This window comes from Aeromonas sp. FDAARGOS 1419, from assembly GCF_019047045.1.
Classification (GTDB): domain Bacteria; phylum Pseudomonadota; class Gammaproteobacteria; order Enterobacterales; family Aeromonadaceae; genus Aeromonas; species Aeromonas veronii.
The window spans coordinates 3370001-3427671 of sequence record NZ_CP077209.1 but is presented as its reverse complement, the minus strand read 5'-3'; the positions used below and the strand labels follow the sequence as shown (position 1 = coordinate 3427671).

48 protein-coding genes and 1 riboswitch (2 of these 49 running past the window's edge) are annotated in these 57671 nt (G+C 59.5%); of the genes, 19 read left to right on the top strand and 29 right to left on the bottom strand.

The genetic code is table 11. The annotated features are described in order from the left end of the window. Both I6L49_RS15535 and I6L49_RS15530 read right to left on the bottom strand, forming a co-directional pair. On the bottom strand, positions 1 to 1002 hold the 5' portion of the coding sequence (locus I6L49_RS15535; protein WP_216949875.1) for a hypothetical protein. The gene continues 2505 nt to the left of window position 1, outside the view; 1002 of the gene's 3507 nt are visible here — the first part of the coding sequence; it begins with the start codon at positions 1000 to 1002; its stop codon lies beyond the left edge, outside the window. Positions 1003 to 1170: 168 nt separating this feature from the next. Then, the gene (locus I6L49_RS15530; RefSeq protein WP_216949874.1) at positions 1171 to 3360 is read right to left on the bottom strand and encodes an immunoglobulin-like domain-containing protein; all 2190 of its coding nucleotides are present in this window, start codon (positions 3358 to 3360) and stop codon (positions 1171 to 1173) included. A gap of 50 nt (positions 3361 to 3410) precedes the next feature. After that, positions 3411 to 3496, bottom strand: a riboswitch (cyclic di-GMP riboswitch). Positions 3497 to 3933: 437 nt separating this feature from the next. Here I6L49_RS15530 and prlC point away from each other — a divergent pair. Together prlC and I6L49_RS15520 are read left to right on the top strand one after the other, a co-directional pair. Beyond that, entirely contained in the window at positions 3934 to 5976 is a 2043-nt protein-coding gene (gene prlC / locus I6L49_RS15525) for an oligopeptidase A (protein ID WP_216949873.1), read from the top strand. A gap of 207 nt (positions 5977 to 6183) precedes the next feature. Further along, on the top strand, positions 6184 to 8730 hold the full coding sequence (locus I6L49_RS15520) for a bifunctional diguanylate cyclase/phosphodiesterase (protein ID WP_216949872.1): 2547 nt from the start codon (positions 6184 to 6186) through the stop codon (positions 8728 to 8730). Positions 8731 to 8736: 6 nt separating this feature from the next. Here I6L49_RS15520 and I6L49_RS15515 read toward each other — a convergent pair whose 3' ends face one another. Then, positions 8737 to 9477, bottom strand: a complete 741-nt coding sequence (locus I6L49_RS15515) for an ABC transporter substrate-binding protein (RefSeq protein WP_181223537.1) — start codon at positions 9475 to 9477, stop codon at positions 8737 to 8739. A 76-nt stretch (positions 9478 to 9553) separates the two neighbouring features. Between I6L49_RS15515 and I6L49_RS15510 the strand changes: the two genes are divergently transcribed. Beyond that, complete coding sequence (locus tag I6L49_RS15510) at positions 9554 to 10303, top strand: class I SAM-dependent methyltransferase (protein WP_216949871.1); 750 nt, start codon at positions 9554 to 9556, stop codon at positions 10301 to 10303. A 71-nt stretch (positions 10304 to 10374) separates the two neighbouring features. On the opposite strand, the gene I6L49_RS15505 is transcribed toward I6L49_RS15510, so the two are convergent. Genes I6L49_RS15505 through rhlB form a run of 3 tightly spaced genes read right to left on the bottom strand, consistent with a single transcriptional unit; the run spans position 10375 to position 13451 of the window. Continuing rightward, the gene (locus tag I6L49_RS15505; RefSeq protein ID WP_216949870.1) at positions 10375 to 10629 is read right to left on the bottom strand and encodes a Rho-binding antiterminator; all 255 of its coding nucleotides are present in this window, start codon (positions 10627 to 10629) and stop codon (positions 10375 to 10377) included. A 30-nt stretch (positions 10630 to 10659) separates the two neighbouring features. Then, positions 10660 to 12150 (bottom strand): guanosine-5'-triphosphate,3'-diphosphate diphosphatase, encoded by a 1491-nt coding sequence (gene gppA, locus I6L49_RS15500; RefSeq protein ID WP_005355894.1) that lies wholly within the window; start codon positions 12148 to 12150, stop codon positions 10660 to 10662. A gap of 11 nt (positions 12151 to 12161) precedes the next feature. Next, entirely contained in the window at positions 12162 to 13451 is a 1290-nt protein-coding gene (gene rhlB / locus I6L49_RS15495; RefSeq protein WP_005339414.1) for an ATP-dependent RNA helicase RhlB, read from the bottom strand. Between the two features lie 113 nt (positions 13452 to 13564). On the opposite strand from rhlB, the gene trxA reads away from it, so the two are divergent. From trxA to I6L49_RS15465, 6 genes are all read left to right on the top strand, one after another. Continuing rightward, positions 13565 to 13891 carry a thioredoxin TrxA gene (gene trxA / locus I6L49_RS15490; RefSeq protein ID WP_005339416.1) on the top strand — a complete coding sequence of 109 codons (327 nt, stop codon included), beginning with the start codon at positions 13565 to 13567 and terminating at the stop codon, positions 13889 to 13891. A 204-nt stretch (positions 13892 to 14095) separates the two neighbouring features. After that, positions 14096 to 15361, top strand: a complete 1266-nt coding sequence (gene rho, locus I6L49_RS15485) for a transcription termination factor Rho (protein ID WP_005339417.1) — start codon at positions 14096 to 14098, stop codon at positions 15359 to 15361. A gap of 108 nt (positions 15362 to 15469) precedes the next feature. Continuing rightward, a complete protein-coding gene (locus I6L49_RS15480) occupies positions 15470 to 16462 on the top strand; it encodes a hypothetical protein (protein ID WP_216949869.1) in 993 nt (330 codons plus the stop codon). Between the two features lie 33 nt (positions 16463 to 16495). Continuing rightward, positions 16496 to 17965, top strand: a complete 1470-nt coding sequence (ubiD, locus tag I6L49_RS15475) for a 4-hydroxy-3-polyprenylbenzoate decarboxylase (protein WP_005339421.1) — start codon at positions 16496 to 16498, stop codon at positions 17963 to 17965. A 146-nt stretch (positions 17966 to 18111) separates the two neighbouring features. Beyond that, positions 18112 to 18810, top strand: a complete 699-nt coding sequence (fre, locus tag I6L49_RS15470; RefSeq protein ID WP_005339423.1) for an NAD(P)H-flavin reductase — start codon at positions 18112 to 18114, stop codon at positions 18808 to 18810. 219 nt (positions 18811 to 19029) lie between these two features. Then, complete coding sequence (locus I6L49_RS15465; RefSeq protein ID WP_083243836.1) at positions 19030 to 20043, top strand: sensor domain-containing diguanylate cyclase; 1014 nt, start codon at positions 19030 to 19032, stop codon at positions 20041 to 20043. A 54-nt stretch (positions 20044 to 20097) separates the two neighbouring features. On the opposite strand, the gene I6L49_RS15460 is transcribed toward I6L49_RS15465, so the two are convergent. Continuing rightward, a complete protein-coding gene (locus I6L49_RS15460; RefSeq protein WP_005339429.1) occupies positions 20098 to 20355 on the bottom strand; it encodes an accessory factor UbiK family protein in 258 nt (85 codons plus the stop codon). 300 nt (positions 20356 to 20655) lie between these two features. Here I6L49_RS15460 and I6L49_RS15455 point away from each other — a divergent pair, with 300 nt between their 5' ends. Next, positions 20656 to 23088 carry a VolA/Pla-1 family phospholipase gene (locus I6L49_RS15455; protein WP_216949868.1) on the top strand — a complete coding sequence of 811 codons (2433 nt, stop codon included), beginning with the start codon at positions 20656 to 20658 and terminating at the stop codon, positions 23086 to 23088. Between the two features lie 66 nt (positions 23089 to 23154). Here the strand turns inward: I6L49_RS15455 and glpG are convergent, their stop codons facing one another. From glpG to I6L49_RS15420, 7 genes are all read right to left on the bottom strand, one after another. Then, positions 23155 to 23988, bottom strand: a complete 834-nt coding sequence (glpG, locus tag I6L49_RS15450; protein WP_021229252.1) for a rhomboid family intramembrane serine protease GlpG — start codon at positions 23986 to 23988, stop codon at positions 23155 to 23157. After that, positions 23985 to 24308: a thiosulfate sulfurtransferase GlpE gene (glpE, locus tag I6L49_RS15445; protein WP_201948262.1), complete on the bottom strand. Its 324-nt coding sequence runs from the start codon at positions 24306 to 24308 to the stop codon at positions 23985 to 23987. Before glpE ends, glpG begins: the two co-directional genes overlap by 4 nt. Positions 24309 to 24430: 122 nt before the next feature. Then, positions 24431 to 25132 (bottom strand): ABC transporter ATP-binding protein, encoded by a 702-nt coding sequence (locus I6L49_RS15440; RefSeq protein WP_005339433.1) that lies wholly within the window; start codon positions 25130 to 25132, stop codon positions 24431 to 24433. 10 nt (positions 25133 to 25142) lie between these two features. Then, positions 25143 to 25916 (bottom strand): high-affinity branched-chain amino acid ABC transporter ATP-binding protein LivG, encoded by a 774-nt coding sequence (gene livG, locus I6L49_RS15435; RefSeq protein ID WP_005339435.1) that lies wholly within the window; start codon positions 25914 to 25916, stop codon positions 25143 to 25145. Next, the gene (locus I6L49_RS15430) at positions 25913 to 27181 is read right to left on the bottom strand and encodes a high-affinity branched-chain amino acid ABC transporter permease LivM (protein ID WP_043825923.1); all 1269 of its coding nucleotides are present in this window, start codon (positions 27179 to 27181) and stop codon (positions 25913 to 25915) included. The genes livG and I6L49_RS15430 overlap by 4 nt, the downstream gene beginning before the upstream one ends. Continuing rightward, positions 27181 to 28107, bottom strand: coding sequence for a high-affinity branched-chain amino acid ABC transporter permease LivH (livH, locus tag I6L49_RS15425; RefSeq protein ID WP_005339439.1), 927 nt, complete (start codon positions 28105 to 28107; stop codon positions 27181 to 27183). The genes I6L49_RS15430 and livH overlap by 1 nt, the downstream gene beginning before the upstream one ends. 66 nt (positions 28108 to 28173) lie before the next feature. Then, positions 28174 to 29295, bottom strand: a complete 1122-nt coding sequence (locus I6L49_RS15420; protein WP_005339442.1) for a branched-chain amino acid ABC transporter substrate-binding protein — start codon at positions 29293 to 29295, stop codon at positions 28174 to 28176. Positions 29296 to 29729: 434 nt separating this feature from the next. Here I6L49_RS15420 and I6L49_RS15415 point away from each other — a divergent pair, with 434 nt between their 5' ends. Further along, positions 29730 to 30734: a substrate-binding domain-containing protein gene (locus I6L49_RS15415; protein WP_005357328.1), complete on the top strand. Its 1005-nt coding sequence runs from the start codon at positions 29730 to 29732 to the stop codon at positions 30732 to 30734. A gap of 64 nt (positions 30735 to 30798) precedes the next feature. Here I6L49_RS15415 and I6L49_RS15410 read toward each other — a convergent pair whose 3' ends face one another. Together I6L49_RS15410 and I6L49_RS15405 are read right to left on the bottom strand one after the other, a co-directional pair. Beyond that, positions 30799 to 32124, bottom strand: a complete 1326-nt coding sequence (locus I6L49_RS15410) for a 6-phospho-alpha-glucosidase (protein WP_216949867.1) — start codon at positions 32122 to 32124, stop codon at positions 30799 to 30801. Next, complete coding sequence (locus I6L49_RS15405; RefSeq protein ID WP_216951669.1) at positions 32121 to 33710, bottom strand: alpha-glucoside-specific PTS transporter subunit IIBC; 1590 nt, start codon at positions 33708 to 33710, stop codon at positions 32121 to 32123. The genes I6L49_RS15410 and I6L49_RS15405 overlap by 4 nt, the downstream gene beginning before the upstream one ends. Before the next feature lie 282 nt (positions 33711 to 33992). On the opposite strand from I6L49_RS15405, the gene I6L49_RS15400 reads away from it, so the two are divergent. Together I6L49_RS15400 and I6L49_RS15395 are read left to right on the top strand one after the other, a co-directional pair. After that, a complete protein-coding gene (locus I6L49_RS15400) occupies positions 33993 to 34697 on the top strand; it encodes a GntR family transcriptional regulator (RefSeq protein ID WP_127008327.1) in 705 nt (234 codons plus the stop codon). 219 nt (positions 34698 to 34916) lie between these two features. Continuing rightward, on the top strand, positions 34917 to 37181 hold the full coding sequence (locus I6L49_RS15395) for a methyl-accepting chemotaxis protein (protein WP_216949866.1): 2265 nt from the start codon (positions 34917 to 34919) through the stop codon (positions 37179 to 37181). 74 nt (positions 37182 to 37255) lie between these two features. Here the strand turns inward: I6L49_RS15395 and I6L49_RS15390 are convergent, their stop codons facing one another. The 5 genes from I6L49_RS15390 to glyQ form a co-directional block, all read right to left on the bottom strand. After that, the gene (locus tag I6L49_RS15390) at positions 37256 to 37750 is read right to left on the bottom strand and encodes a DM13 domain-containing protein (protein ID WP_216949865.1); all 495 of its coding nucleotides are present in this window, start codon (positions 37748 to 37750) and stop codon (positions 37256 to 37258) included. Between the two features lie 113 nt (positions 37751 to 37863). Further along, positions 37864 to 38628, bottom strand: a complete 765-nt coding sequence (locus tag I6L49_RS15385; protein WP_216949864.1) for an EAL domain-containing protein — start codon at positions 38626 to 38628, stop codon at positions 37864 to 37866. Between the two features lie 237 nt (positions 38629 to 38865). Then, positions 38866 to 39642: a hypothetical protein gene (locus tag I6L49_RS15380; RefSeq protein WP_216949863.1), complete on the bottom strand. Its 777-nt coding sequence runs from the start codon at positions 39640 to 39642 to the stop codon at positions 38866 to 38868. 72 nt (positions 39643 to 39714) lie between these two features. Next, positions 39715 to 41784: a glycine--tRNA ligase subunit beta gene (gene glyS / locus I6L49_RS15375; protein ID WP_042032766.1), complete on the bottom strand. Its 2070-nt coding sequence runs from the start codon at positions 41782 to 41784 to the stop codon at positions 39715 to 39717. A 9-nt stretch (positions 41785 to 41793) separates the two neighbouring features. Beyond that, a complete protein-coding gene (gene glyQ / locus I6L49_RS15370; RefSeq protein ID WP_005339464.1) occupies positions 41794 to 42717 on the bottom strand; it encodes a glycine--tRNA ligase subunit alpha in 924 nt (307 codons plus the stop codon). A 222-nt stretch (positions 42718 to 42939) separates the two neighbouring features. On the opposite strand from glyQ, the gene I6L49_RS15365 reads away from it, so the two are divergent. Together I6L49_RS15365 and I6L49_RS15360 are read left to right on the top strand one after the other, a co-directional pair. After that, positions 42940 to 43512 carry a DNA-3-methyladenine glycosylase I gene (locus I6L49_RS15365; RefSeq protein ID WP_107683489.1) on the top strand — a complete coding sequence of 191 codons (573 nt, stop codon included), beginning with the start codon at positions 42940 to 42942 and terminating at the stop codon, positions 43510 to 43512. Between the two features lie 129 nt (positions 43513 to 43641). Then, positions 43642 to 44298, top strand: a complete 657-nt coding sequence (locus I6L49_RS15360) for an OmpA family lipoprotein (protein WP_005339468.1) — start codon at positions 43642 to 43644, stop codon at positions 44296 to 44298. A gap of 81 nt (positions 44299 to 44379) precedes the next feature. On the opposite strand, the gene I6L49_RS15355 is transcribed toward I6L49_RS15360, so the two are convergent. Beyond that, entirely contained in the window at positions 44380 to 44727 is a 348-nt protein-coding gene (locus I6L49_RS15355) for a RidA family protein (protein WP_005355943.1), read from the bottom strand. Between the two features lie 21 nt (positions 44728 to 44748). Further along, on the bottom strand, positions 44749 to 44994 hold the full coding sequence (gene tusA, locus I6L49_RS15350) for a sulfurtransferase TusA (protein ID WP_005342448.1): 246 nt from the start codon (positions 44992 to 44994) through the stop codon (positions 44749 to 44751). 169 nt (positions 44995 to 45163) lie between these two features. Here tusA and I6L49_RS15345 point away from each other — a divergent pair, with 169 nt between their 5' ends. Beyond that, positions 45164 to 45355, top strand: coding sequence for a hypothetical protein (locus tag I6L49_RS15345; RefSeq protein WP_005339471.1), 192 nt, complete (start codon positions 45164 to 45166; stop codon positions 45353 to 45355). 75 nt (positions 45356 to 45430) lie between these two features. On the opposite strand, the gene I6L49_RS15340 is transcribed toward I6L49_RS15345, so the two are convergent. The 6 genes from I6L49_RS15340 to I6L49_RS15315 form a co-directional block, all read right to left on the bottom strand. Beyond that, the gene (locus I6L49_RS15340; RefSeq protein ID WP_216949862.1) at positions 45431 to 46669 is read right to left on the bottom strand and encodes an ABC transporter substrate-binding protein; all 1239 of its coding nucleotides are present in this window, start codon (positions 46667 to 46669) and stop codon (positions 45431 to 45433) included. A gap of 4 nt (positions 46670 to 46673) precedes the next feature. After that, positions 46674 to 48119, bottom strand: a complete 1446-nt coding sequence (locus I6L49_RS15335) for an ATP-binding protein (RefSeq protein WP_162518398.1) — start codon at positions 48117 to 48119, stop codon at positions 46674 to 46676. Continuing rightward, positions 48116 to 48838 carry a response regulator gene (locus I6L49_RS15330; RefSeq protein WP_005339475.1) on the bottom strand — a complete coding sequence of 241 codons (723 nt, stop codon included), beginning with the start codon at positions 48836 to 48838 and terminating at the stop codon, positions 48116 to 48118. The genes I6L49_RS15335 and I6L49_RS15330 overlap by 4 nt, the downstream gene beginning before the upstream one ends. A 278-nt stretch (positions 48839 to 49116) precedes the next feature. Then, entirely contained in the window at positions 49117 to 50301 is a 1185-nt protein-coding gene (fadA, locus tag I6L49_RS15325; protein ID WP_198868326.1) for an acetyl-CoA C-acyltransferase FadA, read from the bottom strand. After that, the gene (gene fadB, locus I6L49_RS15320) at positions 50302 to 52449 is read right to left on the bottom strand and encodes a fatty acid oxidation complex subunit alpha FadB (protein ID WP_216949861.1); all 2148 of its coding nucleotides are present in this window, start codon (positions 52447 to 52449) and stop codon (positions 50302 to 50304) included. A 204-nt stretch (positions 52450 to 52653) separates the two neighbouring features. Next, the gene (locus I6L49_RS15315; protein WP_204384854.1) at positions 52654 to 54591 is read right to left on the bottom strand and encodes an acetoacetate--CoA ligase; all 1938 of its coding nucleotides are present in this window, start codon (positions 54589 to 54591) and stop codon (positions 52654 to 52656) included. A 191-nt stretch (positions 54592 to 54782) separates the two neighbouring features. Here I6L49_RS15315 and pepQ point away from each other — a divergent pair, with 191 nt between their 5' ends. The 3 genes in view from pepQ to I6L49_RS15300 are tightly spaced (at most 36 nt apart) and all read left to right on the top strand, a layout consistent with a single transcriptional unit that may run on beyond the window. Next, complete coding sequence (gene pepQ, locus I6L49_RS15310; RefSeq protein WP_216949860.1) at positions 54783 to 56105, top strand: Xaa-Pro dipeptidase; 1323 nt, start codon at positions 54783 to 54785, stop codon at positions 56103 to 56105. After that, entirely contained in the window at positions 56105 to 56722 is a 618-nt protein-coding gene (locus I6L49_RS15305) for a YigZ family protein (RefSeq protein WP_204384856.1), read from the top strand. Before pepQ ends, I6L49_RS15305 begins: the two co-directional genes overlap by 1 nt. Positions 56723 to 56758: 36 nt before the next feature. Next, on the top strand, positions 56759 to 57671 hold the 5' portion of the coding sequence (locus I6L49_RS15300; protein WP_005339482.1) for a TrkH family potassium uptake protein. 545 nt of this gene lie beyond the right edge of the window; only the first 913 of its 1458 coding nucleotides appear in the window; the start codon lies at positions 56759 to 56761; its stop codon lies off the right edge, out of view.

Here is a 57671-nt window from a genome sequence, read left to right as displayed (position 1 = left end):
GTGGCTGTATTTTCCTTCAAAGGCGAGCCGACCGGCGATGGGGGTCTTGAGGCTGTTCTCCGGCGTCACATCCTGCTGGCGGTAGACCTTGATCTCGCTCAGCGCATCGGCCACCAGCACGTAATCCTGATTGGCAAAGACGGCCTGGGCGCGGTGCAGGCTGTTGCTGCCGGAATCCCGACCGGTTCCCAGGGTGGTGACATGGCGATGTTCATCGGCCAGATCGAAGATATCGACCCGGTGCGAGTAGCGCGAGACCACGTAGAGCAGGTTGTTGCGGACAAACAGTTCACTGATCTGGTTGTAGGCCGTGGCACTGCCGGTTTCGGTGCCGCGGATCTCGCCAATCTGCTGGCGGCTCGGGATATCGATAATGGCCACATGGCCCGGATTGCCGTTCTGGCTGACATAGAGCCGATCCTGATAGCGCTCGACCGCCGTGATCAGGCTGGCGTCCAGCCCCAGCTGGTCGGCCGCCAGCTCCTCGCCTTTGTCCAGATATTGCAGCGAGGTGGCAAACGAGTTGACGCTGCAGGAGCTGGTCTCCATCACCACCCGGGTGCGTTCGCCATTCTGGATCTGGCCGTGGGGGAAGTACTCCAGCAGACAGCCGTTGCCGTAGTCATAGTTGCCAAAGCGTTTGTTGACCGCTACGACCCCACCGTCGTACCAGGTCAGCTCCCACTCCTCATCGAAGAAATCAAAGACGTTACGAATGGCTGTTTCGTCGAAAAAGTGGGGTTTGGGCAGATCGAACAGAATGTGGTTATCCGCCGTCAGCGGGTAGAGCAGGCCATTGATGGCAAGGTGGCGCTTGCCATCCTTGATGATCACGTTCTGCTCGTCAGCCGCACTCTGATGCAGCGCGGCGAGGCGCGCCGTCATTTGCTCGTAGTGCTCCTGATAGGTTTGTTTGAAATAGGCTTGTTCGCGCTCATCGGCCACGACATGGGCCGACAGCAGCAAACCGAGCAGGGTGGCAAGCTTGGTGGTTCTTGGCATGGTGATTTCCTTATCTTGGTTGTTGTTGGATGTTTTTTGGTGCTTGGCAAGCATGTAAAAGAGAGGGGCTAACCCGTCCGGGTCAGAGCATCCTGCCCATCGGCGGTGTGGCCGACGGGCAGGATATGGGCGGGGGCCTGTCGGCCCCCGTTAGTGGTTGGGGCAAGGTCAGAGCTTGATCCAGGCATTGCTCCAGGCAGAGCCGGTACCCGGCGCATAGTGGCTGGTCGAGCCTCCACACCAGCCGCTGTAGGGCCAGGGTTTGCACTCGTAGTTGCCACCGGCATTGCTAACCCGATCACCAGCCTGATAGCCGGTGTTGGGAGCGTAGGCCGGGTAGTCACCTTCGCCACCGCCGCTGTTCTCTTCGGTCAGCGCAACCGTGAAGCGCTGTACCACCGGCTGCTGGCCATCTGCCAGGCCGGTGATGACCACGTCGTAGCTACCGTCGGTGACATTGCTGCCCTGCAGCATCAGGGTGCTGGTGCCGTTCACCTGGCTGCTGGTGGTACCGTGGCTGTGGCCGCTCTGCTCCAGAGTCGCGGTGATCTGTACCGGGTTGGCGGTGGTCAGGTTGAAGCGGATGCTGACCTGACCGTTGACTATGGTGTACTCGCTCGCCATGGCGCTGACGGTGAAGTCGCTGCTGCCTTCGGCGGGTGGCGTTGTGCCGCCGCAATCGCTGTCGCCCTGTACGCGCCAGACGCCCCAGTCACCCGTGGTGCCCGGCTCTTCGTTCTGGGTCCACCAGCCTGCCAGCCAGTTCTTGCCGTTGTGGCTGACGATGTCGCCGCCCACGTAGACCTTCTTGGCATCCCAGCTGTTTTCACAGACGGCGCCCTGCTCCCTGACGGTCACGTTGCGCTGCTGGGTTACCTGCTGACCGGCGCTGTCGCTCACCTGATAGGTGAGGGTGTAGCGGCCGACCTTGCTGCTGTCGACGTTGCCGCTGACCTTGATTTGGGCGGTCAGGTCGCCATCTTCTTCATCATGGGCGCTGACGCCAGCGATCGGATCGAAAGCGGTACCCAGTTCCAGCGTGGTATCGGTGACACCGCTGAACACCGGCTTCATGCTGTAGACCTCGATGGTACGTACCTGCTCGGTGACGTTGTTGTCGCGATCGCTCACCTTGTAGGTGAGGGGGTAGAGGCCGATGCGCTGGCTGTCTACCGAGCCTTCCACCTGGATTTGGCCAGTCAGGTCGCCATCTTCCTTGTCGTTGGCGCTGACACCGGCCAGCGGATCAAAGGCGGTACCCTGCTTGATGCGGGTATCGCTCAGGCCGCTGAACACCGGCTTGCCGTTGTCGACCGGGGGCGTGATCTCCTGATCGTGGATGAAGGGGCCGTAGCTCTTGATGAAGGATTCGTTGTAGGACTGACCGGCGGCGTTGCGGCCCATGTCCCAGTTGATGGACCAGGTCATCACGCCGCGCAGCGGTTGCCCCTCGCTCTTCAGGCGGTTGAAGGCGTTGTAGAGCTTCTGCGGATCCTGCACATAGCCGGTGGCGGCGGCGTCGATGTTGGTCGGAATGCCAAACACCAGCTTGTCATGGGGGATCTTGTAGAAGCCGCGGGTTCCGTTGCTCAGCGAATCCGCCATGTAGTAGATGAACTCTTCTTTCAGGGCATCGTTGTTCTGGGCAATCCAGCCGATGCCATCGATGTAGATACCGTCACCACCCTGGTTGTAGAACTGGGGGTTGATCCAGTCGTAGTAGCCTTCCAGATTGCGGATATAGGGGATGTAGGCGCCAGTCTGGGTCAGATAGGGGAACTCCGGCGCCATGGTGATGAGGAAGTTTTTCCCCTGGGCGCGATAGTGATCCTTGACCAGACGCAGGGCCGCCGGGATCACGGTCTGGTTGTCGGCGGCAGTGATGGCGGCCTGTTCCAGATCGATATCCAGCCCGTCGAAGCCATAGGTCTCCACCAGACGGATGATCTCGTCGGCAAAGGACTGCTCCTGACCCTTGCGCAGCTCGATGTGCGCATCGGCACCGCCCAGCGCCAGCAGCACGGCACGGCCCTGACGGTTCAGTTCGGCAATCTGCTCGATAAACTGGCTTTCGCTCATGCCGATGGCCGGGTCGAGTTTGAAGGTGGGGATGGGATCGCTGCCATAGACCTTCATGAAGGAGACATCGACCACGTTGTATTGCGGGTTGACCTGATCGAGCTTGACGCAGGGGGCGATACCGCCCTTGTAGCCCGAGCCGTCACACCAGTTGTGCCAATAGCCGACCACTACGCCGGACTGGGGGTTGACCATCGCCTGACCGGCACTGGTGGCATATGCCATGGGGGCGCCCATGCCGAGCAGGCAGCCAAGCAGGGATAATTTGAGTTTGTTCATCGTCTCTCCGTACGGTGCAAATGGGGCGTCGGTTGTGACCGGACGTCCCCGGGGGCAGCCCCGCTGTCATAGGTGTTTTCCCTTAGACCGGTGGCTTTGCGTCGCGCCCTTTCGGGTCACTTTGCCTTTTTCACCCGATTTCTGTGCAGCACAGAGAATCAAGTGACCTGCATGGCAGGTTGCCTATGATAGATGCTTGAAAATAAATTAATCAATAGTTGGTTTTGATTCTAATTGACTGAAAAATATTGATAATTTGTTACAGCTACCACATTTTGTCCGTTTCCATGATTGAGCATGACGGTACTTGGCTGGCAGCTGTGGCGCCGGTAAATGGCGACTTTTTGCCCCTTGAAAGTAGCGGTAAGAGCCAAAAAAGGCCCACAGATTCATTCTGTTACTGGCTGTTGATAGCAAAACTGCAGCAACGGCAGAGATCCGGGTCGCAATGGCTGGAAAAGTACAGGGTTGCGGCGGATTCCCGCTTGATTATTGCGTGGCTTGGCCACATGTTAGAAAGCCATACAGAGCTGCTAAAGCGGTCTGTTCAAGACCAAACAAGAGGTAACCGGGATGAATAACCCTTTGCTGACAATGGATTCGCTGCCCCCTTTCAGCCAGATCAAGCCGGAGCAGGTTCAGCCTGCCGTGATTCAGGCGATTGCTGACTGCAAGCAGAAGATCAGCGATGTGCTGGCCCAGCGTGATCCCCATACCTGGGATAGCCTGATTGCCCCGCTGGAAGAGGTAAATGACCGTCTGTCACGGATCTGGTCACCGGTCAGCCACCTCAACTCCGTACTCAACAGCGAAGCACTGCGCGAGGCCCATGACGCCTGCCTGCCGCTGCTCTCCGAATTCCAGACCTATGTCGGTCAGCATGAAGGGCTCTATCAGGCCTATCTGGCCCTCTCCCAGAGCGATGATTTCCCGCTGCTCAGCGGCGCCCAGCGCAAGGAGATCCAGAATACCCTGCGTGACTTCCGCCTCTCCGGCATCGGTCTGCCTGCCGAGGCGCAGCAGCGTTACGGCGAAATTCAGGCCCGCCTCTCCGAGCTGGCCTCCCGTTTCAGCAACAACGTGCTGGATGCGACCCAGGGCTGGCACAAGCTGGTGGCCGATGAAGCCGAACTGGCCGGTCTGCCCGACAGTGTGCGTGCCGCTGCCCGTCAGATGGCTGAACTTAAAGGCAAAGAGGGGTGGCTGTTCACGCTGGATATCCCTTCCTACCTGCCGGTGATGATGTACGCGGACAACCGCGAACTGCGCGCCGAGATGTATGAGGCCTTCACCACCCGCGCCTCCGATCAGGGCCCCAATGCGGGTAAGTGGGACAACTCCGCCATCATGAGCGAGCTGCTCACCCTGCGCCGCGAACTGGCCCAGCTGCTGGGCTTTGCCAACTATGCCGAGCTCTCCCTGGCCACCAAGATGGCGGACAAGACCGAACAGGTGGTGAGCTTCCTCACCGATCTGGCGGCCAAATCCCTGCCGCAAGGCAAGGCCGAGCTGGAGGAGATCCGCGCCTTCGCCGCCGAGCAGCATGGTCAGAGCGAGCTGGCAGCCTGGGATCTCGCTTACTACGCCGAGAAGCTCAAGCAGCACAAGTTCTCCATCTCCGATGAGCAGCTGCGCCCCTACTTCCCCGCCAGCAAGGTGGTGAAGGGGTTGTTCGAAGTGGTGAAGCGGGTGTTCGGCATGAAGGTGCGCGAGCGCCTCGGCATCGACACCTGGCACCCGGACGTGCGCTTCTACGACATCTTCGATGCCGACGACGAGCTGCGCGGCAGCTTCTATCTCGACCTCTACGCCCGCGAGCACAAGCAGGGCGGGGCCTGGATGGATGTCTGTCTGGGTCGTCGCTACCGTCAGGATGGTTCACTGCAAAAACCGGTGGCCTACCTGACCTGCAACTTCAACGGCCCGGTGGATGGCAAGCCAGCACTGTTCACCCATAACGAAGTGGTCACCCTGTTCCATGAGTTTGGCCACGGCATCCACCACATGCTGACCCGTATCGACGTGGCCGGCGTGGCCGGTATCAACGGCGTGGCGTGGGATGCGGTGGAGCTGCCGAGCCAGTTCCTGGAGAACTGGTGCTGGGAGTCCGAGGCGCTGGCCTTTATCTCCGGCCACTACGAGACCGGCGAGCCGCTGCCTGCCGATCTGCTGGAGAAGATGCTGACCGCCCGCAACTTCCAGGCGGCGATGCAGATGCTGCGCCAGCTGGAGTTCGCCCTGTTCGACTTCCGCCTGCATCAGGAGTTTGATCCGGCCAATCCGGCACAGCTCCCGGCGCTGCTGGGCGAGGTGCGTAGTCAGGTAGCAGTGATGACACCACCGGCGTTCAACCGCTTCCAGCACAGCTTCTCCCACATCTTCGCGGGCGGCTATGCGGCGGGCTACTACAGCTACAAGTGGGCCGAGGTGCTCTCTGCCGATGCCTTCTCCCGCTTCGAGGAGGAGGGGATCTTCAACCCGGCCACCGGCCAATCTTTCCTGAAGAATATTCTGGAGAAGGGTGGCTCGAAGGAGCCGATGGAGCTGTTCCGAGCCTTCCGTGGTCGTGAGCCCAAGGTGGATGCGCTGTTGCGACACAGCGGGATCGCTGCCTGAGATTCCTGGCCCGCAGCCTGTGTGAGCTTCAAGCAGGTACACTGTTTTGCGGCATAGTGGGATCGAGTCGTGATTTCTGCGACAAAAAGGGACCTTTTGGTCCCTTTTTTCAAGGCTTTTTAATATCTTGCTGATTGCATATTTGCACTGCTCACGGCTCTTCAGTAGAGTCGTGTTCTAACCTTCAAGGAGAGAAAGCCACTTGCCATGAGGCGAGCACTCGATTCCGTCTATCAAATCATCTCCAGTCTGGCTCATTCGAGCGGCCAGGGATATTTCGATACCTTTGTGAGTGAAATCGCCGCTGCTGTGATGGCTGATGTCGTCCTGATCGCCAGCAGGGAATCAAATGCTTCCCACCTGACGGTTCAGGCTGCCCATCCCTCCTCTCTTGACCCCGATACCCTGACGCTGCCAATCACTGATTCTCCCGATGCCATTACCTGGCAGGAGGGGGAAGCCTGGTTCAGCGATCGTCTGTTGCAGCTGTTCCCCGCGATGCCGCTTGCCGATGTGTGGCAGGCCCAGGCCTACGCCGGGATCGCCCTCAAGGATGCGGATGGCGAAACCATAGGTATCTGCTGCCTGCTCTATCGTCAGCCGCAGGCCAATATGACCAAGGTGATGGGGCTGCTCCGGTTGCTGGGGCCGCTGGCCGGTCGCGAACTGGCGTTGATGCTGCAACGCCAGCTGCCGCAACTCTTGCCTGATACCCCTCATGTGTTGCAGAGCATGCTGTTTCAGGCCCCGGTGGGGATCGGCAAGCTCGATCTCACCGGCCGCATTCTCTGGGCCAACCCGGCCATCGAGAAGATGCTGGGTTATCCCCTCGACGAGCTGCTTCATCGCTCCATCTCCGATATCAATCACCCGGAGGATTGGCAGCGCAGCCTTGAGTGCTACGAAGAGATCCGGCGCGGCGAGCGCAGCAGTTTCACCCAGGAGAAGCGCTACTTCTGCAAGGGGGGCGAGATCCTGTGGGGGCGGGTAACGGTCACCCTGATCCGCGACGAGCAGCAGCAGCCGGACTACCTGATGGTGCTGCTGGAGAATATCGATCCCCTCAAGCGCCATGCGGAGCAGCTCAAGCTCTCTCACCGGGTCTACGACAATCTCTCCGAGGCGATTCTGGTGTGCGATGCCGACAGCCGCATCATCTCGGTCAACCCGGCCTTCGAGCAGATCACTGGCTACAGCAGCGACGAGGTGCGGGGCCAACGTCCCAGCATGCTCAAGTCCGGGCTGCACGATCAGACCTTCTATGCCGACATGTACCACGCGCTGGAGCGGGTGGGGGTGTGGCGTGGCGAGGTGTGGAACAAGCGCAAGAACGGCAAGCTCTATCCGCAGCAGCTGATGATCAGCACCCTGCGCGAAGCCGGCAAAATCCAGCAATATATCGCCATTTTCAGCGATCTTTCCCAGACCAAGGTGGCCGAGCAGAAGATCGCGACCCAGGCCAACTACGACAACCTCACCAGCCTGCCCAACCGCTGGCTGTTTGGCCGCTGCCTCACCCGCTTCTGCGAGCGGGGCGAGCGCTTCGCGCTCATGGTGCTCGACCTCAACAACTTCAAGGCGGTCAACAACAGCATGGATCACCATGCTGGCGATGCCCTGCTGCGGGAGGTCTCGGATCGACTGGTGAGCCGGGTGCGCACCGAAGATCTGGTGGCCCGCATCGGTGGCGACGAGTTCGCGTTCCTGGTGCCCGGCATCGTCACCCGCCGTCAGGCCGAGGTGTTTGCCAAGCAGGTGATCGGCAGCTTTGCCCGCCCCTTCATGCTGGCCAACCAGCATCTCTATGTGACCGCGACCATCGGCATGACTCTCTGTCCGGTCGATGGCAGCGAGAGCGACGAGCTGCTGCGCAATGCCGAACAGGCGCTGTTTGCGGCCAAGCGACAGGGACGGTTGCTCGGTGCCTACTGCTCATCCATGCGAGAAGAGGTACGCCAGCGCCACCAGATGCAGCAGGATTTGGCCGAAGCGATCAAGCTGGAGCAGCTGACCATGGCCTACCAGCCGATCTGGGACAATCGCAGCGGACGGGTCGCCAAGCTGGAGGCGCTGGTGCGCTGGTATCACCCCCACTGGGGGCAGGTATCCCCTGCCGAGTTCATTCCGCTGGCGGAAGAGGCGGGGTTGATTCAGGGGCTGGGTGCGCTGGTATTGTGGCAGTCTTGCCGGGATCTGGCGCGATTGCAGCAGTCCGGCTTCCCTGATCTGCAGATGTCGATCAACCGTTCCACCATGGAGTTCCAGACCATCGACCCCGAGGCGAGCGAGTGGCTCAAGGTGATCCAGCACTTCGGGCTCGATCCTGCCGACATCGTCATCGAAATCACCGAATCTCTGCTGATGGAGAGCAGTGATCAGCACAGGGTGCGGATCGATGCCCTGCGCGAGGCGGGCTGCAAGCTGGCCATCGACGATTTCGGTACCGGCTACTCGGCCCTCAACTATCTGCGCACCTTCCCGGTAGATCTGGTCAAGATCGACCGCTCCTTCGTGCGCCATATCCCCTTCAACGAGCAGGATCGGATGCTGCTCGACGGCATCATCAACATAGTGCACAACCTCGGCATGCAGGTGGTGATCGAGGGGGTAGAGACCCGCGAGCAGCTCAACTTCCTCTGCCAGAAAGGGTGTGCCTTCACCCAGGGTTATCTGCTCAGCCGCCCGCTGGCCTATGACGATCTCACCGAATATCTGCAGCTCAATGACAAAGGAATGTTTCTGCAGATCAGCTAGTGGCGCTTACTCCTTCGATGTCATCTGTTCCTGTTTTGTTTTCAATGTCCGGTAATCCTCGCCGAGATAGCGCAGATAGATGCGATCCAGTACTCCCTCATCCTGCATCTGTTGCAGCGCCTTGTTGTAGGCAGGCAGCAGGTCAGCCTTCTGTTTGCCAAAACAGAGGTAGAGTGGCGTCGAATCGATAAAGGGGGTGAGGGCGCGGATCCTGACGTCCTGCTCTCTCGACAGAATGGGGGCAGAGAAGTAGTCCAGGATGATCATATCGACCCGGCTCTTTTCCAGCATCAGTAGCAGCTGTTTGTCGGAGTGAACCTTGATGGGTTCCCAGCCGGCGAAGTTCCTGATCTTGGCCGTGTAGTCATACCCCCTGACCATTCCTACTTTCAGCCCCTTGGCCATCTCCCACGAGAAGTTCTGTAACGGACTGTCGGTACGCACATAGGCGGCCAGAGGATAGAAGGCGGTGGCAAGGTCAGAGTGATAGCAACCGGGGAGAGGGGCGTTGTCGAGAATGCCATCCGCCAGCTGGGTGCTGACATATTGCTCGCAGCGCCCCCAAGGCAGTTCAAGCAGGGTGAGGTTCATGCCAAGGCGGCGCGCCACCTCTTGATGGATCTCCACCGAAATGCCCTCTTTCAGGTTGCCCTGTTCGGCATAGGAAAAGGGAGGCCAGTCTACGCCGCAGACCTTCAGGTTTGTGCCGCTCTGGGCGGCGAGGAGCAGGGCAATGAACAGGTTCATGGGATTTCCTCCCTACAGCGACTTGAAGGGGCTGTGGTACACTCGGTTCACTGAACTTAGAACGCATCCAAAGACCATGCAAATCCTCCTCGAAGACCCCGCCAAGGCCGCGCAGGCAGACGCGCTGGCCAGCCAGCTTGCCCAGATAGACCTTCCCCAGTTTGCTCTGGTATTTACCCCGGAGCGGCTGGAGCTGCGCAAGCTGGATGAGCCCAAGCTGGGGGCTGTCTACGTGGATTTCGTCGAAGGAGCCGTCGCCCATCGCCGCAAGTTTGGCGGCGGTCGCGGTCAGTCCATTGCCAAGGCGGTGGGGCTCAAGTCGGGGGCGACTCCGACCGTGGTCGATGCCACGGCCGGGCTGGGGCGTGATGCCTTCGTGCTCGCCTCCCTCGGTTGCAAGGTGACCCTGATCGAACGCAGCCCTGTGGTGGCTGCTCTGTTGCAGGATGGGCTGGCGCGGGCGGCACAGGATCCCGAGATTGGCCCCTGGGTCAGCGAGCGGATGCACCTGCTGCAAGGCCCGGCGGTGGACAATCTGCTGGCGCTGCCGGAGCGGCCCGAGGTGATCTACCTCGACCCCATGTTCCCGCACAAGCAGAAGTCGGCGCTGGTGAAAAAAGAGATGCGGGTGTTTCAGTCGCTGGTGGGACCGGATCTTGATGCTGATGCTCTGCTGCCAGCTGCGCTTCAAATGGCAGAGAAGCGGGTGGTGGTGAAACGACCCGACTACGCCGGCTGGCTCAATGAACAGAAGCCGAGCATGGCCATCGAAACCAAGAGCAACCGCTTCGATGTCTATGTGATGGCGGCGCTGGCGGCGAGTTAACGGTCGGTGCGAGTCGCAGATGCAAAAAAGGAGGGCCAACGTCATGTTGGCCCTCCTTTTTCGTATTGGATTCAGTTGGTTGGCGCGAAGCGGATCAGCTTATCTTCCCCTTGCCAGTTCAGGCGCAGGGTCGCCAGTTCTGCCAGACTGAGCCGCTCGCCACTGTGCAGCAGCAGATACTCGACCCCTTCGCTGGCTTCGATGGTGCGGATCTTGTCATCCCATTGGCGATCATCGCGGCTGGTGAGGGTCACCGGCAGTTGCCAGCTGGCAGCAATTTCGAGCCAGTCGTAGAGATCGCAGCTGATGGGTTGATAATCCGGCATGATCGGCTCCAAAACAGGCTAGTTGCTGAGTCAGGCTTCCTGTACGCGGGTCGGCCAGCCCATCTTCTGCTGGCGTTCCACTTCAAAGCGCAGCTCGCTGGCGCGCAGGTAGTGTTCATCCATCCAGCCCTTGGGCAGGGTCAGGGTCAATGACTCCTCTTCTGCCTGCAGGGTGAAGCTGGGCACTGTGCCCTGGGTGCGGCGCATGCAGAGGATCAGCGCGATGCGCAGGATACGGGCCAGCCGGATCGCCTGACGACCGGTGACGGCACCCTGTTTCTCCAGCGGTTCCAGCTTGAATTCGTCCCGCTGGTTGAACAGCAGGGCCGACAACAGCTTCTTTTGCGCAGGGGTAAAGCCCGGCATGTCGATGTTGTCGATGATGTAGGCGGCGTGTTGCGGCGCCTTCTTGTACTCGATACAGAGGCCGATCTCGTGCAGCAGGGCGGCATAACGCAAAATCGGGCGACCGTAGCGTTTGGAGAGTCGCCAGGCCGGTTGCAGCTGGTTGAACGCCTCGACGGCGGTATCGCGCACCCGTTCGGCGTGCTCTTTATCCAGCTGATAGCGGCTGATCAGGCTGTCGGCGGTACGATCCCGGGCATCACAGTCGTGATTGTTGCCAAGCAGACCGTAGATCAGTCCTTCACGCAGGGCGCCACCCGCGAGGGTCATGCTCTCGATATCGAGGGTTTCGAAGATGGCGATCAGGATGGCGAGGCCGGAGGGGAACACGGTCAGCCGCTCGGCCGCCAGCCCTTCCAGTTGCAGCCGGTCGAGCTTGCCGCAGGCGATGGCCTGACCCATCAGCTCCTGCAGTTTCGGCAGGGTGACCCGCTCGCTCTTCCCTTGCGCCAGCATGATCTCTTGCAGCGCCTGTACCGTGCCGGAGGCGCCGACGCAGGTGCGCCAGCCGAGGGCGCGATAATCTTCCGCCACCTTCTCCAGCACCGCCTTGGCGGCAGCAATCGCCTGCTCGAAACGGGCTTCGGAGAGCTCACCATCACCAAAGTGATTGTTGAGCCAGGTGACGCAGCCCATGTGCAGGCTGTTGAGCAGTTTTGCTTCGCTATGTTCGCCGATCACCAGTTCGGTGCTGGCACCGCCGATGTCGATCACCAGCCGGTTGCCTTCCCCGGCGGAGGTCCAGGAGACCCCTTCATAGATGGTCTTGGCCTCTTCCTCGCCCGAGATGATCTCGATGCTGTGGTTGAGTACCCGTTCCGCTTCGCTGAGGAACTCGTCGACGTTGGTGGCAAGCCGCAAGGTTGCGGTGCCCACCACCCGGATGTTGTCGGCCGGAATGTCCTGCAACTGTTCGGAGAAGAGACGCAAACAGTCCCAGCCTCGCTCCATGGCGGCACGGCTGAGACGAAATTCCGGATCGAGCCCGGCTGCGAGGCGAACCTTGCGCTTGACCTTGGCGACGGTGCGCAGGGCACCGGCGACCTCGCGCACCACCAGCATATGAAAGCTGTTGGAGCCGAGGTCGATAGCGGCATAGAGAGGCGAGTTGTGCAACGGGCCTGTCCTTAGCTCTTGCGCGGCGGACGACGACGGTTGTTGCTGTTGCCACCGCCCTGACGATCCCGCATGTTGCGGTTCACCGGCTGACGGTTGCGGAACACCCGTTTCGGCGGGGTCACGTCATCCAGCAGCGCTTCACGGTCGTACTTGCTGACCGGAATGGCGTGGTGGATGTACTCCTCGATGGCCGGCAGGTTGAAGGCATAGTCTTCACAGGCCAGGCTGATGGAGTGACCGCTCTTGCCGGCACGACCGGTACGACCGATACGGTGTACATAGTCTTCGGCGTCGTCGGGCAGGTCATAGTTGAAGACGTGGGTCACGTCAGGGATGTGCAGACCACGGGCGGCCACGTCGGTGGCGACCAGAATATCGAGCGCACCCTTGGTGAAATCCTCGAGGATCTTCATCCGCTTTTTCTGCGGCACGTCACCGGTCAGCAGACCGACGCGGTGGCCGTCGTTTTCCAGCCAGGCATGGACGTCTTCACAGACATGCTTGGTGTTGGCGAAGACGATCGCTTTTTCCGGCCACTCCTCTTCCATCAGGGAGAGCAGCAGCAACATCTTGTCTTCGTTGGAGGGGTAGAACAGCTCTTCCTTGATCCGCACGCCGGTCATCTGCTCAGGCTCTACCTGCACATGTTCCGGATGGTTCATGTGTTCGTAGGCCAGCTCTTGCACGCGCAGGGAGAGGGTGGCTGAGAACAGCATGCTCAGACGCTCGGTCGCGGGCGGCATGCGGCGGAACAGGAAGCGGATGTCCTTGATGAAGCCCAGATCGAACATGCGATCCGCTTCGTCCAGAACCACGACCTGAATGTTGCTCAGATCGATCACCTTGGACTTGAAGTAGTCGATGATGCGGCCGGTGGTGCCGATCAGGATGTCGACACCTTGCTCCAGCACGGCCAGCTGCTTATCGTAACCTTCGCCACCGTAGGCGAGGCCGAGTTTCAGGCCGGTAGAGGCGGCGATGCTGTCGGCATCGTTATAGATCTGTACTGCCAGTTCCCGGGTGGGTGCCATGATGATGGCTCTGGGTTGATTAACCAGACGGGGCTTGGTCAGCGGGTGAGTCAGCAAATAGTTGAATGTCGCAGCCAGGAAGGCAATGGTCTTGCCGGTTCCTGTCTGGGCCTGACCGGCGAGGTCATGACCTTCTACCAGCAGTGGCAGAGACAGTGCCTGGATGGGCGTGCAATAGTGAAATCCCTTTGATTCCAGACCAGCCAGAACTTCGGGTTCGAGGCCCATTTGGGCGAATTTGTCGGTCGTTAAGTGTGTTTTGCTCATGGCGGTAGGTTATCAGGTTAGGCTTGCAATAATAAACAGGATCATTTCAAATAGGGCAACTATTGCCTTTGTTGATATGTCAATAAAGCCTTAATTACTGACTGGAGTTGGAGATGAGTGACAAGATTGTTCAGCTGAGCGATGCCAGCTTCGAGGCAGATGTAATCAAAGCCGATGGCGCCGTTCTGGTCGACTTCTGGGCCGAGTGGTGTGGTCCGTGCAAGATGATTGCCCCGATCCTGGAAGAAGTTGCCCAAGAGTACGAAGGTCGCGTGACCGTAGCCAAACTGAACATCGACCATAACTCTGATACTCCGCCCAAGTACGGCATTCGTGGTATCCCGACCCTCTTGCTGTTCAAGAATGGCGAAGTGGCAGCGACCAAGGTCGGTGCACTGTCCAAGACTCAGCTGAAAGAGTTCCTGGACGGCAACCTGTAATAATTAAAGAGGAGCGCATTGCAATAATGCGCTCCTTCTGTTTTATCACCTAGACGCTCATCCCGATTGGTGCTAGTTTATCGCTCGTTTGCTAACCTTTTTGCCTGACTCTTTGCTAACCACAGCCTGGCAATCAAATCCGATCAGCATCAATCCAGCAGACTGTCTCCTCATTTCAATCCTTGCTTACAGACTTTCACCACTATGAATCTGACTGAATTAAAGAACACTCCTGTGTCCGAGCTGGTCAAGCTTGGCGAATCCATGGGGTTGGAAAATCTGGCTCGGGCGCACAAGAAAGATATTATTTTTGCAATCCTCAAGGCGCACGCCAAGGGTGGTGAAGATATCTTTGGCGACGGTGTGCTGGAAATCCTGACCGATGGTTTCGGCTTCCTGCGCAGTGCAGACGGCTCCTATCTGGCAGGCCCTGACGATATCTACGTCTCCCCGAGCCAGATCCGCCGCTTCAACCTGCGTACCGGCGATACCATCTCCGGCAAGATCCGGCCACCGAAAGAGGGCGAACGCTACTTCGCACTGCTCAAGGTCAATGAGGTCAACTACGACCGTCCGGAAAACTCCCGCAACAAGATCCTGTTTGAAAACCTTACCCCCCTGCATGCCAACGAACGTCTGCGTATGGAACGGGGTAATGGCTCTACTGAAGATATCACCGCCCGTGTACTGGATCTGGCTTCCCCCATCGGTAAAGGCCAGCGTGGCCTGATCGTGGCGCCGCCCAAGGCCGGTAAGACCATGCTGCTGCAGAACATCGCCCAGAGCATCGCCTACAACCACCCGGACTGTGAACTGATCGTTCTGCTGATCGACGAGCGTCCGGAAGAAGTGACCGAGATGCAGCGCATGGTAAAAGGTGAAGTGATCGCTTCCACCTTTGACGAACCTGCTTCCCGTCACGTTCAGGTTGCCGAAATGGTGATCGAGAAGGCCAAGCGTCTGGTCGAGCATAAGAAAGATGTGGTGATCCTGCTGGACTCCATCACCCGTCTGGCCCGTGCCTACAACACCGTTATCCCGTCATCCGGCAAGGTACTGACCGGTGGTGTGGATGCCAACGCCCTGCACCGTCCCAAGCGCTTCTTTGGCGCCGCGCGTAATGTTGAAGAGGGCGGCAGCCTGACCATCATCGCCACCGCGCTGATCGATACCGGCTCCAAGATGGACGAGGTTATCTACGAAGAGTTCAAGGGTACCGGCAACATGGAACTGCACCTCTCGCGCAAGATTGCCGAGAAACGTGTCTATCCGGCCATTGACATCACCCGCTCAGGTACTCGTAAAGAAGAGCTGCTCACCTCAGGTGACGAGCTGCAGAAGATGTGGATCCTGCGCAAGATTGTCCACCCGATGGGCGAGATCGACGGTATCGAGTTCCTCATCGACAAGCTGGCGATGACCAAGACCAACGATGAGTTCTTCGACGCCATGCGGCGCCAGCAGAAGTAAGTCCGGTCAGAAAATGACAAAACCGCGGCCAAGGTCGCGGTTTTTGTTTATCTGTTTTCCGGTCGCCCTAGTAGTATGAGATCCCGATGTCACATGGATGGAGACGTCATGAAGCCTGTTTTCTGGTTATTGCTGGGGTTGCTGAGTGCAATGCCAGCCTGCGCGCAGAGTGCTCCGATCGCGGTGACAGCCGAGACGTTGCAGACTCACCAGCGCTATCTGGCGGGCCGTCTGAACGAGGGGCAATTCGCAGCCATCGACTCCCTGCTGGCGACCCTGAGTCGCGAGCGGCGGGAGTTTCTGCTGTTGCAGCTGCTGCGGGATATTCCCGCTACCACTCCTGCATCCCCTGCGTTGCAACAGTGGGTCGAGGCTCAGGCCGACAAGGCACCCGAGTGGCTCATGGAGCAGCAGGTCGACGGTTTTCTGGTGCAGCAACCTGTCTATGATTTTGCCGCGCAGGCCCGTCAGCTGCTGGGGGAGTGGCAGCTGCAATCACTGATGCAGCGCTATCGGCAGCAGCTTGCCCAGGGCAGCTTCCAGCTAAAGTCCATCTACTACAGCAGTAACCCCGATCTCGCCACGCAGCAGCAAGCCCTGTTGCTGGCCCTCGACACCTTGCCGCAACCGATCTGGATGCGGGAGGCGCAAGTGCTGGCCAGCCAGAATATCTATCTGCCCGACAATCATCTGTTGTTCCATCTGTTGCAGCGCACCGGGGAACCGGCGCTCTATAGCATGCTGTGGCGGCGGCCGGCAGATCAGGATGCGCTGCGTGCACTCTCTACCATCAACCGCTTCCATCACGGCAGTGCTGCCAGCGATCTGCTGATTGCCGCCAGTGGCAACGAGGGGTTGAAGGGGGCCGCCCTGCGCCAGCTGAGCGCGCTCTCGCCCTTGCCGCCGCAAGCCCAGAAATACCTGCTGGCGGAACTCTCCAACCGTCAATACGGGGCGCTGGTGGCCGGTCTGTTGATGGAGGTGGACGAGCCCCAGGTGCTCTCTGCGCTGGCCAGACGCCTTGGCCAGCGTGACATGCCACCCATTGCACCGAGTCTGCTGCCCGATTCGGGTACACCCGATGGGCAGCCAGGGTTATAATGCGTGACCTCCTGAACCCGGTTGGGAACTTGCATGAAATACAAGGATTTGCGTGATTTCATCGCGCAGCTGGAACAAAACGGACAACTCAAGCGCATCACCCGCGAGATAGATCCCTATCTGGAGATGACCGAGATCAGCGATCGCACCCTGCGTGCGGGTGGCCCGGCTCTGCTGTTCGAAAATCCCAAAGGCTACACCATGCCGGTGCTGACCAACCTGTTCGGTACACCTGATCGGGTTGCCATGGGCATGGGGCAGCCCGATGTGGGAGCCCTGCGTCAGGTCGGGGTCTGGCTCTCCTATCTCAAGGAGCCCGAGCCGCCCAAGGGATTCAAGGAGCTGATGGAGAAGCTGCCGATCTTCAAGCAGGTGCTCAACATGCCGACCAAGCGCCTCTCTTCCGCCCCCTGCCAGCAGGTGGTGCAGGAGGGGGATGCGGTCGATCTCGACCAGATCCCGATCCAGCACTGCTGGCCCGGCGATGTGGCGCCGCTGGTCACTTGGGGCCTCACCATCACCCGTGGCCCCTACAAGAAACGCCAGAACCTCGGCATCTATCGCCAGCAGAAGATCGCCAAAAACAAGCTGATCATGCGCTGGCTGGATCATCGCGGCGGAGCCATCGATTTTCGCGAGTGGCAGGAGGCCCACCCGGGCGAGCGATTCCCGGTGGTGGTGGCACTCGGTGCCGATCCGGCGACCATTCTCGGCGCGGTGACGCCGGTGCCGGATACTCTCTCCGAATATGCCTTTGCTGGTCTGCTGCGCGGCAGCCGTACCGAGGTGATCAAGGCCATCAGCTGCGATCTGGAGGTGCCCGCCAGCGCCGAGATTGTGCTGGAAGGCTATCTTGAGCCGGGTGAGATGGCGCCGGAAGGGCCTTATGGCGACCACACCGGTTACTACAACGAGGTGGACGAGTTCCCGGTCTTTACCATCACCCACATCACCAAGCGGCGCGATGCCATCTATCACAGTACCTACACCGGCCGTCCGCCCGATGAACCGGCGGTGCTGGGTCTGGCGCTGAACGAGGTGTTTGTGCCACTGCTGCAGAAGCAGTTCCCCGAGATTGTGGACTTCTATCTGCCGCCGGAGGGGTGCTCCTACCGGATGGCTGTGGTGACCATCAAGAAACGCTACCCGGGCCACGCCAAGCGGGTGATGCTGGGGGTCTGGTCCTTCCTGCGCCAGTTTATGTACACCAAGTTCGTGGTGGTGTGTGACGATGACGTCAACGCCCGCGACTGGAAGGATGTGATCTGGGCCATCACCACCCGGATGGACCCGGCACGGGACACCACCTTGATCGAGCACACCCCGATCGACTATCTGGACTTCGCCTCGCCGGTCTCCGGCCTCGGCTCCAAGATGGGGCTGGATGCCACCAACAAGTGGCCGGGCGAGACCAATCGGGAGTGGGGTCAGCCCATAGTTCAGGATGAGGCGGTGAAGCAGAAGGTCGATGCCATCTGGGATGAGCTCAATATCCTCGGATGAGGTAAACATGACAGCTTTGCTGCAAAAAGTGATGCGATCCGCACTGATTTGAGTATTCTCGACTGACGGGGCCAGGGCTGCTGGTCGTCACTCCATAGTGAAACAATGAGCGAAGCGGGCCGAGCGAGCCCGCCACAAGGACAAGAATGCAACGTATCAAATGCCGCGTAGAGGAACTGCGCGAATATGTCGACACCATCTGGCATGTGGCCCTGACGCCGCAGCAAGCGATTAGCTTCAAGCCGGGCCAGTATCTGCTGGTGGTGATGAGCGATTCGGACAAGCGCCCCTTCTCCATCGCCAACTCGCCGACCCGCCCGGGCGTGCTGGAGCTGCAGATCGGCGCCACTCCCGAGAACGCCTACGCCGGTCAGGTGCTGGCCCGCATGCGCGAGCAGGGGGAGATCGAGGTCGAATTGCCGGCTGGCAAGGCGTTCCTGCGCGATGAATCTCCCCGTCCGCTGATCCTGATGGCGGGCGGCACCGGCTTCTCTTACGCCCGCTCCATTCTGGAGTACCTGATCGACACGGGCAGCAAGCGTCCGGTGTTCTTCTACTGGGGTGTGCGTCAGGCTCACTGGCTCTATGAGCTGGAGCAGATGCAGCAGTGGGAGCGTGACTATGCGCCGCTCACCTTTATCCCGGTGGTGCAGGAGCCGGAGGCTGACTGGACTGGCAAGAGCGGGCTGGTGCACAAGGCGATCATGGATGATTTCGTCAGTCTCCACGACTACGACATCTATGTCGCCGGCCGTTTCGAGATGGCGGGTGCCGCGCGGGAGGAGTTCAAGATCCTTGGCGCCGAGCCGGAGCGCATCTTTGGTGACGCCTACGAATTTATCTGACGGGATCCCCGTCTGGATGACGCAGCCCCCGGTTTTGCCGGGGGCTTTTGTTTTTAGGGCTCCCGCAGTACCTGATCGTACCGAATGGTTGGATTATCGCGGAGTTATCCCATTATTTTTCAATATTTTGGCTATGAATGGCTACTAATCGAACGTAGCTGATGGCATCTTTGTGGGGGATTGACAAGAGCATCCATAGAGCAAGCACAAGGAGGCGCAGTGTTGAGTGAAGAGGGCAGGGCATCTGCGGAGGATGACAGGGGAGAGACTGGCTCTGTCGAGCGGGTCGCAACGCTGATCCCGTCCCCTCATGGTGGTGAAATGGCCCGTTTGCAGGCAGAAATCGCCGCTTTGCAGCATGAAAACGGCCTGTTGCAGGAGAAGCTCAATGCCGCCCTCGATGGCACCGGCATCTGTCTCTGGCAGGGCACCATTCCCACCGGCGAGCTGCGGGTCTTCAATCTGCAGAACTTTCAGGCCGGTGACATGGCCCCTCATTTCGATCAGTGGAGCGCCAAGCTCCATCCCGACGATCGCGCCCACGCCATGGGCAGCTACTTTGCCCACCTTGAGGGGAAAACCCCCTTCTATGAAGCCGAATACCGCACCATCAACCCGCAAGGCGAGGTTACCTGGCTGTGGGATAGGGGACGGGTCGTCGATCGGGATGGCGATGGCAAGCCGCTGCGGATCATGGGCTCCCATATCGATATCACCCAGCGCAAGGCTTATGAGCAGCGACTGGCGGAGCGCGCCAACAGCGACGCGCTGACCGGCTTGCTCAACCGGCAGGGGTTTGGCAAGGCGTTTGCCCAGCTACAGCCGCAAGGGGCGGGGGCGCTGCTCTTTATCGATCTGGATGATTTCAAAGGGATCAACGACCAGCTGGGCCACGCCTGCGGCGATCTGGTGTTGCAGCAGATGGCGGATTGGCTGCGCCTTATTATGCCTGGCTCGGCGCTATGTGGCCGTTACGGCGGCGACGAGTTTGTGGTGCATTTGCATCGGGATGTGTCGAGCCATGGCCTGGCACAACTGGCCGACGCCCTGATCAGCCGGATGCACGGCTATGTGCCCAAACCCGGTTGCCCGCAACGGGTGGGGCTGAGTATCGGTATCGCCCTTTGGGGGGAGGAGCCATTGAGCTTCCGACAGGCATTGGAGGTGGCCGACCGTGCCATGTATGAGGCCAAGGCACGCGGCAAGCGGGCCTGGTATCTGCTTCAGGTGTGATGGTTTTTACAGGTTCAATACAAAGCAAAAACCCCAGCCGAGCTGGGGTTTTTGTTATTCGCCTTTGGCGCCGAGCTGCTGCTCGAGCTGAGCCAGCTTGCTTTCGAGGGCGGCCAGTTTTTCACGGGTACGCAGCAGCACCTTGGTCTGCACGTCGAACTCTTCGCGGCTGACCAGATCCAGCTTGCCCAGCTGGGCTTGCAGTACCTGACGCATCTTCTTCTCGGCCTCTTCACCCATGCTGCGAATGCCGGGCGGCAGGGAGTTGTGCACCTGCTTGGCGATCTCTTCCAGTTTCTTCGGGTCGATCATGATGTCCTCCTTAAGCGTTGGCGGACATTCTACCGACAATTCCCTCACTTTGCCGAGATCGCGGCGGCTTTTTAGTCGTGATGGTGCCCGCTGGCTGGTCGGGTCTGGTGATGGGGCTACAACTGCTACCCTTGCGCCCCTTTGTTAACCTGAAACCATGACATGCACCACAAAGCTGAGCCAGAACTGTCCGGCATGAGTCTTATTTGGTGTTGGTTTTATGTTAACGTTTTGCAGTCGAGGTCGTGATGACCCCGTTGGCTTGTGATGGATAACAACCTTATAAAAAGAGAATAAAAAATGAAGAAGAAGCTAATTTATGCAGCTGTTGTCAGCGCCCTGCTGGCCGGATGTGGTGGAGATGACAACAAGGGAGACACCACCAGCTCCCTCGACTACGTCCTGAGTGGCGCCAACGGGGGGCGCCCGAGCGTGCTGGCCCCCCGTGCCAGCGACGGTACCCTGAAGTTTTCGACAGAAACTGCTGATCTGTCGAACCCGGTATCTGCCCTCTCCACCCTGGATGGCTGGTCAACCACTCAACCCGTCCAGCTGGTACCGGCGACCGTGACCGGCGTCTCTGTGCCGGCACCGGCGGCCAGCGAGTATGCCTCTACCGTTGCGCCCCTCTACCTGCTCGAGCTCACGCTGGATCCGGTCACTCTGCAACCCAACGGAGTCAAGGGCGGCAAGCCACTGGTTTATGGGACCGACTTTGTGGTCACCGGTGGGGACGGCAAGCTCAATCTGGTTCCGCTCAAGCCACTCAATCCCTCTTCTTACTACATGATAGTGGCGACCGATGCCCTCAAGGACAGTCGTGGCACACCGCTCAAGGCGGGCGGCGATTACAGCAGCTTCAAATCGACAGCTGGCGCAACCACGCAGGAGCAGACCATCAATGGCCTGATCTCGCTGCAAGAAGGTCTTTTCAAGGCGGCCACCGGGATCACCAGCGATCGTGTGATCTTCTCCGACTGGTTTGCCACCCAATCTGGTGCCGATGTGCTGCTGGCGGTGAAGGGGGCGGCCGCCAAGGTAGTCGAAAATGGTCTGGATGCTGCGTTCGTCTGGAAACAGGATGCCAAGGGCAACACCAGCCTGCCGGCAACCTATACCATCAGCGGTCTTAATGGCGGGGTGGATTTTCTGACCCAGCTGGCGAATGAGCCATTCTTGCCGCAGGATCAGAAAGATGCACTGACTGCCGCCTTTGGTGTTGGTACGCCGCTTAACGGGGTTGCCCAGCTAACCAAGGTTTATACCGGTACCGTCAAACTCCCTTACTTCCTCTCTACTCCAGCGATAGCCGGCTCCTGGGACAAGGCCAAGACCCAATCCTGGCACGGCGCCATTCCCAGCCTCTATGCCATCGCCCACGCGCTGAAAGCGGGTGATACCGAGGTGATCGGTGGACTGGTCGGGGCGGGCGTGGACCCAGCATTGCTGGGTGAGCTGATCACCGACCCGAGCCGTCAGAGTGAACTGCTGACCGAGGCGAGCAAGCTGATCGGGGTGACCCTCACCTCCGGTGGCAAGCCGCTGGATGCCGAGCGCAATATCGGTCGTTTCAACCCGTTGCCGACTCTGACCGAAGTACAATCGGTACCGCTGCGGATCTTTGCCGCCGCACCGCTTAATACCATTACCGATGTGATCATCTATCAACACGGGGTTACCTCCATCAAGGAGAACGCCTATGCGCTGGCGCTGGGCCAAATCGGCGCCGGTGCCACAGCCAGCAAGAGCGTCGCTGTGGTAGTGATCGATCATCCTCTGCATGGTGAGCGTGGCTATGCCTTGAGCGGCAGCATGGATACCGTCACCACCTCCGAGAACCCGACTCCCTATCTGAATTTGGGTTATCTGACGGTGGCGCGGGACAACCTGAAACAGAGCGTGGCGGATCTGCTGGGGCTGCGACTGGCTGTCGGTCTGGCCAACACCCAGGGATTGGGTGGCCAATTGGGTGGTGCCGGTCTGAAAGTTCACTTCCTCGGTCACTCACTCGGTGCCATTACCGGGGCCAATCTGCTGGCTGTCGCCAACCAGACCACCGGCAGTGCTCAGGCTGATGCCCTGTTCAAGTTCGATACCGGTGGTCTGGCGATGCCGGGTGGCGGCATCGCGCCGTTGTTGCTCAACTCGCCGAGCTTCGGGCCGACCATCAAGATGAGCGTGCTAACCTCGGGCAGTCCGGCGCTGAAAGCGGGCTTTACCGCCTATGCACCGAATTGCAAAACGGCTGCCGCCACTTGCTTCGTCAACGAGTTCCTGCCCAGTCTGGATGCCGCCACGCAGGCGGGTGCGGCGAGCACCTTGCAGAGCTATACCTTTGCCGCCCAGTCAGTGCTGGACTCTGCGGACCCGATCAATCTGGGCAGTGGCATCGCCAAGAGCTTCCCGCTGTTCGCCACCGAAATTGTTGGCGATGGTGCGCTCAGCTTGCCAGATCAGGTGATCCCCAACAGCATCGCCTCTGCGCCGCTGGGTGGCACCGAACCGCTGTTCCGGGTGCTGGGTTTGCAAGAGCTGAAGGGTTCCGGCGTGCTCCCGGCGGGTCACCATGCTGCGCGCTTCCTGAAAGGGGGTCATAGCTCGCTGCTGGCTCCTGACGAGAACTTCGATCAGGCTGGCGCGGTCACCACCGAGATCCAGACCCAGTTCGCCAGCTTCTTTATGAGTGGCGGTGCGGCGGTCAAGGTAACCGATGACACCCTGATCAAGCAGTAACTGCCCATCGCGTAAAAAAACGCCGCCCTTCGGGGCGGCGTTCTCGTTTCTGCAACTGCTGAAAAATCAGGTCGGCTGGTGGTTGCGATCCAGCCAGCCTTGCAGCAGGCCGACCAGCAGACCGGTCAGGTGGGCGATGTTGGCGGTGCTGGTTCCGAGCATGTCGAAGAAGCCGAGCACCATCCAGAACAGCATAAAGCCCATCAGTGCCGGTGGCAGAGTCAGGCCACAGGCCGGTTGCAGCTTGCTGCGCAGCCAGCAGTAGCCGAGCAGGGCATAGACCACGCCGGAGAGGCCGCCAAACAGCGGGCCGCTGGCAAAGAACTCGGCGATATTGGGCAGGGCGGCGCCTACCAGCAGCAGGATCAGCAGCTTGCCGCTGCCGAGGCGCTGCTCGATCTGGCCGCCGAGATACCACCACCACAGCAAGTTGAACACCAGATGGAGCACCGAGAAGTGGATCAGGGCGGGGGTGAAATAGCGCCATGCCTGCCAGTCGGTGAACTGGGCCAGCGTCGGGTGGAATGCCAGTTGATCAAAAATGGGCAGGCCGATGGCCTCGATCCCGTAGATGGCGAGACAGGCGATGATGACCACCAGCGTCAGTGGCCCTGCCTGATGGAGGAAGTCGGTGATGGGATCCGTCATCCCCTTGCTGTAGTCGATGCGGGCATCGGCGCGGCCGGATTGCCAGGAGGCCTCCATGTAGCGCGGGTGGCCCGGCTCGGCCAGAAAGCGCTTCACCTCCAGCTGGGCCTGGGCAAGGCGTAGCTCGTCCGCCAGCCAGATGGTGACCCCCAGCTCGGACTGGGTCAGCTCGCAGGAGATGCCCAGGGTCGCCAGATAGTCCACCAGCGCCTGCGCCATGCGGGCGTTGTCGAGCACCAGCAGCTGGATCATGCCTCGCCTGCCTCGATGGGAAACTCCCGGCGCCACGCCTCGAAGCCGCCATCCAGACTGTAGACCTCGTCATAACCCTGTTGCAGCAGGTATTGGGCCGCCCCCTGACTGCTGTTGCCGTGATAGCACATCACGATGACCGGGGTATCGAAATCCACTTCATTCATAAAGCGCACCAGCGTGCCGTTGGTAAGGTGGAAGGCGCCGACCGCGTGGGCCGCTTCAAAGGATTGCGGGTCGCGAATATCCACCAGACGGGCTTCACCCGAGCTCAGTTTCTGGTAGGCATCATGGGCATTGATATGGGCAAACTGGTCCATCGGGATGTCCTGCGAATAGGTTGATTACGGGCCAGTGTACCGCAAGCTTGGGCGCAAACTAACCCCACAAAAGATAAGGGAGCCAGCGGCTCCCTTGTGGATATGGCATGCGGGTCAGTGGGTTAACCGCCCAGATAGGCCTGCCGCACCGCCGGGTTGGCCAGCAGGGCGGCTCCTGTGTCTTGCAGCACCACGTGGCCGTTCTCCAGCACATAGCCGCGGTCGGCCAGCTTGAGCGCCTGGTTGGCGTTTTGCTCCACCAGAAAGATGGTCATCCCCTTCTGCCGCAACTGTTCGATGGTGTCGAAGATCTGCTGGATGACGATGGGGGCCAGCCCCAGTGAGGGTTCATCCAGCAGCAGCAGGCGCGGTTTGCTCATCAGGGCGCGGCCGATGGCCAGCATCTGCTGCTCGCCGCCGGACATGGTGCCCGCCCGCTGTTCCAGTCGCTCGTGCAGGCGCGGGAACAGGGTAAACACCTGATCCAGCAGGCCATGCTGCTCGGCCTTGTCGACGAAGAAGGCGCCCATCAGCAGGTTCTCCTCCACCGTCAGGCGGGCGAAGATGCGACGCCCCTCCGGCACCACGGCGATATCCTTGCGCATGATGCGGGCGGTGGTGAGGGAGCTGATCTGTTCCCCCTCAAACCAGATGGAGCCGCTGCTGGGCTTGGGTTCACCGCAGAGGGTCATCAGCAGGGTGGTCTTGCCTGCGCCGTTGGCACCGATCAGGGTGACGATTTCCCCCTCTTTCACCTCGACGCTGACATCGTGCAGTGCCTGAATTTTGCCGTAGTGGGTCGATACGTTGCGAAGTTCTAACATCTTTTTGTCCTTACGACTCGCCCAGATAGGCCTTGATCACTGCCGGGTTGTTGCGGATCTCATCCGGCTTGCCGTGGGCCAGCGGGGTGCCCTGGCTGACCACGAAGATGCGGTTGGAGATGCCCATCACCAGCTTCATATCGTGTTCGATCAGCAGCACCGAGACCCCGAACTCGTCCCGCAGGCTCATGATCAGCTCATCCAGCTCGTCGGTCTCCTTCGGGTTGAGGCCGGCGGCCGGTTCGTCCAGCATCAGCAGCTCGGGACGGGTCGCCATGCAGCGGGCGATCTCGAGCCGGCGCTGCTGACCGTAGGCCAGGTTGCCGGCAGCGCGGTTGGCGAGATCTTTGAGCCCCACTTTATCCAGCCAGAAGGCGGCCCGCTCCAGCCCCTCCTGCTCGGCACGGCGAAAGGCCGGGGTCTTGAACAGACCGGCGATAAAGCTGGTGTTGAGGTGCTGGTGCTGGGCAACCAGCAGGTTCTCCACCGCTGTCATCTCCTTGAACAGCCGCACGTGCTGGAAGGTACGCACAATCCCCTTGCGGGCGATGAGGTGGCCGGGCAGCCCCTGGATCTCCTCACCCTTGTAGCGGATGGTGCCGCCGCTCGGGCAGTAGAAGCCGGTCAGGCAGTTGAAGATGGTGGTCTTGCCCGCGCCGTTGGGGCCGATGATGGAGATCACCTCGCCCTTGTCGATATCCAGTTTGACCCCGTTGACGGCCAGCAGGCCCCCGAAGCGCATCGACAAATCAGAGACTTCCATTAACTTCTGATGTGTACTCATTTCTTCAACTCCAGATGCGGACGGGTCATCGGCAGCAATCCTTGTGGCCGCCAGATCATCATGAACACCATCAAGAGGCCGAACATCAGCATGCGGTACTCGTTGAATTCGCGGGCCAGCTCCGGCAGCACCGTCATCACGATGGCAGCCAGCACCACCCCGATCTGCGAGCCCATACCGCCCAGCACCACAATCGCCAGCACTATGGCCGACTCGATAAAGACGAAGGATTCCGGGCTGATAAAGCCCTGCCGCGAGGCAAAGAAGCTGCCGGCAAAGCCCGCGAAGGTAGCGCCTATGGTGAAGGCGGTCAGCTTGATGATGGTAGGGTTGAGCCCCAGCGATTTGCAGGCGATTTCGTCCTCCCGCAGCGCTTCCCAGGCGCGGCCCAGTGGCATGCGCAGCAGGCGGTTGATGACGAACAGGGTCACCACCACCAGCACCAGCGCCATCAGGTAGAGGAAGATCACCTTGTGGTTGGCGTTGTAGGTAATGCCGAAGAAGTTGTGGAAGGTATCAAAGCCCCCATCCTTGACGGTGCGGTTGAACTCCAGACCCCCCAGCGTCGGCTTGGGTATGCCGGATATGCCGTTCGGGCCGCCGGTCAGGGTGGTCATGTTGTTGAGCAGGATGCGGATGATCTCGCCAAAACCCAGAGTGACGATGGCCAGATAGTCCCCCCGCAGCCGCAGCACCGGGAAACCGAGCAGGAAGCCGAAGGTAGCGGCCATCAGCCCGGCGATGGGCAGGCACTCCCAGAAGCTCAGTCCGAAGTAGGTGTTGAGCAGGGCATAGCTGTAGGCGCCGACCGCGTAGAAGCCGACATAGCCGAGATCGAGCAGACCGGCGAGGCCGACCACCACGTTCAGCCCCAGCCCCAGCATGATGTAAATCAGGGTGAGGGTGGCGAGATCGATGGCGCCGCGAGAGGCCATAAAGGGCCAGCTCACCGCAAACAGCAGCACCAGCACGGCGGTGAGGTTATAGAGCTTGGGCGCCTCTTCCGGGCTCGGCAGCACCAGCTTGGTGAAGCCGACCGAGAAGCCGCTGATGGAGGCCTGAAACAGCTTGGCAATCTGGCCGCGCAGCATCTGGAACCAGAAAACAATGGTGGCTCCCCCCAGCAGCCAGGCCAGCGACACATCGAGGCGGCTCACTACCTGCAGGCTGGAGCCATCGGTCTCCAGTTTGAAGCCGAGCAGCCAGAAGGAGAGCACCAGCAACACCAGGCTGGCGATACAGGCGTGGATAAATTGATGTTTCATCACACTTTCTCCACTTCCGGACGACCCAGGATGCCGGTCGGCATAAAGAGCAGCACAAAAATGAGCAGGGCAAACGCCATCACATCTTTGTACTCGGTGCTGAGATAACCGGCGGTGAGCGCTTCAACCACGCCGAGCAGCAGGCCGCCCAGTACGGCGCCCGGAATGCTGCCGATACCGCCCAGCACTGCGGCAGTGAAGGCCTTCAGACCGGCCATAAAGCCTAGGTAGGGGTTGATGACGCCGTAATACATGCCGAGCAGCACCCCGGCGACGGCGGCCAGCGCAGCCCCCAGTACGAAGGTGATGGAGATGACCACGTGGGTGTCGATGCCCAGCAGGTTGGCCATCTTGATATCTTCCGAACAGGCGCGGCAGGCGCGGCCCATGCGGGAGCGGCCGATGAACTGGGTCAGCGCCAGCATGGTGATGAAGGTCACCACGAAAATGATCAGCTGCATATAGGAGAGGCTGGCCTGAAAACCATCCTCCCCCCCCAGGGTCCAGCCACCGGAGATCAGGCTGGGCATGGCGATATCCCGTGAGCCCTGAGCCATCCGCATCATGTTCTGCAGGAAGATCGACATGCCGATGGCGGAGATAAGGGGGATCAGCCGGTTGCCACCGCGCAGTGGCCGGTAGGCGACCCGCTCGATGCTCCAGCCATAGGTGCCGGTGATGATGATACTGACCAGGAAGGCGCCCCCCAGCAGTAGAAAGGTGCTGTCGATGCCCATCATCATGAGCCCCGCCATCACCATAAAAGCGACATAGGAGCCGATCATGTACACCTCGCCGTGGGCGAAGTTGATCATGCCGATGATGCCATAGACCATGGTGTAGCCAATGGCGATCAACGCATAGGTGCTGCCTATGGTTAATCCGTTCAGCAGTTGCTGAACGAGATAAAGGAGGTGTTCGGACATACTGCGTTCCCTGTACTTGCCCGCAAAGAGAGGAGGGGGTGAGCGTACTCACCCCCGATCGGCAGATTATTTGACTTGGCTGGAAGTACCGTCAGCGTGCCACTGGAACACACCGAATTCGAAGCCTTTCAGGTCACCGTTCGGTGCCCAGGTCAGGGGGCCCATCACGGTATCGATCGGCGCAGCCTTGATGGCGGCGGCAACGGCAGCCGGGTCATCTTCACCCGCCTTGGCGATACCGGCTGCCAGGGTTTGCACCGCGGCATAGGTAGTCCAGACGAACGGGCCGGAGGAGTCCTGACCCTTGGCCTTGAACGCCGCCACCAGCGGGGCGTTGGCAGGCACCAGATCATACTTGTTCGGCAGGGTCACCAGCAGGCCTTCAGAAGCCGGGCCACCGATGGCGGAGATATCCTTGTTACCCACCCCTTCCGGGCCCATGAACTTGGCTTTCAGCCCCTTCTCGCCAGCCTGACGCAGGATCAGGCCCAGCTCAGGGTGATAGCCGCCGTAGTAGACGAAATCGACGTTCTCTTTCTGCAGCTTGGCGATCAGGGCGGAGAAGTCCTTGTCACCGGCGGTGATCCCTTCAAAGGCCACCACTTTCACGCCAGCCTTGTCGAGCGCCGCTTTGACGCTGGAAGCGATCCCTTCGCCATACTGCTTCTTGTCGTGGATAACGGCCACGCGCTGGGGTTTGACCTGCTCGATGATGTACTTGGCGGCAGTCGGGCCCTGATCGCTATCCAGGCCGATGGTGCGCAGGGTCAGCTGGTAACCGCGCTCGGTGATCTTGGGGTTGGTGGAGGCTGGGGTGACCATCAGGATCCCCTCGTCTTCATAGATGTCGGAGGCGGGCAGGGTGTTGTCGGAGCAGAGGTGACCGACCACGAACTTGACGCCGTCGTTCACCACCTTGTTGGCAACGGCCACCGCCTGTTTGGGATCGCAGGCATCGTCATAGACGACCGCTTCGATCTGCTTGCCATTAATGCCGCCAGCCTTGTTGATCTGCTCGACCGCCATCTTGCCGCCAGTGAACTGCATGTCCCCGTACTGGGCTACCGGACCGGTGACCGGGCCTGCGATACCGATCTTGATGGTGTCTGCCGCGTGGGCGATGGAGATCGATCCAAACAGAGCCAAAGAAACCGCTGCGCCAACTGTGATTTTGCTCAACTTATGCATTGATTCGTCCCTTAATCAGTGGATTGTTTCATTTCCGTGTGCCATTCCGGATCTACATCCCGTGCATCCGGCTATAGGTATGGTTCTATCATTCCTCACGGGGCAATAACAAGCTGTTAAAGATACTAACCAGAGGGGGTTGGATGGGTGTATTTTGAAATAAATGACCTGTTATTTTCGGCTAATCAGAGCTTAATTTTGATTTGTTGACTTAACATCTTGGTAACGATAGGCGATTCCGACAAACGCCAGAGGATTAATCTGGCGATATTTTACTCTGACAGCGCTCCCATTTTGACCAGAATCCATTTGCGCAAACAGAAATGAGCGCCTAAATTAGCCGGCATTGACAATTCCGTGGCAGAGCTCGTTAAAACCAAGCCTTTATTCGGGAAATCTGCTAATGTTCCGCCTTTGACAGTCAGGAGACAGAGATGGCCACTATCAAGGATGTCGCCTCGCGCGCAGGCGTATCCATCTCCACCGTCTCACATGTGCTCAACCACACTCGGCGGGTCAGCGAAGACGCGACCCAGAAAGTGATTGAGGCGGTGGCAGAACTCAACTACGCGCCCAACTCGGTAGCGCGCAGTCTTAAAATAAATTCGACCAAGACCATTGGTATGCTGGTGACCACCAGCGTAAACCCCTTCTTCGCAGAAGTGGTGCAAGGGGTTGAAGCGTACTGCTTCGAACAGGGCTACAGCCTGATCCTCTGCAACACCGAAAACCAGCCGCCTCGCCAACAGCATTACCTGAGAATGCTGATGGAAAAACGGGTGGATGGTCTGCTGGTATTGGGTACCGATATCGACACCCCGTTGCGCGACATGCTGCGCATCCACAAGAACGTGCCGCAGGTGGTACTGGATTGGGGCACGGAGTGCGATTTCGCCAACGTCATCAACGACAACGCCCGCATCGGCGCCCGCATGGCCGTACGCCATCTGCTGGAGCTGGGGCACCGCGACATCGTCTGCATCACTGGCCAGCTCTCCAAGCCGACCACCCAGCAGCGACTGGACGGGGTACGTGATGCGCTGGGCGAACAAGGTCTGACCCTCAAAGATGAACAGGTCTTTGAAGGGGATTACGAGAGCCAGAGCGGCTTCGATGCCATGCAGCGCATCCTGGCCCTGCAGCCTCGTCCGACCGCGGTCTTTGCCTTCGACGATCCCATGGCGATCGGCGCGATTTGTGCTGCTTGGGAAGCGGGAGTCAAGGTGCCGGACGATATCTCCATCATCGGCTACGACGATGTGGAGATGGCGCGCTTCTCCAGCCCGCCGCTGACCACCATCCGTCACCCGAAGGCCGAACTGGGCCAGCTGGCGGTGAAGCATCTGGTCAGCCGGATCCGCAACAAGGAGCTGGAAGTGGAATCGATGACGGTACAGCCCGAGCTGATCGTCCGTCGCTCGGTCAAACCGCTGCGTTAATCCGCACCCGTTGCCAACACGAAAAACCCCCTCTGTCACGAGGGGGTTTTTGTTTATGGGCGGGTTATTTCAGTTCCGGCCAGTAGGCTTTGTTGGCCTCAATCAAGTCATCGAGAATGGACTTGGCCACCGAGGCGCTAGGTACTGTTTTGGAGAGCGTGATGGCTTGCCACAGCTTCTGGTAAGAGTGCTCGACCCAGGCTTCGACCACCAGTTTCTCGACCGCGACCTGCTGGCCCATCATGCCCTGCTGGAACAGCGGAATGCTGCCCACCTGCAACGGCTCTGGCCCGCTGCTGCCGACCAGGCAGGGGATCTCGACCATGGCCTCCGGGTCAAAGTTGGGGATGGCGCCGCGATTGGGAACGATCAGCAGCATCCGCTCCTGTGTGTTGAAGGCGATGGCGGTTGCCAGGTCAACGATATAGGAGGCGTGTTCATCGATCTCCAGCTCGCCAGCTGCTGAGTTGCCTGCCTTGACGATCTCGGTGCAAGCGGTAAAGACCTGCTTCTCGCGGTGCTCCATTACTTCGTTGGCGCGAGTGTGTTCCGGGTTGGAGTGGGCCACCACATAGTCCGGGTAGAGGTAGTACTTCAGATAGGTGTTAGGCAGGGTATCCGGGTCGAGCGCCCACACATCCTTTGCCTTGGCGAAGGTATCGTTCCAGCTTGCTTCGGCATGGCTGGTGCTATTGGGCACATAGCCGTGGCGGGCGACGTGCTCCTTGATCTTAGGCATCAGGTCGTTGCCTTCCAGATCTTCGATGCGGGTCCACCAGCCAAAGTGGTTGAGGCCGTAATAGCGTACCCGCATCTCTTTGCGGGATTTGAGACCGGCAATCTGGGCCATGCGCCCCTCGATCCCGATCGGCATGTCGCAGATGTTGAGGATTTTGGCGTTGGGACGCAGGCGACGGGTCGCTTCGGCGACGATGGCGGCCGGGTTGGAGTAGTTGAGCATCCAGGCATTGGGTGAGTACTGCTCCATATAGTCGACCAGCTCCAGCACTCCGCCGATGGAGCGCATGCCATAGGCGATACCGCCCGGGCCGCAGGTCTCCTGACCGACCACGCCATGACGCAGCGGGATCTTCTCGTCCAGCTCACGCATCGGATATTTGCCAACCCGGATATGGGCCATGACGAAATCTACATCGCTAAACGCTGCTTTGGGGTCGGTGCCATAGCTGAAGGCGATCTCGGGAGCCTTCTCTTTCAGCAAGATTTTGCAGGCTTCGGCGATGATCTCCTGACGGGCACCATCGTTGTCGTAGAATTTGATCTCCTTGAGCGGGAAGCGATGTTGATTTTCCAGCAACATCAGAACGATACCAGGAGTAAAAGTGCTGCCACCACCGGCAATGACTACAGAGAATTTTTTCATGATCATGACTCCATTACTAAAGACGATTGTTGATGACTGTTGTTCATAATCGATTCCATATTTTCACGTACCTGAGGTACATGCAGACCGATAATTACCTGGATACTATCGCCATGGCGGACGACCCCATGGGCACCCAATTTAATAAACTCCTCATCTGCTGCTGCCAGTTTGCTGTTAACCAACGATATTCTTAAGCGGGTGGCGCAGTTATTCAGACTGCGTATATTTTTGACTCCACCAAGCGCTTCGATAATTTGTGTTGCACTATCACTGCCACGCTGGCTTTTGGCTGCCTGATAATCTGACTTGGAATAAAGCTTTATTTCACTGTCTTCCCGGCCCGGTGTTTTAAGATTGAGCCTGATAATCAGCGCGCGGAATATCAGGAACCAGATGCCGGTAAAGACCAATCCGATAGCGATCTGGGTGAACATCATTCCCGCATGATTGTGGAACATGGGTATCCAGTTCTGCGGCAGGAACTGGTCGAGCAGACCTCCACCCATGTTGCCGACCACACCAAACAGGTACATCACAGTCGACATGGTGGCTGCCAGCAGGGCGTGGATGGCAAACAGCAGCGGCGAGATGAAGAGGAAGGTGAACTCCAGCGGCTCGGTGATACCGACCAGAATGGCGGTCAGGGTGGCCGGGATCAGCAGGCCTGCCACCTTGGCCTTGTTCTCTTTGGCTGCCGTGGCATAGATGGCCAGAGCAATCCCCATGGCACCGAAAATCTTCGAGTTGCCGTGCAGGGCAAAGCCACCCTGAGGGAACTGTTCAATCAGCGGGCGAGTGCTCTGGCTGAACTCCAGCATGTGCTGTGCCCAATAGAGCTGAATGCCCCCCTCTACTGCCGCTGGACCGAAGATGAAGGGGCCGTAGATAAAGTGATGCAGGCCGGTCGGGATCAAAATCCGCTCTAGGAAGGTGTATACCCATACCCCGACCGGACCCGAGACCAGCATGAAATTCTGCAGGGAGGCGATGCCCATCTGGACTTTTGGCCAGCCGATCAGGGTCAGCCAGGCGCAGGGGATCATCACGAAGAAGGCGACAATGGTGACAAAAGAGCTGCCCTGAAAGATGCCGAGAAAGACCGGCAGTTGGCGATTAAACAGACGGTTGTGCAGTGCCGTCACGATACCGGAGATGACGATGGCCCCTATGATGCTGGTATCCAGGGTCTTGATCCCCGCCACCATGGCGAGGCCACTTTCACCCCCCACATCCTGACTGAAGTCGACCCCGAAATAACTGCCCCAGGTCATTCCCATGGCGTTGATAAAATAGTTCCAGGTCATGAAACTGACCAATACAGCCAGACAGGCTCTGGCTTGAGCCTTATTTGCCAGACCGATTGGCAGGCCAATGGCAAATATCAGCGGCATATTCCTGAATACTGTCCAGCCACCCTCTTCAATAATATGGATGATCTGGAAGAATAATCCTTGTGGGTTTGCCAGTGATTCACCGACAAACATCGGGTTTTTCAGCATAATTGCAATGCCTACTACCATACCTGCAAAAGGAAAAAGCAGTACAGGAGTGAACATTGCTCCGCCAAAACGTTGAATTTGACTGAGCATATATTGTCCCTTGGTTGAAATAGCTAATCGAATCCTTGCCGGTGTTGCCAGATGCAAATTAGCAACGATAAAAAGAGACCTCATGAAATATCTTGGAATAATGTGATCTGACGCATGCAGTTATTTAGACAAAGATGTCTAACTTTTGCGATATTGTTGTACCTCTTGGTTTTGTGATGTTCTTGCAGCTTTAGTTGAAAGTTAAGTTATTGTTTTTAAGCAATTTAGCCACTTCATTGAGAATAAGATGGTTGGCGTTGTGACCACAGGAGATGTCTAGCAGTGATCTATAAATCGGTGGCAGATCGACTCAGGATCAGGGTAAACGGTGCCGAGTGCCGGGTGGGAGATGTGTTGCCGGGCGAAAAAGCGCTGGCAGAACAGTATGGTGTCTCCCGCATGACCATTCGCAAAGCGGTAGACATGTTGATCGAGTGGGGATTGGTCGAGCGGCGCCACGGCAGCGGCACCTATGTGACGAAAAAGGATGTCCAGCATGAGACCAAAGGGCTGAGCGGGTTTACCGAACTGATGCGCGAGCAGGGGCGCACGTTGACCAGCCAGGTGTTGGAATTTCGCACCATGCCTGCGCCACCGGCCATCGCCAGTCAGCTGAGGGTGAAGGTGAATGAGCCCGTCTATTACTCCAGCCGGATCCGCTCGGTGGATGGTCGGGCTCTGCTGCTGGAAGAGAGCTATATGCCGGTCAGACTGTTTCGCAATCTGTCGGTCGCCCATCTGGAAGGGTCCAAATTCGACTACATCGAACGGGAGTGCGGCATCGCGATTGCGGGTAACTATGAGTGCTTCAGTGCCGTGCTGGCGGATCGGGTTACTGCCGATCTGCTCCATATCGAGCAGGGGGCACCTATCCTGCGGCTCACCTCGCTCTCATACAGCGAGAGCGGAGAGTTCCTCAACTACTCCATCATGTTCCGCAATGGTAACGACTACCATGTCGACTACCATCTGCACCGTTTTCGTTAATCCGCTCGCCAGCCTGCGGGTTGGTTATTGGCTGGATGCAGGGTCTCTCACGAAGTAGGGAATGGCCCTCTATCTGGTGGATATTCCCCCCGTTTGACCCACCTCGCATTTTGCCTGTTAATCGTTTGATCAATATCAACAAAGGATTAAGTTCTGATGGACTCCCGACTTAACCGTTCCATCCTGTAGGTTGGGTATGACTGTCAAGGATGGTGTCTTATGTTCCCCCCTCGCAAGCTGGGTCACCAGATCACGCTGCTGGCAATCGGCGGCATCGTATTGCTCGCCGTGGTGCTGCTTACCTTTAATCTGTTTGAAAATCGCCAGCGGGCGCTCGCGGCCGAGCAGGCTGCACTGCGGAGCCAGCTCCAGAACGTGGAAGCGGTGATCAAAAACACCAGCCATGAAACCGTGCTGGCGGCGACCCTGATCGCCCAGCGGCCGGATGCAGCCAGGGCGGTGGCCGACAAGGATTGGCAGGCCCTCGCCAATCTGTTTGATCCGCTCTGGCCCGCCCTCAAGGCGCAGGGGGTCGAGCAGTTCCAGTTCCACCTGCCGCCAGCCACTTCCCTCTATCGGGTACACAAGCCTGAAAAACACGGTGATGACCTCTCTGCCATTCGCCCCACTGTGGTTGAGGTGAATCGCGAGCATCATGCCGTTGGCGGACTGGAGATTGGCGTGGCTGGTACCGGTTTGCGCGGGGTCGTGCCGGTCACCTTCAACGGGCAGCCGGTCGGTTCGGTGGAGTTTGGTCGTGCTCTGGATGAAAAGCTGTTTGGCCAACTGCTGGACAAGCAGGTGCAGCTCGCCATCTATCTGTTTGAGCAGGGCAAACTGGTGACGCTGGTTGGCACATCCCGGCTTGGTGAGGCGATGGAGTGGTATCAGCCGGTACTGGCCGGTGAGGAACGCTTCGTCAATATGACGCAGCAGGGGAGTGATTTGCTGGTGATGGCGGCCCCCCTGCGCGATTACTCCGGCAAGGCGGTCGGTATCATCGAATTGACCCGGGATCACAGTCTGGTCGCGGCCGATCTGGCGCGTCAGGGCTGGCAGATGGCGATCATCTCTCTGGTAGGGGTTCTGGTGATTGCCATGGTGATGGCGTTTGCACTCAATCGCATCAATCGACCACTGCTCGACAGCGTCAAGGCGCTGGAGGCGCTGGCCAATGGCTCCGGCGATCTCGGCAGCAAGCTGCCGGTGGCGGGGCCGGAGGAGATCCGCCGCCTCGGGTCGGCGTTCAATGGCTTTGTTGCCAAGATCCGCGACACCATCAGCCAGCTCACCGCCACTCTGGGCGAACTGGCTGGCGAGAGTGAGCGGCTGTCGCGCAGTGCGGCAGGCAACCTTGGCAGCATGACGCGCCAGCAGGAGCAGACCACCCAGCTCGCCACCGCCATGACCGAGATGACCAGCACGGTACACGAGGTAGCCAACAACACGGCACAGGCGGCCGAAGCGGCCAACGAAGCGGACAACCAGGCGGTTACCGGTGATGAGGTGGTGCAGCAGAGCGTCAACATGATCGAACAGCTGGCGGAGGAGATCGCCAGCGCGGGCAACACGGTGAAAGAGGTCGCCAAGGCCAGCGAGCAGATTGGCTCTGTGCTGGCGGTGATCCAGTCCATCGCCGAGCAGACCAATCTGCTGGCCCTCAACGCTGCTATCGAGGCGGCCCGGGCCGGTGAACAGGGGCGCGGTTTTGCGGTGGTGGCCGACGAGGTGCGCTCGCTGGCCGGGCGCACCCAGCACTCCACCGCCGAGATCCGCGGCACCATCGAGCAGTTGCAACGGGCGGTGGGCACCACGGTGACCATGATCGAACACAGCGTTTCGCGGGCGGGGGAGTCGGTGGAGCGGGCCAATCAGGCGGGAGAAGCCCTCGGCCGGATCAAGGGGGCGGTTAACAGCATTCGCGACATGAACACCCAGATCGCCGCCGCTTCGGAGGAGCAATCCTCGGTGAGCGACGAGATCACCCGCAATATCGTCAGCGTCCACGAGATCTCCCAGGCCACCACGCTGGTGGCGCGGGATACCGCCCATATCGCCAGCCATGTGGCGACCCTGGTGGACAAGCTGGGGGATCTGGCCGGGCAGTTTCAGGATGGTTCCAACGTGCGGATGGTGCTGAGTCGCGCCCGCGCCGCTCATATGGGCTGGAAGACCCGGGTGCGCGCCTATCTGGATGGGCAGGAGGGGCTGTCGCGCAGCGAGGCGGTCAGTGACAAGGAGTGCCGCCTTGGCCACTGGTACTTCAGCGAAGGGCAGGCATGCTGTGGTGATCAACCCGCCTTCAGGGCGATCGCCGCCCCCCATGCCAGATTGCATCAGGTGATCCAGCAGATTATCGAGCTGAAAAACCAGCACAAGCATGAAGAGGCGGAGGCGCTCTACCGCGAGATCGAGCAGAACTCAGAGCAGGTAGTGGGCTGCATCGATCAGCTGCTGCGGGAGATGACCAAGCCGGAGCGTTAATGACGAGCGGATCGGATAGCAAAAGGGCTGACAGCGATGTCAGCCCTTTTTCATGGTGCGGGTCAGGGGCGAGGTTACTGCTCCGGACGCAGCTCCTGATAACGGGCGGCGGTGATGAACTGGCCGAAGGTTTCACACCAGACTATCACGCTGCTGTAGCGGGCCGGATCGATCGTGGCGGGCAGCGGCACGATAAAATTGTCGAAGGTCTTCACCGGCCCGACTCGCACCATCTGATCCTTGAGGCGGGCAAAATCGGCTTCGGTCTCGACAAACTCGGGGGAGAGGTAGAGCTGGTAGTCCGGCCCGGGGGCCAACTTGCCCATCAGGCTGACGGCATCCGGCCCTATGCTCACCTTGCCTTCCCCCCAGTGCAGCCGATCGCTGTCTTGCAGATCCCGGCGAAAGGTGCCGTGGAATCTCGCCTGCTGCTGGCTGGCCGCTACCTGCTCGGTATCAGGGGCGGGTGGCGCGATCAGGATCGGCAGGGTGTAGACACCGGCGGCAAAGCCTGCCGCCGCGACCAGCAGATGGGTGCCCAGCAGCAGGGCCATGGTTTTGCGTCTCATGATATCTCGGTCGTTGATGAACAGGTGCCAGCATCATAGCAGTGGTGCTGGCTAAACCGCTTGTCATCCAGCGCAATGGAGCCGGATGTTTGCACAGCCGCGGTTGATATGGCTTACAGGCTGGCGAAATCCACCTGGGGCAGGCTTTCAAAGCCGGGGCGGGCAAACAGATAGCCCTGCATCAGGCTGATGCCCATCTCCCGCAGGCAGGCCATCTCTTCGCGGGTCTCGATCCCCTCCGCCAGCGGGGTGATCTTCAGCTCCGCAAACAGTGCCAGACAGTGGCGCACTATGGCTTGCCGGGTCGGGTCATGGTCGATGCCGCGCAGCAGGTGCATATCGAGCTTGACGATGTTGGGGTGAAAATCGGCCAGCAGGTTGAGGCCCGAGTAACCTGCGCCAAAGTCATCGATCGCCGTTTTGAAGCCGAGCGCCTGATAGTGATCGACGATGCCGCGAAGATGCTGGCTATCCTGCACCTGCTCCACCTCGGTCAGCTCGAACATGATCTGCTCGATGGGGAAGAGGTGCTCGCGGGCCGCCTGCAGGGTGGTGCGAATGCAGCGCTCCGGGCGATAGACCGCATTGGGCAGAAAGTTGATGCTCAGCATGCCCCGCATCTCGAGCCGGGCGGCCAGCGCGATGGCCTTGATCCGGCACAGCTGATCGAAACGGTAGCGGTTGCCGTCGTTGACCCGGGCAATCACGCTCTGCGCCGGCTCGTTGTTGATCCCCCGCACCAGCGCCTCATAGCCGAATATGGCGCGCTGGCTGCAATCGACGATGGGCTGGAAGGCCATGGTGAAGTCGAAGTCGAGATCGGCTTTCTCCTGACACAACTGACAGATGGCAGGGGACGGGGCGGCAGGTATATCCATGACGTTCCTCTGATTGGGCGTGGCGGCGCTGGGCACTGTCTCAAATGATAACAGCTCATCTCCCCCCTGTAGGTTCGATTAGCGCAGCGTAATCGGACGAACGAGAGGCTTTGATTACGGTTGTTGCCGTGACGCAGGGGCGGCCAGCCGGAGGGGGAAATTTGGCTGGCGGTTATGGCGGGAGAATCGATTTACGCGAATGTCCGATTACGCCTGATGGCTAATCGAACCTACTGGCTAATGATTATATTTATTCTTTGCCGCTGCTTCTTGTTGTCTATTAATGCGCATTTCGAGTTCGTCAGCTAATCCTTTTGGTATCGTATCTGATTTTCTTGGAAAACGTTCTTCTGGTGGGGTTCCTCTTCCAATACATCCGTTTTCAAAGTTTATTTCTGTAATTGCTGAACAGCGGTCAGCATTTTCGCGTAGTAGATAAAATAACTGACCGGCATCAAGAGATATAGCCTGAACGGAAAATCTCCCATCTGACTGGAGTAAATGGAAACGAATTTCAGTCCGAGGTGCTGGTTGGTTTTTATTGACGTATGTGAGCATTTCCAAAGAGCTCCGATAAGAGTCATCTTCATCTAAAAGTGGAATTATATCGAAGGTTAATAACTGACTTCCGGGATGTAGTATGGCATCAGAATCATTCCTAAGTCTCACTTTTGTCGCTGCAGCTAAGTATTCACTATCAACCCATGCTTTTATTAGCGATGCAGGGGCATCACCATGATTCATTGCAACTACTCTTAGTGTTGCTCCATCGAATGATGGCATTGTTAATGTTGCCTCAGATGTAGGCTTATGAATTATTTTATAGACAGCAGGAGCTGCAATGCCAATAACAGAAATAAGAGCGGTGAGAAGGGCAAGAGCGGTATTTGAGAATGGTATTAAGCTCCTCCAATCTTGATAAGAATTACATATTGAGCATATTCGAGCACCTGATGGAATATCGGATTTACATTGTTTGCAATGTGATTCCATTTTAGTAGCATTTTTTGTCACGAGACCCCCAATAGTATATTTAATAAAAAGGCGCCTCACGGCGCCGTTTTTATATCACTCACTCAACCAAAATCACTGCAACAGGGAGATATCCGCGACTTGCAGGAACAGGTTGCGCAGGTTGTTCAGCAGTGCCAGACGGTTGGCCTTGAGGGCCTCGTCGTCGGCCATCACCATCACCTCGTTGAAGAAGGTGTCGACCGGCTCGCGCAGGGCGGCCAGACGGGTGAGGGCAGCCTGATAGTCACCGGCGGCGAACAGCGGGGCCAGTTCGGCTTGCAGTTCGGCAACCTGGGTGGCCAGCGCCTTCTCGGCGGCATCGACCAGCAGTTCCGGTTTGACGGCAGTCGGCAGTTCGCCTTCGACCTTGGCCAGAATGTTGCTCACGCGCTTGTTGGCGGCAGCCAGTGCCAGTGCGGCATCCAGCGTGCGGAAGTGGCTGACGGCCTTGACGCGACGATCGAAGTCGAGCGGACGGGTCGGGCGGCGGGCCAGTACGGCCAGCACCACGTCGGCACCGATGCCTTCGTCCTGATAGGCGGCACGGAAGCGGCCCAGCATAAAGTCGACCACGTCGGTGACGACGGTTTTGTTGGTCAGCTTGTCGCCGTAGACGCGTACCGCTTCTTCAACCAGTTCAACCAGATCCAGATCCAGCTGCTTCTCGGTCATGATGCGCAGGGCGCCGATGGCGGCGCGACGCAGGGCGAACGGGTCCTTGTCACCCTTGGGCAGCATGCCGATGCCGAAGATACCGGCCAGGGTGTCGAACTTGTCGGCCAGCGCAACGGCGCAGGCAACCAGACCGGACGGCAGGGCATCACCGGCAAAGCGCGGCATGTACTGCTCGTTGAGGGCCACAGCCACTGCTTCGTCTTCGCCATCGTGACGGGCGTAGTGCATCCCCATGACACCCTGGGTGTCGGTGAACTCGCCGACCATGTTGGTCATCAGGTCACACTTGGAGAGCAGACCGGCACGCTTGGCCTGAGCCACGTCGGCGCCGATACGCTCGGCGATAAAGCCGGCAACGGTCTCGATGCGCTCGACCTTGGCCTTGACGGTACCCAGCTGTTGCTGGAACAGCACGGTTTCAAGGCGCGGCAGGCGGGAGGCCAGAGTCTGTTTGAGGTCGGTCTTGAAGAAGAACTCGGCGTCAGAGAGGCGGGGGCGAACCACCTTCTCGTTGCCGCTGATGATCTGGCTCGGGTCTTTGGACTCGATGTTGGTGACGAAGATGAACTTCGGCAGCAGCTTGCCGTTCTTGTCGTAGACCGGGAAGTACTTCTGGTCACCCTTCATGGTGTGCACCAGCGCCTCAGCCGGAACGGCCAGGAACTTCTCTTCGAAGTTGGCGGTCAGCACCACAGGCCACTCGACCAGTGCGGTCACTTCTTCCAGCAGGGCGTCGTCCAGATCGGCCACGCCACCGAAAGCGGCAGCTGCCGCTTCGACGTCAGCCTTGATCTTGGCCTTGCGCGCCATGAAGTCGGCAATCACCATGCCGCGCTCCTGCAGGATCTGCGGGTACTGGCTGGCGTTGTCGATGGTGAACTCGCTCTCGCCCATAAAGCGGTGGCCGCGAAGGGTGCGGGCAGAGTCGATACCCAGAATGTGAGCGGGGACCAGCTCGCCATCCAGCAGCAGGGTCACGGTGAAGACCGGACGCACGAACTGGATGGTCTTGTCGCCCCAGCGCATCATCTTCGGGATCGGCAGCTTGGCCAGCGCAGAGGCGACCAGTTCACCCAGCAGATCGACGGCCGGACGGCCTTCGACCTTGGCGGTGTGAACCAGCCACTCGCCCTTGTCGGTGACCAGACGCTCGGCCTGCTCAACGGTGATGCCGTTGCCACGGGCCCAGCCTTCGGCAGCCTTGGTCGGCTTGCCTTCGGCATCGAACGCCTGCGCTACGGCCGGGCCGCGCTTCTCGACGCTCTTGCTCGGCTGTTCGCCAGCCAGCTCGCTCACCTTGAGGGCCAGACGGCGCGGTGAGGCAAACCACTCGACGTCGCCAAAGGCCAGATCGGCCTTGGTCAGTTCGGCTTTGAAGTTGTCGGCAAAGGCTTCGGCCAGGGAGCGCAGGGCTTTGGGCGGCAGCTCAGCAGTACCGATCTCTACCAGAAATGTATGTTGTGCCATGTCCGTTCCTTAACCTTGCTTGTTCTCACTGCGCTGACACATAGGGAAGCCCAGCGCTTCGCGGGAGGCGTAGTATGCCTCTGCCACGGCCTTGGTCAGGGTGCGAATGCGCAGGATGTAGCGCTGACGCTCGGTGACCGAGATGGCCTTGCGGGCATCCAGCAGGTTGAAGGAGTGAGCGGCTTTGAGGATGCGCTCGTAGGCAGGCAGCGGCAGCGGTTTTTCCAGTGCCAGCAGATTCTGGGCTTCCTTCTCGTACTGCTCGAAGCAGTGGAACAGGAACTCCACATCGGCGTGTTCGAAGTTGTAGGTGGATTGCTCCACTTCGTTCTGGTGGAACACGTCGCCGTAGGTGGTCTTGCCCAGCGGGCCGTCAGACCAGACCAGATCGTAGACGCTGTCCACGCCCTGAATGTACATGGCCAGACGCTCGAGACCGTAGGTGATCTCGCCGGTGACCGGCTTGCACTCGAGGCCGCCAACCTGCTGGAAGTAGGTGAACTGGGTCACTTCCATGCCGTTCAGCCACACTTCCCAACCCAGACCCCAGGCACCCAGAGTCGGGTTTTCCCAGTTGTCTTCCACGAAGCGGATGTCATGGATTTCAGGATCCATGCCCAGCTCTTTCAGGGAGCCCAGATAGAGTTCCTGAATGTTGTCGGGGGAAGGCTTGATGATCACCTGGAACTGGTAGTAGTGCTGCAGGCGGTTCGGGTTTTCACCGTAGCGGCCGTCAGTCGGACGGCGGGACGGTTGCACGTAAGCGCAGGCGATGGGCTCCGGGCCCAGGGCACGCAGACAGGTCATGGGGTGGGAAGTACCGGCACCCACTTCCATATCCAGCGGCTGAATGATGGTACAGCCCTGGCGGGACCAATAGTCCTGCAGCTGCAGGATCAGGCCCTGAAAGGTTTTGACATCGAATTTTTGCATAATTTTTTTCGCGCGAAGTGAAAATCAGAGCAAGATTTGCTGAATGTGAACCGAGGGAGTATACCGTCTGGCATGGTCGGATAATAGGCGAAATTGCAGCGGATTCGCGGGATGGTGCTGCGCTGTGGCTGGTCGGGCGGGATGTCCGGTATATGATGTGAGCAGTGCCGCCTGCAGAGTGGGCAGGGTTGGGCAAACCGCTGAAATAACGAGGGAGAGGAAATGGAACTGCGCTGCGCCTGGGTGACCAAGGACCCGGAATACATTGAATACCATGACAAACAGTGGGGCAGGCCGGTCTATGACGCCCGCGAGCTGTTTGCCAAGCTTTGCCTCGACGGCCAGCAGGCGGGGCTGTCGTGGATCACCATCCTCAAGCGCACCGAGAGCTACTACCGCGCCTATGCCGACTTTGATCCGGTGCAGATTGCCCGCTTCGACGAGCAGGATGTGGAGCGGTTGATGCAGGACACCGGCATTATCCGCAACCGGCTCAAGGTGCAGTCGATCATCAGAAATGCCCGCGCTTATCTGGCGTTGCAGGAGCAGGGGATCGACTTCGCCGACTACCTGTGGGGCTTTGTTGGCGGTGCCCCCATCGTCAACCAGCGGCAGGGTAACGGCGATATTCCGGCGACCTCACCGGAGTCGGATGCCATGTCGAAAGCGCTCAAGAAGCTCGGCTTCAACTTCGTCGGCAGCACCATCTGTTACGCCTTTATGCAGGCGGTGGGAATGGTGAACGATCATCTGGTCAGCTGTCCTTGCCATGCCGAGTGTCAGTTACCGCGCTGACAGCCCGCCGATTGGCCAAAAAAACACCACTCTCGCCATCTGTTCAGGCTTGCGTCAGACAATGGCGTGCCAGCGCGTTACAATCCGGCCCCCGGCATGGTGCCGGATTGTTTTCACAGAGGTTTTTTCATGCGAGCCAAGATCCTGGTGCCTGCTCTGGCACTGACCGTTGCCCTGAGCGGCTGTACCACCAACCCCTACACAGGTGAATCCCAGACCTCTAAAGGTGCCTGGGGCGCGCTGGCTGGCGCCGCTGCCGGTGCGGCTGTAGGTGCGCTCTCCTCCAGCAAGGGTGACCGCAAGAAGGGCATCCTGACCGGCGTTGCTGCTGGCGCGGCGCTGGGTGGCGGTATCGGCTACTACATGGACGTGCAGGAAGCCAAGCTGCGCGAGAAGCTGCAAGGCACTGGCGTCAGCGTGACCCGCAATGGCAATGAGCTGATCCTCAACATGCCGAACAACGTCACCTTCGATAGCTCCAGCTCCCAGCTGAAAGCGGCCGGTGCCAACACCCTCTCCGGCGTGGCCATGGTGGTTGCCGAGTTCGACAAGACCCGCCTGAACGTGGTCGGTCACACCGACAGCACAGGTTCCCGCGATCTGAACATGAAGCTCTCCCGCGATCGTGCCGATGCCGTTGCCGCCCAGCTGATTGGTCAGGGCGTAGCAGGTAGCCGCATCTCCACCACCGGCGTGGGCCCGGATCAGCCGGTTGCTACCAACAGCACCGCCGCTGGCAAAGCCCAGAACCGCCGCGTGACCATTACCCTGACCCCGACCGCCTAAGTCGTTCAGGTTTCGGTAACGAAAAGGCCCCGCCAGTGATGGCGGGGCCTTTTGCTATCTCAAGCTCAAGCCGGGAAAGGCTTAGACAGCTGCAGTCAGCTGTACTTCGACCTTGTAGCCTTCGTGGGCGAGGCGGGCTTGTACACAGGCGCGAACCGGCGCGGTGCCAGCCGGGATCCAGGCATCCCACTGCTCGTTGAAGGCAGCGATGTCCTGAATGTCTTTAAGATAGATATTGGCCATCAGGATCTTGTCGACGCCGGAGCCGTTGGCTTCCAGCAGGCGTTGCAGGCTCGCCAGCACTTCGCGGGTCTGCTGGTGGATGTCGGCCTCTTCGCTGACGGGCACTTCCACCACATAGAGGGTGCCATTGTGGATGACCACGTCAGACCAACGCTGGGTGGTGCCAATTCGGGTAATGGTTGTCATGGAGTGCTCCGGTGCGTGGGCTTATTGACCCTTGCGGATCAGATAGCGGTAGGGGGCCTGCTCTGTCTCGCTGGCGACCAAGGTGTGATCCATAAAGCGGCAGAAACTGGGGATGTCGCGGGTGGTTGAGGGATCGTCGGCACTGACCAGCAGGGTCTCGCCATCCGCCATCAGCCGCACTTTTTTGCGAACCATCATAACGGGTTCCGGGCAACGAAGCCCGATTGCGTCCAACTCGTGGGTTGCGTCGCAGAATAAATCACTCATCTATTATCAACCTTCAACCTATTCGGCTGCCAATGATACTCAGGGCTAAAAAATAATCAAACAAACGCCCCATCAACCAGCATATGTAACCGAAATGTTATTCGGCCCTATCCAGCTTGCGCCGGACGAGTAATATAAAAATTGAACCATATTCAACAAGGAGGTGAATATGCAGGTCTCCTACGGCAGATTACAAGCCTATGCAGGCATGGGGTTCTTGTCCTTCGCCATGATAGTGATGGGCAGCCCGATCGGGAATACCGGTACCTGGTTCGGCTCCATGGTGATGGTCGGGTTGGGGCTCTGGATCGAGCTCAGCGATTACTATGACGAGGATGAGGACGAGAACGATCAATCCTGAATCGGATGACGATTCAACAACAAAGGCGGAGCAATTCCGCCTTTGTCATTTCTGCCGTTTGGCAATGTGCCCGGATCAGCGGGTCGAGCGCATCGCCCGCTCCAGATGCAGCGCCGTCTGCTCCGGGTTGGCCTTGGGGTCGTTGAAGAAGTTGCTCAGCACATCGAGGATCGCCTGCCGCATATTGGTCGGCGTCGCCATCCCTTCCGCCATGCTGGGCAGCAGGTTGTCCTGCTTTTCCGCCAGCAGGAAATCCTGATAGGAGCGGACGGCGCAGCGGTCGAACTTGCTCATGTCGGGGTTGGTCAGCGCCGGAATAGACCCCTTCACCCGATTGAACTCTTCCTGGAATTTCGGCGTCATCAGTAGCTGGGCCAGATCCCCCTGCGCCTGCAACTGGGCCGGATCCCGCTGTTTGAACATGGCGATAGAGTCGAGGTTGTAGCTGAACAGTCCGGCGCTGCCCGGGCTTGGCAGACAGGCGATATCCTCACCCGGCCGGTAGTTGCCGGCACTCAGTTCACCCTTCACCCAGTCCCCCATCAGCTGCATGGCGGCGCCACCGCTCTCCAGCAGATTGGTGGCCTGATGCCACTTCAGACCGGCGTATTTTTGCGGCACGTAGGCGCGCAGCTGCTGGAAGCGGGTCAGCACCCGCACCATGTCGGGGCCGGTCAGGGTGGCGCTGTCCTGCTCGAGGAACGCCTTGCGATAGAATTCTTTTCCGCCCTCACCGAGTGCCACCGTTTCAAACAGTACCGCCAGTTGCCAGGGCTCGTTGCCGATGGCGAGTGGGGTGATGCCCCGTTTTTTAAGCTGGTCTGCGACGGTGACAAACTGGGCCCAGTCGGTGGGCGGAGTCAGCTTGTTGCGCTCGAAGATCTTGCGGTTGAGCCACAGCCAGTTGACCCGGTGGATGCCGGTGGGCACTGCCATCAGGGCACCGTTCTGGCTGAGGGTGGCCCGCACCATGGGCGGCATCTGACTGTACCAGCCGAGGTGTTCGGCCATCGGGCTGAGATCGCGCAGGAAGCCGAGCCCGGCCCACTCCTTGAGCTCGTAACCCTTGAGGTGGGCCGCTTCTGGCGGGTTGGCCGCCAGTGCCCGGCTCTTCAATACCGTCATGGCACTCTTGCCGCCGCCTCCCTGCACTGCAAAGTCGTTCCACTGGTTGCCCTGTTTGGTCCACTCGGATTTGAGCACTTCGACCGCTTTCGCTTCGCCGCCGGACGTCCACCAGTGCAGCACTTCCACCTGGGAGGCGGCAACGGGAGCAGAGAGCAGGGCGATGACAGAAAAAGACAACCACTTCATAAGGTTACTGCCTTGGTAGGGAGAGCGTGGCCTGCAGGCCACCTTGCGGACGGTTTTCCAGCACCAGATCGCCGCCGTGGGCGTGGGCAATGTTGCGGGCGATGCCAAGGCCGAGGCCGGTGCCGGCCTGATCGGTGCTGAGCCGGTAATAGGGTTCGAAGATACGCTCGAACTGATCGTCCGGCAGGCCGGGGCCCTCATCCATGATAAAGAGGATCAGCATCTCCTCGTCATCCATGATGATGATGCGCACCCGCTGGCCATATTTGATGCCGTTGTCCACCAGATTGCCGATGCAGCGTTTGAGCGCCAGCAGCTTGCCGCGATAGGGCCACTTGCAGTGGCCTTCGATGATCAGCCGCTCGTCGTGCAGGTTCATCGACTCCGCCATCTGCTCCAGCAGGGCGTTGATGTCGATCTCCTCGATATTCTCGTGAATGTCGGTCTCTTTGACCGTCTGCAACGCTCCTTTCACCATCAGCTCCAGCTCGTCGAGATCCTTGTTGAACTTGGCGATTTGCACCTCGTCGTCGAGCAGTTCGACCCGCAGCCGCAGTCGGGTGATGGGGGTCTTGAGATCGTGGGAGATGGAGCTGAACAGCCGTTCCCGATCATCGATATAACGGCGAATGCGGTGCTGCATGATGTTGAAGGCGCGGGTGGCCGCCACGATTTCCGACGCCCCTTCCTCTTTGAGCGAAGGCTGGTCGATATCCTTGCCCAGATTGACCGCCGCCTTGGCGAGACGGCGCAGCGGGCGGGTCTGCCAGCGCACCAGCATAAAGGTGAAGAAGCAGAGGAACACCGTCATCAGGGCGATGAAACGCACCTGGTTGCTCGGCATCACGGTATCGTCGAGGGTCATGTAGGGGGCGGGCAGCAGGGCCGCCAGATAGAGCCACTCCCCCTTTTCAATCTCGATCTGGGTTACCAGTACCGGCGGATTGAGCGGCTCCAGCGACAGGGTGTAGCGGGCCCAGGAGGAGGGGAGATCCGCCAGCAGGGTGTCGTTATTGAAGACATGGAGGTCGTCGGGTCGGGAGAAATCCACCTTGATCGCCATGGCGTCGGAGAGCTTGCGGGTCAGCACTCCCTGCACCTCCTCCAGCACCTGCGTCTTGCGTTCGCTGTCGGGGATGGCGTTGATGTGGATCTCCTCTTCGTTGAGCGAGACGAAGAAGCGGCTGCCCCCCATGTTGCGCAGTTGGTCCAGCGCGATATGGCGATACTGCAGCGGCAGGGATTTGAAGAAGTTGACGGTGGAAGCGGCAGACATGGCGAGGTTGCGGGTGGTGCTGAGCATCCCCTCCAGTTCCCGCTTCTGGATCTGCTGCATCCAGATGCCGGTCAGAATGGTCTGGGAGAGCAGGATGGCCAGCAACAGCAGCAGGATCATCCGTGACAACAGGGAGCGGGGCACCAGCGCCCCCCAGGACCACTTGTTGCTCATGGCAGCTCGTGCACCTCGGCAATCAGCATGTAGCCACTGCCGCGAATGGTCTTGATGATGCGCGGGCTCTTGCCGTTGTCGCCCAGCTTCTGGCGCAGACGGCTGATCTGTACGTCGATGCCGCGTTCCATCGGCAGGCTTTCGCGGCCGCGGGTGGCATCCGAGATGGTGTCGCGATCCAGCACCACGCCGGGCTGTTGCAGGAACATGCCGAGCAGCATGGCATCGCTGCCGGAGAGATCCAGCAGGCTGCCATCATCATGGGTCAGCTGGTGGCTCAGGGTGTCGAGGGTCCACTCGGCAAAACGCAGGCGGCGGCTCGGCTCTTTCTCTTTTTCCGGCTGGCGGAATTCGGCGCGGCGCAGCAGTGCCTTGATGCGGGCCTGCAGTTCGCGGGGGCTGAACGGCTTGGCGATATAGTCGTCGGCGCCCAGTTCCAGACCGATCACCCGATCCGCTTCGTCGGAGGCTGCGGTCAGCATGATGATGGGCACCTGGGAGTCACGACGGATCTGCTGGCAGAGGGTAAAACCGTCCTCGCCGGGCATCATGATGTCCAGAATAATCAGGTCCGGGCTGTGCTGGGCGAGTTGCTGGCGCATCTCGTTGCCCTCCGCCGCCGTCAATACCTGAAAGCCCGCCCGGGTCAGGTACTCATTGAGCAGCTCGCGGATCTCTTGGTCGTCATCGACGATCAGCAGTTGTTTGCTCATTGACATATGTATGTGCATCCACCCATTTTTTTGTGCAGATTGAACCTGTCGGGGGAGTAAAAAGCAAGCAAGCCCCCTATCTAATGTGAGGTTTAAGGCAATAACAGCCTATTGATAAGATTAAAACGAAAAAAGGCCGACCCAAACGGGACGGCCAACAGACAGCTTCTGACCACTGACGAGCACCCCGTGTGGCGATCGTCACAGACTTGAAAAGGGGCCAGTCAGACTGGCCCCGAAAAGGGACAACTCTCAGTAGTGCATCCCGTCGATCAGGCTGGTTATCACACCCGTTCAAACACGGTGGCGATGCCCTGGCCCAGACCGATACACATGGTGGCAACCCCCAGGGTGGCATCCTTCTCCTCCATCAGATTGATGAGGGTGGTGGAGATGCGGGCGCCGGAGCAGCCGAGCGGGTGACCCAGCGCAATGGCGCCGCCATTCAGGTTGACCTTCTCGTCCACCAGATCCTGCAGACCCAGATCCTTCACGCAAGGCAGAGACTGGGCGGCAAACGCCTCGTTCAGCTCGAACAGGTCGATATCACCGACAGTCAGACCGGCACGTTTGAGCGCCTTCTGGGTCGCCGGCACCGGGCCGTAACCCATGATGGCGGCGTCACAGCCGGCGATGGCCATGGCACGTACCTTGGCGCGCGGCGTGAGGCCGAGGGCCTTGGCGCGATCCGCGCTCATCACCAGCATGGCGGCGGCACCATCGGACAGGGCCGAGGAGCTGCCGGCGGTGACGGTGCCGTTGACCGGATCAAACACCGGGCGCAGCTGGCTCAGGGTTTCGACCGTGGTCTCCGGGCGGATCACCTCGTCGTAGTCGTAGAAGAAGCGGGCGCCGCTGGCGTCATGGCCTTCCAGCCCGACGATCTCCTTGGCAAAACGCCCTTCCACTGTGGCGGCGTGAGCGCGGCGATGGGAGCGGGCGGCAAACTCGTCCTGCTGCTGGCGGCTGATGCCGTGCAGCTTGCCGAGCATCTCGGCGGTCAGTCCCATCATGCCGGAGGCTTTCGCCACCGACTTGGCCATGCCGGGGTGGAAGTCGACGCCGTGGCTCATCGGTACGTGACCCATGTGCTCGACGCCGCCGATGATGAAGATATCCCCGTCACCCACCTGAATGGCGCGGGAGGCGTCGTGCAGTGCCTGCATGGAGGAGCCGCACAGGCGGTTGACGGTAACCGCCCCTACCTGCTTCGGAATGCCGGCCAGCAGCGCGGCGTTGCGGGCGATGTTGAAGCCCTGCTCCAGGGTCTGCTGCACGCAGCCCCAGTAGATATCCTCGATCTCGTTCGGGTCGAGGTTGGGGTTGCGCAGCAGGATGGATTTCATCAGGTGCGCGGACAGATCTTCTGCACGCACGTTGCGGAAGGCGCCGCCCTTGGACCGGCCCATCGGGGTCCGGATACAGTCGACAATGACTACGTCTTTCATGAATGGATCTCCTTTCCGCAATCAGTAGAAGGTTTTGCCCTGGGCGGCCATCTCGCGTAAGCGGTCGCTGACGCGGTAGAGCGGGCCCAAGTCGGCATACTGGTCGGCCATGGCCACGTAGCGATCCAGACCAATGGTGTCCAGATAGCGGAACACGCCGCCGCGGAAGGGAGGGAAGCCCAGACCGTAGACCAGTGCGATGTCGGCTTCGGCTGGCGTGGCGACAATGCCCTCTTCCAGACAGAGCACCACCTCGTTGATCATCGGGATCATCATGCGAGCGATGATGGCTTCCTTGTCGAAATCCTGTTTCGGCTTGGCGATGGGGGCCAGCAGCTCGTAAGCAGTGGCGTCGGCCACCTTCTTCGGCTTGCCCTTCTTGTCCTGCTCGTAGGCGTAGAAGCCCTTGCCGTTCTTCTGACCGAAGCGGTTCACTTCGTACATCACGTCGATGGCGGTACGGCCTTCCTTGCTCATGCGTGCCGGGAAGCCTTGCGCCATCACGTCACCGGCATGGTGACCGGTGTCGATACCGACCACGTCCAGCAGGTAGGCGGGGCCCATCGGCCAACCAAACTCTTTCTCCATCACCTTGTCGACGGCGGCGAAGTCGGCGCCATCGGCGACCAGCTTGTTGAAGCCGAAGAAGTAGGGGAACAGCACGCGGTTGACGAAGAAGCCCGGGCAGTCGTTGACTACGACCGGGGACTTGCCCATGGCGGCGGCGTAGGCCACCACGCGGTTGATGGTTTCATCGGAGGTTTGCTCGCCGCGGATGATCTCCACCAGCGGCATGCGGTGCACCGGGTTGAAGAAGTGCATACCGCAGAAGTTCTGCGGGCGCTTCAGCCCCTTGGCCAGCAGGGAGATTGGGATGGTGGAGGTGTTGCTGGCGAGCACGGCGTCTTCGCCGATGATCCCTTCTACTTCGCCCAGTACGGCGGCTTTCACTTTCGGGTTTTCAACCACGGCTTCGACTACGACGTCCACACCTTTGACGCTGTCATAGCTGAGGGTCGGGGTGATGGCGGAGAGCACCTGGCCCATCTTGATGCCGTCGATGCGGCCCTTTTCGAGCTGGCCGTTGAGCAGCTTGGTGGCTTCACCCATGCCAAGTGCCAGCGCCTTCTCGTTGATATCCTTCATCACCGCCGGAATGCCCTTGCTGGCAGACTGGTAGGCGATGCCGCCCCCCATGATGCCGGCACCCAGTACGGCGGCGTGGCCAGTGGCCTTAGCAGCCTGCTTGGCCGCCTTCTTGGCCAGCGCCTTAATGTGCTGATCGTTGAGGAAGATGCCGACCAGCGCCTTGGCGACATCGGTCTTGGCCAGCTTGATGAAGCCTTGCGCCTCGGCCACCAGAGCTTCGTCACGGCCCATACCTGCGGCGGCCTCGACGGTTTTCACCGCGGTCATCGGCGCCGGATAGTGTTTGCCCGCCACGGCGGCAACCATGCCAGCGGCGGTGGTGAAGCTCATCATGGCTTCCAGTTTGGAGAGGCGCAGCGGCGCTTTTTTGGCGGCGCGACGGCTCTGCCAGTCCAGCTTGCCCGCGATGGCGTCCTTGATCATCTGCAGCGCAGCGCTCTGCAGTACGTCGGGTGCGACCACGGCATCTATGGCGCCCACCTTGAGGGCGTCATCGGCGCGGTAATCCTTGCCGGTGGTGATCCACTCGAGCGCGTTGTCGGCGCCGATCACTCGCGGCAGGCGGACTGTGCCGCCAAAGCCCGGCATTATGCCGAGTTTGGTCTCGGGCAGGCCAATCTTGGCGCTGGTGTCAGCCAGACGGAAGTCGGTTGAGAGAATGGTCTCGCAGCCGCCGCCCAGAGCGTGGCCCTTGATGGCGGAGAGGGTCGGAACCGGCAAATCTTCGATGGCGTTGAAGATGTCGTTGGCCTTTTTCAGCCAGCCGAGCAGATCTTCTTGCGGCAGATCGAACAGTTCCAGGAATTCGGTAATGTCGGCACCGACGATAAAGGCGTCTTTGCCGGAGGTGAGGATCAGACCTTTTAGTTCACGTTCTTGTTGTAATGCGGCGATCGCTTCGCTCAGGGAGAGCAGGGTAGCGCGATCCAGCTTGTTGACTGAACCCGGGGCATCAAACCTCAGCTCGGCGATGCCGTTTTCGAGGTAGCTGACCGACAGGGTTTCGCCTTGGTAGATCATGAGAGTGTCTCCTTGTTCCCACTCAGTGGGGAGTGGTGCTCCTTAATCCCCAGCAGGGGGCGAGGCTCACTATTGATCCAAAAGGAGACATTTTCAACACCTATTTAAAACATTTGTTTAACAGATCTCGAGTAAAAGCTCTTCATCACAAAACGGGCAAAAGAGAGGCGCCTTGCGGCGCCCCGGATAGATGTGAGTTTGCTATCAACTGGCCAGTTCAGGCCGGTTGCGATACTGGTTAAGCACCTCGGGATCGGCGAGGGCATGGGTGTTGTTGACCGGCCGATTGTGCACCACTTCCCGCACCGCCAGTTCGACGATCTTGCCGGACTTGGTGCGGGGGATGGCATCCACCTGCAGGATGCGGGAGGGCACGTGGCGGGCGGTGCAGTGCTGCTTTATTTGCTGGCGGATCCGCTCGCGCAGCGGCTCATCCAGCTTGCAACCCACCTTGAGCTTGACGAACAGCACCACCCGTTCGTCTTGCTGCCACTGCTGGCCGATGACGATGCTCTCCTCCACCTCGTCCAGCTGTTCGACATAGCGGTAGATCTCGCTGGTGCCGATACGCACGCCGCCCGGGTTGAGGGTGGCGTCAGAGCGGCCGTAGAACAGAATGCCGCCGGTCGGGGTCAACTCGATCCAGTCGCCGTGGCACCAGATGTTGTCGAACCGCTCGAAGTAGGCGGCGTGGTACTTGTCACCATTCTCGTCGCCCCAGAAGTAGATGGGCTGGGCCGGGAACGGCTTGGTGCAGACCAGCTCGCCCTTCTCCCCCTGCACCGGCTGGCCCGCTTCGTTGAACACCTGCACCGCGAGGCCGAGGCCGCGCCCCTGGCTCTCGCCGCGATAGACAGGGCTGAGCGGGTTGCCGATGACGAAGCAGGAGCAGATGTCGGTGCCGCCTGAGATGGAGCTGAGCTGCACATCCTGCTTTATCTGCTGGTAGACGTAGTCAAATCCCTCCGGCGACAGCACAGAGCCGGTGCTGCAGATCAGCCGCAGGTGTGGCAAGTCGTGGGTCTTGATCGGGGCATAACCCTGCTTGTGCAGCGCATCCAGGTATTTGGCCGAGGTGCCGAACAAGCTGACCTGCTCGTCGCGGGCCAGATCCCACAGCACATTGCCATCCGGGTAAAACGGCGAGCCGTCATAGAGCACCAGAGTGGCGCCGGAGGCGAGCGCGCTTACCAGCCAGTTCCACATCATCCAGCCGCAGGTGGTGAAGTAGAAGATGCGCTCCCCCGGCTTGATGTCGCAGTGCAGCTGGTGCTCTTTCAGGTGCTGCAGCAGGGTGCCGCCAATGCCGTGCACGATGCACTTGGGTTTGCCGGTGGTACCGGAGGAGTAGAGGATGTAGAGCGGATCGTTGAAAGCCATGGGTTCGAACTGGAGGCTGGCGTCCGGCTGGCTCGCCAGCAGTTGCTGCCAGTCGTGACCAAGCTGCAGCGGGTTGCCGAGCAGCGGGATCATCACCGTCTGCTCTATGCTGCCGATCTGGCTGACGACCCCTACTACTTTGTCCTGAATATCGATAGCTTTGCCGTTGTAGCGATAGCCATCCACCGCAAACAGCACCCGCGGCTGGGTCTGGCCGAAGCGCTCTACCACACTGGCTTCACCGAAGTCGGGGCTGGTGGAGGTCCAGATCGCCCCGAGACTGGTGGTTGCCAGCATGGCTACCACGGTTTCCGGAATATTGGGCAGATAGGCGGCGACCACATCGCCACGACCAATCCCCTGATGACGCAGCCACTGAGCCAGCCGGGCAACCTGATCACTCAGCTCACCCCAGCTAAGAGTACGGCTTGGACTCCCTTCGATACGGGAGATGATGGCCGGGCTCTCGTCCTGACGGCGCAGCAGGTTTTCGGCGAAGTTGAGGCTGCTGTCGGGGAACCAGCGGGTGCGCTGCATATCCTGACGGTTCTCCGCCACTATGTTGCCGAGCTCGCCCTTGACGCCGCAGTGCTGCCATACCAGCGGCCAGAAACGGGTGGTCTTCTCCACCGACCATTGATAAAGCTGCGGGTAGTTCTGCAACTGCAAGCCGTGGAAACGGTTCACCTCCGCCATAAAACGGTAGAGGTTGGATTGCTGCATCCCGAGCGGATCCGGTTGCCACAGGCAGAGGTTGTCCATGAGTAATCCCTGACTTCATGTATCTACCGGCAGTGTATTGAATTGTTTTTGATTTGTTAATAATTGGTTTTCTGTTGATAACAAACACGTTTGTAACGTATGCGTTACCTCACGAAGCGGCAGCTTGACGGGTCGAGCCGCCAAGCGCTTGATGTTATGCTGCAATCACATTCACCTCGGAGCAGGACGCCATGAGCAGCTACAGCCAACTTTTTGCCCAGCACCTCGATATCTTGCAGCAGCGCACCCGCGACATTCTGCAACAACAGGGGCTCAGCGGACTGGCCATCCACTCCGGCCAGACTCACCGCATCTTCCTCGATGATCAGGATTACCCGTTCAAGGTAAACCCCCACTTCAAGGCCTGGTTGCCGGTGCTGGACAATCCCCACTGCTGGCTGCTGGTGGACGGGGTGAACAAACCGGTATTGCTGTTCTATCGCCCGGTGGATTTCTGGCACAAAGCAGCGGATCTGCCCAATGCCTTCTGGGTCGAGTTCTTCGATATCCGCTTCCTGACCCGACCGGAACAAGTCGCCGATCATCTGCCGGGCAACAAGCAGGAGTGGGCCTATCTGGGCGGTCATCTGGAAGTGGCCGAGCTGCTTGGTCTGACCCAGCCCAATCCGGAGGCTGTGCTCAACTACCTGCACTATCACCGTGCCTACAAGACCCCCTACGAGCTGGAGTGCCTGCGCGAGGCGAACCGCATCGGTGTCCGTGGTCATATCGCGGCCAAGGACTCTTTTATGGCAGGGGCGAGCGAGTTCGAAATCAATCTGGCCTACATGAAAGCGGTCGGGCAGGGGGCCAATGAGGCGCCCTACGGCAATATCGTCGCGATCAACCGTAATGCGGCCATCCTTCACTACACTCATTTGTCTGCCGTGCGGGTGCCCGATGCGGAGCGCCACTCTTTCCTGATCGATGCCGGTGTCGATTTTCACGGTTATGCCTCCGACATCACCCGTACCTGGGCGTGGCGGCGAGGCGAGTTTGCTGATCTGATTGCCGCCCTCGACGAGCAGCAGCAGGAAATCATCAAGGAGATCAAACCGGGTCGCCGCTACAGCGAGCTGCACCTGCAGATGCACCACAAGCTGGCGCGCCTGCTGCAAGCGACCGAGTTGGTGGATATGTCGGTGGACGAGATGATCAACACCGGGGTGACCAACGTCTTCTTCCCCCACGGCCTCGGCCACTTCCTCGGTTTGCAGGTACACGATGCGGGTGGTTTCATGCAGGATGAGCGCGGCACCCACCTGGCGGCGCCCGAGCTGTTCCCCTATCTGCGCTGCACCCGGGTGATGGAGGTGGGTCAGGTGTTCACCATCGAGCCGGGCATCTACTTCATCGACAGTTTGCTGGAGCCGCTGCGTCAGGGCGAACAGGGCAAACGGGTCAACTGGAACAAGGTGGAGGCGCTGCGTCCGTTCGGCGGCATCCGCATCGAAGACAACATAGTGCTGCACGCCAACGGGGTGGAGAACATGACCAGACAAGCAGGACTCTGATGGCTGCTGCGTACTCCATTCCGGCCGCTTCATTGGAGATCAGCGAAGAGATCAAGAAGAGCCGCTTCATTACCCTGATCGCCCACACCCCGACCGTCGAGGCGGCCAAGGGGTGGGTCAACGAGATCAAGCGTCAACATCCGACCGCTCGCCATCACTGCTGGGCCTTTGTGGCGGGCGCACCGCAAGATAGTCAGGTCTATGGCTTCAGTGATGATGGCGAACCCTCCGGTACCGCAGGCAAGCCGATCCTGGCCCAGTTGATGGGCTCGGGGCTCGGTGAAATCTGCGCCGTGGTAGTGCGTTACTACGGCGGCATCCAGCTTGGTACCGGTGGACTGGTCAAAGCCTATGGGGGCGGCGTCGGTGCCGCCCTCAAGCAGCTGCCTACCCTGCTCAAGGTGCCGCGCACTCCCTCTCTCATTCACTGCGATTACGGTGACATGGGGACGGTCGAGTCGCTGATCAGCAGCCATAATGGCGAATTGCTGGCGGCCGATTACGGTCAGCAGGTCATCTTGCAGGTGGCGTGGGAGTCCTCGGTTTGGGCTCAGGTGGACCGTGAATTGACCGACCGGACTCATGGGCGGGTATCCCTCAGCCCCTTAGATGGCTAGAATCCATCGCTCTTTAATTGGGGAAAGGGAGCTGTAATGCACATTCTGAGCATTATTCGCATTGTTGGCCTGCTGGTTGCGCTGTTCAGCTCGACCATGCTGTTGCCTGCACTGGTGGCCTTTGGCTATCGGGATGGTGGTGGTGCCGAGTTCGTCAGCTCTTTTCTGATCGCCCTGCTGCTCGGCGTGGTGCTCTGGTTTCCCAATCGCTATCACAAGAAGGAGATGCGCTCGAAAGAGGGTTTCCTCATCGTGGTGCTGTTCTGGACTGTGCTGGGCAGTGTGGGGGCTGTGCCCTTCATCATGAGCGACGTGCCGGACATGTCGGTCTCGGAGGCCTTCTTCGAATCTTTTTCCGGCCTGACCACCACTGGCGCAACGGTACTGACCGGGCTCGATAATCTGCCCAAGGCGTTTCTGTTCTATCGCCAGCTGCTGCAGTGGCTGGGGGGCATGGGGATCATCGTACTGGCGGTGGCCATTCTGCCACTGCTGGGTATCGGGGGCATGCAGCTCTATCGCGCCGAGATCCCGGGGCCGGTGAAGGATACCAAGGTGACGCCGCGCATCGCCGAAACGGCCAAGGCGCTCTGGTTCATCTATCTGCTGCTCACCGCACTCTGTGCGCTGGCCTACTGGCTCGCCGGGATGACGCTGTTCGATGCGGTCTGCCATTCGTTCTCGACTCTGTCGGTCGGTGGCTTCTCCACTCACGATGCCAGCATCGGTTTCTTCAACAGTCCGGTCATCAACCTGATTACCGTGGTGTTCCTGCTGCTGGCCAGCGTGAACTTTGCGCTCCACTTTACCGTTTTCTCACACCGCCCGGTGCGGCTCGGTCGCTACCTCTACGATTCTGAACTCAAGGTGTTTCTGGCCATCCAGGCGACCCTGGTGATGATCTGCTTTGTCGCCTTGCTGACCCACGGACACTACGCCACCTGGCAAG

Excerpts from the sequence above, each read along its gene's own strand:
- I6L49_RS15340 (WP_216949862.1), bottom strand. The coding sequence starts at position 46,669 with ATGAAGTGGTTGTCTTTTTCTGTCATCGCCCTGCTCTCTGCTCCCGTT.
- I6L49_RS15515 (WP_181223537.1), bottom strand. The coding sequence starts at position 9,477 with ATGAACCTGTTCATTGCCCTGCTCCTCGCCGCCCAGAGCGGCACAAAC.
- pepQ (WP_216949860.1), top strand. The coding sequence starts at position 54,783 with ATGAGCAGCTACAGCCAACTTTTTGCCCAGCACCTCGATATCTTGCAG.
- glyQ (WP_005339464.1), bottom strand. The coding sequence starts at position 42,717 with ATGCAAAAATTCGATGTCAAAACCTTTCAGGGCCTGATCCTGCAGCTG.
- I6L49_RS15480 (WP_216949869.1), top strand. The coding sequence starts at position 15,470 with ATGAAGCCTGTTTTCTGGTTATTGCTGGGGTTGCTGAGTGCAATGCCA.
- I6L49_RS15305 (WP_204384856.1), top strand. The coding sequence starts at position 56,105 with ATGGCTGCTGCGTACTCCATTCCGGCCGCTTCATTGGAGATCAGCGAA.
- I6L49_RS15355 (WP_005355943.1), bottom strand. The coding sequence starts at position 44,727 with ATGACAACCATTACCCGAATTGGCACCACCCAGCGTTGGTCTGACGTG.
- I6L49_RS15505 (WP_216949870.1), bottom strand. The coding sequence starts at position 10,629 with ATGCCGGATTATCAACCCATCAGCTGCGATCTCTACGACTGGCTCGAA.
- tusA (WP_005342448.1), bottom strand. The coding sequence starts at position 44,994 with ATGAGTGATTTATTCTGCGACGCAACCCACGAGTTGGACGCAATCGGG.
- glyS (WP_042032766.1), bottom strand. The coding sequence starts at position 41,784 with ATGGCACAACATACATTTCTGGTAGAGATCGGTACTGCTGAGCTGCCG.
- I6L49_RS15315 (WP_204384854.1), bottom strand. The coding sequence starts at position 54,591 with ATGGACAACCTCTGCCTGTGGCAACCGGATCCGCTCGGGATGCAGCAA.
- I6L49_RS15365 (WP_107683489.1), top strand. The coding sequence starts at position 42,940 with ATGGAACTGCGCTGCGCCTGGGTGACCAAGGACCCGGAATACATTGAA.
- rhlB (WP_005339414.1), bottom strand. The coding sequence starts at position 13,451 with ATGAGCAAAACACACTTAACGACCGACAAATTCGCCCAAATGGGCCTC.
- I6L49_RS15520 (WP_216949872.1), top strand. The coding sequence starts at position 6,184 with ATGAGGCGAGCACTCGATTCCGTCTATCAAATCATCTCCAGTCTGGCT.
- livG (WP_005339435.1), bottom strand. The coding sequence starts at position 25,916 with ATGAGTACACATCAGAAGTTAATGGAAGTCTCTGATTTGTCGATGCGC.
- I6L49_RS15330 (WP_005339475.1), bottom strand. The coding sequence starts at position 48,838 with ATGTCAATGAGCAAACAACTGCTGATCGTCGATGACGACCAAGAGATC.
- I6L49_RS15415 (WP_005357328.1), top strand. The coding sequence starts at position 29,730 with ATGGCCACTATCAAGGATGTCGCCTCGCGCGCAGGCGTATCCATCTCC.
- I6L49_RS15455 (WP_216949868.1), top strand. The coding sequence starts at position 20,656 with ATGAAGAAGAAGCTAATTTATGCAGCTGTTGTCAGCGCCCTGCTGGCC.
- I6L49_RS15335 (WP_162518398.1), bottom strand. The coding sequence starts at position 48,119 with ATGAGCAACAAGTGGTCCTGGGGGGCGCTGGTGCCCCGCTCCCTGTTG.
- glpE (WP_201948262.1), bottom strand. The coding sequence starts at position 24,308 with ATGGACCAGTTTGCCCATATCAATGCCCATGATGCCTACCAGAAACTG.
- I6L49_RS15430 (WP_043825923.1), bottom strand. The coding sequence starts at position 27,181 with ATGAAACATCAATTTATCCACGCCTGTATCGCCAGCCTGGTGTTGCTG.
- prlC (WP_216949873.1), top strand. The coding sequence starts at position 3,934 with ATGAATAACCCTTTGCTGACAATGGATTCGCTGCCCCCTTTCAGCCAG.
- glpG (WP_021229252.1), bottom strand. The coding sequence starts at position 23,988 with ATGATCCAGCTGCTGGTGCTCGACAACGCCCGCATGGCGCAGGCGCTG.
- I6L49_RS15440 (WP_005339433.1), bottom strand. The coding sequence starts at position 25,132 with ATGTTAGAACTTCGCAACGTATCGACCCACTACGGCAAAATTCAGGCA.
- I6L49_RS15460 (WP_005339429.1), bottom strand. The coding sequence starts at position 20,355 with ATGATCGACCCGAAGAAACTGGAAGAGATCGCCAAGCAGGTGCACAAC.
- I6L49_RS15360 (WP_005339468.1), top strand. The coding sequence starts at position 43,642 with ATGCGAGCCAAGATCCTGGTGCCTGCTCTGGCACTGACCGTTGCCCTG.
- I6L49_RS15530 (WP_216949874.1), bottom strand. The coding sequence starts at position 3,360 with ATGAACAAACTCAAATTATCCCTGCTTGGCTGCCTGCTCGGCATGGGC.
- rho (WP_005339417.1), top strand. The coding sequence starts at position 14,096 with ATGAATCTGACTGAATTAAAGAACACTCCTGTGTCCGAGCTGGTCAAG.
- I6L49_RS15410 (WP_216949867.1), bottom strand. The coding sequence starts at position 32,124 with ATGATCATGAAAAAATTCTCTGTAGTCATTGCCGGTGGTGGCAGCACT.
- I6L49_RS15390 (WP_216949865.1), bottom strand. The coding sequence starts at position 37,750 with ATGAGACGCAAAACCATGGCCCTGCTGCTGGGCACCCATCTGCTGGTC.
- I6L49_RS15420 (WP_005339442.1), bottom strand. The coding sequence starts at position 29,295 with ATGCATAAGTTGAGCAAAATCACAGTTGGCGCAGCGGTTTCTTTGGCT.
- I6L49_RS15395 (WP_216949866.1), top strand. The coding sequence starts at position 34,917 with ATGTTCCCCCCTCGCAAGCTGGGTCACCAGATCACGCTGCTGGCAATC.
- ubiD (WP_005339421.1), top strand. The coding sequence starts at position 16,496 with ATGAAATACAAGGATTTGCGTGATTTCATCGCGCAGCTGGAACAAAAC.
- fre (WP_005339423.1), top strand. The coding sequence starts at position 18,112 with ATGCAACGTATCAAATGCCGCGTAGAGGAACTGCGCGAATATGTCGAC.
- I6L49_RS15345 (WP_005339471.1), top strand. The coding sequence starts at position 45,164 with ATGCAGGTCTCCTACGGCAGATTACAAGCCTATGCAGGCATGGGGTTC.
- livH (WP_005339439.1), bottom strand. The coding sequence starts at position 28,107 with ATGTCCGAACACCTCCTTTATCTCGTTCAGCAACTGCTGAACGGATTA.
- I6L49_RS15385 (WP_216949864.1), bottom strand. The coding sequence starts at position 38,628 with ATGGATATACCTGCCGCCCCGTCCCCTGCCATCTGTCAGTTGTGTCAG.
- I6L49_RS15405 (WP_216951669.1), bottom strand. The coding sequence starts at position 33,710 with ATGCTCAGTCAAATTCAACGTTTTGGCGGAGCAATGTTCACTCCTGTA.
- trxA (WP_005339416.1), top strand. The coding sequence starts at position 13,565 with ATGAGTGACAAGATTGTTCAGCTGAGCGATGCCAGCTTCGAGGCAGAT.
- fadB (WP_216949861.1), bottom strand. The coding sequence starts at position 52,449 with ATGATCTACCAAGGCGAAACCCTGTCGGTCAGCTACCTCGAAAACGGC.
- I6L49_RS15510 (WP_216949871.1), top strand. The coding sequence starts at position 9,554 with ATGCAAATCCTCCTCGAAGACCCCGCCAAGGCCGCGCAGGCAGACGCG.